The 57,165-nt window shown below is 68.2% G+C and carries 54 protein-coding genes and 1 other RNA gene (1 of these 55 only partly in view); 37 read left to right on the top strand and 18 right to left on the bottom strand.

What is annotated here, in order from left to right; all coding sequences use genetic code 11:
• Together K2R93_04765 and K2R93_04760 are read left to right on the top strand one after the other, a co-directional pair.
• Window positions 1–1,414 carry the 3' portion of an amidohydrolase family protein gene (locus tag K2R93_04765; GenBank protein MBY0489130.1) on the top strand. The gene continues 122 nt to the left of window position 1, outside the view, so 1,414 of the gene's 1,536 nt are visible here — the last part of the coding sequence; the start codon falls outside the window, past its left edge; it ends in the stop codon at window positions 1,412–1,414.
• 1 nt (window position 1,415) lies between these two features.
• Complete coding sequence (locus K2R93_04760; protein MBY0489129.1) at window positions 1,416–2,768, top strand: MATE family efflux transporter; 1,353 nt, start codon at window positions 1,416–1,418, stop codon at window positions 2,766–2,768.
• Here K2R93_04760 and K2R93_04755 read toward each other — a convergent pair whose 3' ends face one another.
• Window positions 2,769–3,278 (bottom strand): PTS sugar transporter subunit IIA, encoded by a 510-nt coding sequence (locus K2R93_04755; GenBank protein MBY0489128.1) that lies wholly within the window; start codon window positions 3,276–3,278, stop codon window positions 2,769–2,771.
• Between the two features lie 24 nt (window positions 3,279–3,302).
• On the opposite strand from K2R93_04755, the gene dusB reads away from it, so the two are divergent.
• Window positions 3,303–4,352 (top strand): tRNA dihydrouridine synthase DusB, encoded by a 1,050-nt coding sequence (gene dusB, locus K2R93_04750; GenBank protein ID MBY0489127.1) that lies wholly within the window; start codon window positions 3,303–3,305, stop codon window positions 4,350–4,352.
• An 86-nt stretch (window positions 4,353–4,438) separates the two neighbouring features.
• Window positions 4,439–4,796, top strand: a transfer-messenger RNA (tmRNA) gene (gene ssrA / locus K2R93_04745).
• A 63-nt stretch (window positions 4,797–4,859) separates the two neighbouring features.
• On the opposite strand, the gene ppdK is transcribed toward ssrA, so the two are convergent.
• The 11 genes from ppdK to truA all read right to left on the bottom strand — a co-directional run bounded on the left by ppdK (window position 4,860) and on the right by truA (window position 18,506).
• Entirely contained in the window at window positions 4,860–7,538 is a 2,679-nt protein-coding gene (gene ppdK, locus K2R93_04740; protein MBY0489126.1) for a pyruvate, phosphate dikinase, read from the bottom strand.
• Between the two features lie 39 nt (window positions 7,539–7,577).
• A complete protein-coding gene (gene purF / locus K2R93_04735) occupies window positions 7,578–8,981 on the bottom strand; it encodes an amidophosphoribosyltransferase (protein MBY0489125.1) in 1,404 nt (467 codons plus the stop codon).
• 15 nt (window positions 8,982–8,996) lie between these two features.
• Window positions 8,997–11,327 (bottom strand): phosphoribosylformylglycinamidine synthase subunit PurL, encoded by a 2,331-nt coding sequence (gene purL, locus K2R93_04730; GenBank protein ID MBY0489124.1) that lies wholly within the window; start codon window positions 11,325–11,327, stop codon window positions 8,997–8,999.
• Window positions 11,324–12,028 carry a phosphoribosylformylglycinamidine synthase subunit PurQ gene (purQ, locus tag K2R93_04725; GenBank protein MBY0489123.1) on the bottom strand — a complete coding sequence of 235 codons (705 nt, stop codon included), beginning with the start codon at window positions 12,026–12,028 and terminating at the stop codon, window positions 11,324–11,326. The genes purL and purQ overlap by 4 nt, the downstream gene beginning before the upstream one ends.
• Window positions 12,025–12,282 (bottom strand): phosphoribosylformylglycinamidine synthase subunit PurS, encoded by a 258-nt coding sequence (gene purS / locus K2R93_04720; protein MBY0489122.1) that lies wholly within the window; start codon window positions 12,280–12,282, stop codon window positions 12,025–12,027. The genes purQ and purS overlap by 4 nt, the downstream gene beginning before the upstream one ends.
• Window positions 12,279–13,169: a CDP-diacylglycerol--serine O-phosphatidyltransferase gene (gene pssA, locus K2R93_04715; protein MBY0489121.1), complete on the bottom strand. Its 891-nt coding sequence runs from the start codon at window positions 13,167–13,169 to the stop codon at window positions 12,279–12,281. The genes purS and pssA overlap by 4 nt, the downstream gene beginning before the upstream one ends.
• A gap of 24 nt (window positions 13,170–13,193) precedes the next feature.
• Window positions 13,194–13,844 (bottom strand): phosphatidylserine decarboxylase family protein, encoded by a 651-nt coding sequence (locus tag K2R93_04710; GenBank protein ID MBY0489120.1) that lies wholly within the window; start codon window positions 13,842–13,844, stop codon window positions 13,194–13,196.
• Between the two features lie 9 nt (window positions 13,845–13,853).
• Window positions 13,854–14,801: a phosphoribosylaminoimidazolesuccinocarboxamide synthase gene (locus K2R93_04705; GenBank protein ID MBY0489119.1), complete on the bottom strand. Its 948-nt coding sequence runs from the start codon at window positions 14,799–14,801 to the stop codon at window positions 13,854–13,856.
• Entirely contained in the window at window positions 14,798–16,174 is a 1,377-nt protein-coding gene (gene purB / locus K2R93_04700; GenBank protein MBY0489118.1) for an adenylosuccinate lyase, read from the bottom strand. The genes K2R93_04705 and purB overlap by 4 nt, the downstream gene beginning before the upstream one ends.
• An 89-nt stretch (window positions 16,175–16,263) precedes the next feature.
• Window positions 16,264–17,691: a trypsin-like peptidase domain-containing protein gene (locus K2R93_04695; protein ID MBY0489117.1), complete on the bottom strand. Its 1,428-nt coding sequence runs from the start codon at window positions 17,689–17,691 to the stop codon at window positions 16,264–16,266.
• Between the two features lie 38 nt (window positions 17,692–17,729).
• Complete coding sequence (truA, locus tag K2R93_04690) at window positions 17,730–18,506, bottom strand: tRNA pseudouridine(38-40) synthase TruA (protein ID MBY0489116.1); 777 nt, start codon at window positions 18,504–18,506, stop codon at window positions 17,730–17,732.
• A gap of 104 nt (window positions 18,507–18,610) precedes the next feature.
• On the opposite strand from truA, the gene K2R93_04685 reads away from it, so the two are divergent.
• Together K2R93_04685 and trpD are read left to right on the top strand one after the other, a co-directional pair.
• Window positions 18,611–19,921 carry a GAF domain-containing protein gene (locus K2R93_04685; GenBank protein MBY0489115.1) on the top strand — a complete coding sequence of 437 codons (1,311 nt, stop codon included), beginning with the start codon at window positions 18,611–18,613 and terminating at the stop codon, window positions 19,919–19,921.
• Window positions 19,911–20,966, top strand: a complete 1,056-nt coding sequence (gene trpD, locus K2R93_04680) for an anthranilate phosphoribosyltransferase (GenBank protein ID MBY0489114.1) — start codon at window positions 19,911–19,913, stop codon at window positions 20,964–20,966. Before K2R93_04685 ends, trpD begins: the two co-directional genes overlap by 11 nt.
• Here the strand turns inward: trpD and lexA are convergent.
• On the bottom strand, window positions 20,960–21,568 hold the full coding sequence (lexA, locus tag K2R93_04675; protein MBY0489113.1) for a transcriptional repressor LexA: 609 nt from the start codon (window positions 21,566–21,568) through the stop codon (window positions 20,960–20,962). The two genes, trpD and lexA, sit on opposite strands and share 7 nt — an antisense overlap.
• A gap of 84 nt (window positions 21,569–21,652) precedes the next feature.
• Between lexA and K2R93_04670 the strand changes: the two genes are divergently transcribed.
• The 8 genes from K2R93_04670 to K2R93_04635 are packed head-to-tail and all read left to right on the top strand — an operon-like array spanning window position 21,653 to window position 29,358.
• Window positions 21,653–22,492, top strand: a complete 840-nt coding sequence (locus K2R93_04670) for an indole-3-glycerol phosphate synthase TrpC (GenBank protein ID MBY0489112.1) — start codon at window positions 21,653–21,655, stop codon at window positions 22,490–22,492.
• Window positions 22,492–23,154: a phosphoribosylanthranilate isomerase gene (locus K2R93_04665; GenBank protein ID MBY0489111.1), complete on the top strand. Its 663-nt coding sequence runs from the start codon at window positions 22,492–22,494 to the stop codon at window positions 23,152–23,154. Before K2R93_04670 ends, K2R93_04665 begins: the two co-directional genes overlap by 1 nt.
• Complete coding sequence (gene trpB / locus K2R93_04660) at window positions 23,154–24,356, top strand: tryptophan synthase subunit beta (GenBank protein ID MBY0489110.1); 1,203 nt, start codon at window positions 23,154–23,156, stop codon at window positions 24,354–24,356. The genes K2R93_04665 and trpB overlap by 1 nt, the downstream gene beginning before the upstream one ends.
• Window positions 24,357–24,363: 7 nt before the next feature.
• Window positions 24,364–26,028 (top strand): HEAT repeat domain-containing protein, encoded by a 1,665-nt coding sequence (locus K2R93_04655; protein ID MBY0489109.1) that lies wholly within the window; start codon window positions 24,364–24,366, stop codon window positions 26,026–26,028.
• Window positions 26,025–27,485: an HD domain-containing protein gene (locus K2R93_04650; protein ID MBY0489108.1), complete on the top strand. Its 1,461-nt coding sequence runs from the start codon at window positions 26,025–26,027 to the stop codon at window positions 27,483–27,485. The genes K2R93_04655 and K2R93_04650 overlap by 4 nt, the downstream gene beginning before the upstream one ends.
• Window positions 27,486–27,492: 7 nt before the next feature.
• Window positions 27,493–28,272: a tryptophan synthase subunit alpha gene (trpA, locus tag K2R93_04645; protein MBY0489107.1), complete on the top strand. Its 780-nt coding sequence runs from the start codon at window positions 27,493–27,495 to the stop codon at window positions 28,270–28,272.
• A 14-nt stretch (window positions 28,273–28,286) separates the two neighbouring features.
• Window positions 28,287–28,832: a hypothetical protein gene (locus K2R93_04640; protein ID MBY0489106.1), complete on the top strand. Its 546-nt coding sequence runs from the start codon at window positions 28,287–28,289 to the stop codon at window positions 28,830–28,832.
• Window positions 28,833–28,836: 4 nt separating this feature from the next.
• Complete coding sequence (locus tag K2R93_04635) at window positions 28,837–29,358, top strand: LytR C-terminal domain-containing protein (protein ID MBY0489105.1); 522 nt, start codon at window positions 28,837–28,839, stop codon at window positions 29,356–29,358.
• Here K2R93_04635 and rlmN read toward each other — a convergent pair.
• Window positions 29,287–30,384: a 23S rRNA (adenine(2503)-C(2))-methyltransferase RlmN gene (rlmN, locus tag K2R93_04630; GenBank protein ID MBY0489104.1), complete on the bottom strand. Its 1,098-nt coding sequence runs from the start codon at window positions 30,382–30,384 to the stop codon at window positions 29,287–29,289. The genes K2R93_04635 and rlmN overlap by 72 nt on opposite strands.
• A gap of 18 nt (window positions 30,385–30,402) precedes the next feature.
• Window positions 30,403–31,299 carry a hypothetical protein gene (locus K2R93_04625; GenBank protein ID MBY0489103.1) on the bottom strand — a complete coding sequence of 299 codons (897 nt, stop codon included), beginning with the start codon at window positions 31,297–31,299 and terminating at the stop codon, window positions 30,403–30,405.
• A 133-nt stretch (window positions 31,300–31,432) separates the two neighbouring features.
• Between K2R93_04625 and aspS the strand changes: the two genes are divergently transcribed.
• The 7 genes from aspS to K2R93_04590 are packed head-to-tail and all read left to right on the top strand — an operon-like array spanning window position 31,433 to window position 39,765.
• Window positions 31,433–33,247 carry an aspartate--tRNA ligase gene (gene aspS / locus K2R93_04620; GenBank protein MBY0489102.1) on the top strand — a complete coding sequence of 605 codons (1,815 nt, stop codon included), beginning with the start codon at window positions 31,433–31,435 and terminating at the stop codon, window positions 33,245–33,247.
• A complete protein-coding gene (locus K2R93_04615) occupies window positions 33,244–34,218 on the top strand; it encodes a PhoH family protein (protein ID MBY0489101.1) in 975 nt (324 codons plus the stop codon). The genes aspS and K2R93_04615 overlap by 4 nt, the downstream gene beginning before the upstream one ends.
• Window positions 34,219–34,274: 56 nt before the next feature.
• Window positions 34,275–34,709, top strand: coding sequence for an rRNA maturation RNase YbeY (ybeY, locus tag K2R93_04610; protein ID MBY0489100.1), 435 nt, complete (start codon window positions 34,275–34,277; stop codon window positions 34,707–34,709).
• The gene (locus K2R93_04605) at window positions 34,706–35,989 is read left to right on the top strand and encodes a hemolysin family protein (protein MBY0489099.1); all 1,284 of its coding nucleotides are present in this window, start codon (window positions 34,706–34,708) and stop codon (window positions 35,987–35,989) included. The genes ybeY and K2R93_04605 overlap by 4 nt, the downstream gene beginning before the upstream one ends.
• On the top strand, window positions 35,986–36,939 hold the full coding sequence (locus K2R93_04600; protein ID MBY0489098.1) for a CBS domain-containing protein: 954 nt from the start codon (window positions 35,986–35,988) through the stop codon (window positions 36,937–36,939). The genes K2R93_04605 and K2R93_04600 overlap by 4 nt, the downstream gene beginning before the upstream one ends.
• On the top strand, window positions 36,914–38,074 hold the full coding sequence (meaB, locus tag K2R93_04595) for a methylmalonyl Co-A mutase-associated GTPase MeaB (protein MBY0489097.1): 1,161 nt from the start codon (window positions 36,914–36,916) through the stop codon (window positions 38,072–38,074). Before K2R93_04600 ends, meaB begins: the two co-directional genes overlap by 26 nt.
• Entirely contained in the window at window positions 38,071–39,765 is a 1,695-nt protein-coding gene (locus K2R93_04590; GenBank protein ID MBY0489096.1) for a methylmalonyl-CoA mutase, read from the top strand. Before meaB ends, K2R93_04590 begins: the two co-directional genes overlap by 4 nt.
• 80 nt (window positions 39,766–39,845) lie before the next feature.
• Here K2R93_04590 and K2R93_04585 read toward each other — a convergent pair whose 3' ends face one another.
• Together K2R93_04585 and K2R93_04580 are read right to left on the bottom strand one after the other, a co-directional pair.
• Window positions 39,846–40,292 carry a BLUF domain-containing protein gene (locus K2R93_04585; protein ID MBY0489095.1) on the bottom strand — a complete coding sequence of 149 codons (447 nt, stop codon included), beginning with the start codon at window positions 40,290–40,292 and terminating at the stop codon, window positions 39,846–39,848.
• A gap of 152 nt (window positions 40,293–40,444) precedes the next feature.
• The gene (locus K2R93_04580; GenBank protein MBY0489094.1) at window positions 40,445–40,885 is read right to left on the bottom strand and encodes a BLUF domain-containing protein; all 441 of its coding nucleotides are present in this window, start codon (window positions 40,883–40,885) and stop codon (window positions 40,445–40,447) included.
• A gap of 110 nt (window positions 40,886–40,995) precedes the next feature.
• Between K2R93_04580 and K2R93_04575 the strand changes: the two genes are divergently transcribed.
• The 14 genes from K2R93_04575 to K2R93_04510 all read left to right on the top strand — a co-directional run bounded on the left by K2R93_04575 (window position 40,996) and on the right by K2R93_04510 (window position 54,974).
• Window positions 40,996–41,751 (top strand): class I SAM-dependent methyltransferase, encoded by a 756-nt coding sequence (locus tag K2R93_04575; protein ID MBY0489093.1) that lies wholly within the window; start codon window positions 40,996–40,998, stop codon window positions 41,749–41,751.
• A gap of 46 nt (window positions 41,752–41,797) precedes the next feature.
• Window positions 41,798–42,220: a cobalamin B12-binding domain-containing protein gene (locus tag K2R93_04570; protein MBY0489092.1), complete on the top strand. Its 423-nt coding sequence runs from the start codon at window positions 41,798–41,800 to the stop codon at window positions 42,218–42,220.
• Window positions 42,217–43,836, top strand: coding sequence for an acyl-CoA carboxylase subunit beta (locus tag K2R93_04565; protein ID MBY0489091.1), 1,620 nt, complete (start codon window positions 42,217–42,219; stop codon window positions 43,834–43,836). The genes K2R93_04570 and K2R93_04565 overlap by 4 nt, the downstream gene beginning before the upstream one ends.
• The gene (locus K2R93_04560) at window positions 43,836–45,203 is read left to right on the top strand and encodes a DUF1446 domain-containing protein (GenBank protein ID MBY0489090.1); all 1,368 of its coding nucleotides are present in this window, start codon (window positions 43,836–43,838) and stop codon (window positions 45,201–45,203) included. Before K2R93_04565 ends, K2R93_04560 begins: the two co-directional genes overlap by 1 nt.
• Window positions 45,204–45,206: 3 nt before the next feature.
• Complete coding sequence (locus K2R93_04555; protein ID MBY0489089.1) at window positions 45,207–45,563, top strand: hypothetical protein; 357 nt, start codon at window positions 45,207–45,209, stop codon at window positions 45,561–45,563.
• A 4-nt stretch (window positions 45,564–45,567) separates the two neighbouring features.
• Window positions 45,568–45,711 (top strand): hypothetical protein, encoded by a 144-nt coding sequence (locus K2R93_04550; protein ID MBY0489088.1) that lies wholly within the window; start codon window positions 45,568–45,570, stop codon window positions 45,709–45,711.
• Window positions 45,712–45,791: 80 nt separating this feature from the next.
• A complete protein-coding gene (locus K2R93_04545; GenBank protein ID MBY0489087.1) occupies window positions 45,792–48,302 on the top strand; it encodes a U32 family peptidase in 2,511 nt (836 codons plus the stop codon).
• 21 nt (window positions 48,303–48,323) lie between these two features.
• On the top strand, window positions 48,324–48,515 hold the full coding sequence (locus K2R93_04540) for a hypothetical protein (protein MBY0489086.1): 192 nt from the start codon (window positions 48,324–48,326) through the stop codon (window positions 48,513–48,515).
• Between the two features lie 86 nt (window positions 48,516–48,601).
• Window positions 48,602–50,335 carry a RecQ family ATP-dependent DNA helicase gene (locus tag K2R93_04535; protein MBY0489085.1) on the top strand — a complete coding sequence of 578 codons (1,734 nt, stop codon included), beginning with the start codon at window positions 48,602–48,604 and terminating at the stop codon, window positions 50,333–50,335.
• 48 nt (window positions 50,336–50,383) lie between these two features.
• The gene (locus tag K2R93_04530; protein MBY0489084.1) at window positions 50,384–51,598 is read left to right on the top strand and encodes an acyl-CoA dehydrogenase; all 1,215 of its coding nucleotides are present in this window, start codon (window positions 50,384–50,386) and stop codon (window positions 51,596–51,598) included.
• 514 nt (window positions 51,599–52,112) lie between these two features.
• Window positions 52,113–53,675, top strand: a complete 1,563-nt coding sequence (locus tag K2R93_04525) for an Rne/Rng family ribonuclease (GenBank protein ID MBY0489083.1) — start codon at window positions 52,113–52,115, stop codon at window positions 53,673–53,675.
• Window positions 53,676–53,829: 154 nt separating this feature from the next.
• Window positions 53,830–54,147 carry a 50S ribosomal protein L21 gene (gene rplU / locus K2R93_04520; protein MBY0489082.1) on the top strand — a complete coding sequence of 106 codons (318 nt, stop codon included), beginning with the start codon at window positions 53,830–53,832 and terminating at the stop codon, window positions 54,145–54,147.
• Between the two features lie 46 nt (window positions 54,148–54,193).
• Window positions 54,194–54,475, top strand: a complete 282-nt coding sequence (gene rpmA, locus K2R93_04515; protein MBY0489081.1) for a 50S ribosomal protein L27 — start codon at window positions 54,194–54,196, stop codon at window positions 54,473–54,475.
• Between the two features lie 142 nt (window positions 54,476–54,617).
• A complete protein-coding gene (locus K2R93_04510) occupies window positions 54,618–54,974 on the top strand; it encodes a hypothetical protein (protein ID MBY0489080.1) in 357 nt (118 codons plus the stop codon).
• Here K2R93_04510 and K2R93_04505 read toward each other — a convergent pair.
• Window positions 54,965–55,681, bottom strand: coding sequence for a glycerophosphodiester phosphodiesterase (locus K2R93_04505; GenBank protein MBY0489079.1), 717 nt, complete (start codon window positions 55,679–55,681; stop codon window positions 54,965–54,967). The genes K2R93_04510 and K2R93_04505 overlap by 10 nt on opposite strands.
• 84 nt (window positions 55,682–55,765) lie before the next feature.
• Between K2R93_04505 and K2R93_04500 the strand changes: the two genes are divergently transcribed.
• Window positions 55,766–56,320 (top strand): RNA polymerase sigma factor, encoded by a 555-nt coding sequence (locus K2R93_04500; GenBank protein ID MBY0489078.1) that lies wholly within the window; start codon window positions 55,766–55,768, stop codon window positions 56,318–56,320.
• On the top strand, window positions 56,313–57,041 hold the full coding sequence (locus K2R93_04495) for a zf-HC2 domain-containing protein (GenBank protein MBY0489077.1): 729 nt from the start codon (window positions 56,313–56,315) through the stop codon (window positions 57,039–57,041). Before K2R93_04500 ends, K2R93_04495 begins: the two co-directional genes overlap by 8 nt.
• Window positions 57,042–57,165: the final 124 nt, after the last annotated feature.

Here is a 57,165-nt window from a genome sequence, read left to right as displayed (position 1 = left end):
GCAGCACGGCGTACGACCGCGACGGCTCGTCATTCGGGGCGCGACGGTGATCGAGGGCAATGGCACCCCGGCCGAGGGCCCGAAGGACATCGTCCTGGAAGGCAACCGGATTGTCGATATCGTCGCGCTCGATCCGGTCGCGATGCGCGAAGGGACGGCGCGCCGTCCGCAGGGGGACGTAGAGATCGACGCCACGGGCAAGTACGTCGTGCCGGGGCTCATCAACATCCATGGGCACGTGCAGGATGAGCGCGCGGGTATCCCGCAGCCGCTCGACTACCAGATGAAGCTCTGGCTTGGCATGGGCATCACCACGGTGCGTGATGTGTCCAGCGAGACCGCGAAGACGCTGCAGCTGCGGGCCAAGAGTGCGGCGAACGAGATCGTCGCGCCACGGCTGTACGTGTACGCGCGCTACGCGTACATGCCCATCCCGCGCAATGAACAGGAAGCGCGGCAGCGCGTCCGTGACCTGAAGGCGATGGGCGTGGACGGGCTCAAGCTCTTCGGCATGGACAAGGATGTGTACTATCCGGTCGTTGACGAGGCCCGCAAGCTCGGACTGGGAACCGCGCACCACATGGCCGTGGATGAGACGAACGCCCTCGATGCGGCGGCGGCTGGCCTGACGAGCATCGAGCATTGGTACGGGGTCCCCGACGCGGCGATTCCGGATGGTGCGCAACACTTCCCGTCGAACTTCAACTATGCCGACGAGGGGATGCGCTTCCGCTGGGCGGGCCGCCTGTGGCGCGAAGCGGATCCGCGCCGCCTGCAGGACGTGCTGCAGGCGATGGTGAAGGCCAAGGTCGCGTGGAACCCGACGCTCGAGATCTATGAAGCGAGCCGCGATCTGCAGCGCGCGGAAACGCAGCCCTGGTTTGCCGAGTATCTGCATCCCACGCTCGACACGTACTTCAAGCCGAACGCGGCCAATCATGGGTCGTACTTCGCGAACTGGAGCAGCACCGACGAAGCGTACTGGAAGGAGAATTACCGCATCTGGTTCCAGGCCGTGCGCGACTTCGAGCGCATGGGCGGCGTGGTCGGCGCTGGCGAGGATGCCGGGTTCATCTACCAGATCTACGGCTTCGGGCTGATTCGCGAACTCGAACTGCATCAGGAAGCAGGGTTCCAGCCCATCAAGGCGCTGCAGCATGTCACGGCCAACAACGCCCAGATCCTCGGCGAGGCCTCGCGGCTGGGGCGTGTGCGCCCCGGTTACCTGGCGGACCTCGCGATCCTGAACGGCAATCCGCTCGAGGATCTCAAGGTGTTCTATCCGCCGCGCGCCGATGCCGCGGCGGGCGCCGGCGGCGGCGTGGCGTGGACGATCAAGGACGGCGTGCCCTACGACGCGCAGCGACTGCTGAGCGAAGTCCGCGACATGGTCCGCGCCGCCAAGAAGCGCTGACGTGACGGGACGCGACTGGCAGCGTGACCTGCGCGAGATGATGCAGGTCGCGCTGCCCATCGTGCTGATCAATCTCGGCATTCAGGCGATGGGCGTGGTGGATACGCTCATGGTCGGGCGCCTGGGCGGTGCCGCCATCGCGGCCGTCGCGCTGGGCAACTTCTACTTCTTCAACGTGAGCGTATTCGGGATCGGGGTGCTCTTCGCCATCGATCCCGTGGTGGCGCAGGCCGTCGGTGCCGGCGACGAGGCCGCCGTCGCGCGCGGCGTGCAGCGCGGCTTGGTGCTGGCCCTCGCCATCGCCGTGGTGGTCATGCTGGTCCTCACCCCTGGCGAGGCCATCCTGGGGGCGCTGGAGCAACCCGCGGAGGTCGTCTCGCAGACCGCCGTCTACGCGCGGCGGCGCGCACTCGGCGCGATCCCGTTCTTTGCCTTTGCGGTGATGCGTCAGACGCTGCAGGCGCTGGGGCCCGTGCGCCCCATTCTCTTCGCCGCGCTGGTGGCCAATCTCGTCAACGCCGTGGCGAACTGGCTGCTGGTCTTTGGGAATGGCGGCGCTCCCGCCCTGGGCGTCGCCGGCTCCGGCATTGCCACGGCGATCTCGACGTGGGTGATGGCCGGCGTGCTGCTGATGATCGCCTGGCCGGTCCTGCGCCCCACTCTGCGTCCGTGGCGTGCCGACTCGCTGACGTGGGGGCCGATGTCGCGCATGCTTCGCATCGGGGTGCCCATCGGGGTGCAGTGGTTCTTCGAAAGCTTTGCCTTCGGCCTGACTGCGCTCTTCATGGGGTGGATGGGCACGGCGTCACTGGCGGGCCACGAGATCGCGCTCAACATGGCGGCCTTCACCTTCATGGTGCCGCTCGGCATCTCGGGCGCGGCGGCGGCGGTCGTTGGCCGGGCCATTGGCCGTGGGGACATGCCCGCTGCGCGCCGTGATGCCGCCGCGGCGATTGCCTGTGGCGCGGGGGTGATGTGCGTGAGCGCCGTCGTGTTCATCAGCGCACCGGGGGCGCTGGCGGCGCTCTATACCACCGAAGCGGCGACGTTCGCCGTGGCCACGAGCCTGATTCCGCTGGCGGGGTGGTTTCAGGTCTTCGACGGGCTGCAGGCGGTGACGAGCGGCGTGCTGCGCGGCACCGGCGACACCCGCATCCCGGCGATCCTGCACATGGTCGCCTTCTGGGGCGTGGGCATTCCCCTGGGCTGGTGGCTCGGCTTTCACACGAGCCTACGTGAGCGAGGGCTCTGGGTTGGCCTGGTGGCCGGCCTCGCGGCGGCCGCGCTGCTGCAGAGCGGGCGCGTGATCCGACGACTGCGCGCCGATATCGCGCGCGTCGTCGTCGATCACTGACTAGACGCGCTTCTCCTCGAGGAGCGCCATGAACTCGGCGGGCGACGTCAGCTCGAGCAGGCGGCCGGGCACGTCACTCTCCTTGCTGAACTGCGCGATCTTGCCGAGCACCGGGAGGTACTGGTTCGACACCTCAAGCGGCGGCGCGACGATCAGGAAGAAGAAGTTGACCGGCTTGTCGTCGATCGCCTTGAAGTCGACGCCATCCTTCTTGCGGCCGAACGCGACACGCAAGCGGTTGACGACGAGCGAGCGGCAATGCGGGATCGCGATGCCACGGCCAATCCCGGTCGAACCGAGATTTTCGCGCCGCTTGAGCATCTTGAACAGCATGCCCTCGGACTTCTCATCGAGCTTCAGCAGCCCGATGAGTTCCTTGAGAATTTCGTCCTTGGTCGTGCCCTGGAGCTCGAGCTGGACGGCGTCTTCGGAGAAGAATTCGCGCAGTTCCATAGCCCGGTAACATATCCACGAACCGCCGGGAGTCAAACCGGCGCGTTGCCGGGCCAATCCGGGGTGGCTAGCTTTAACTGCATGTCCCGCAAGGTTTTTTCCTTCGCCGTGCCCAATCCGGTGCCATTGTATCTGGCGCCGATGGCGGGCGTGTCCGAGTCGCCGTTCCGCCGCCTGTGCCACGCCCATGGGGCGGACGTCGTCGTGACCGAGTTTTTGTCGGCCGAGGGAATCCGCCGTGAGAACGTCGCGACCATCAGCAAACTGCGCTTCGCCCCCGAGGAACGCCCCATTGGCGTCCAGATCTTCGGGGCGGATCCGGCGGCGATGGCCGATGCCGCCGCGATGGTCACCGATCTGTTCATGCCCGACTTCGTGGACATCAACTTCGGATGTCCGGTCAAGAAGGTCGTGCGGCGTAATGGCGGCTCGGGGTGCCTCAAGGATCTGGATCTGGTTCAGGAGATCATCCGCGCGGTCGTCAAGGCCACGCATCTGCCGGTGACGGTGAAGACGCGGAGCGGCTGGAACGAACAGATGCGCGACCCGGTCGGCATCGCTCTGCGCATGCAGGACGCGGGCGCAAAGGTGTTCACGCTGCACGCGCGCACGCGCACGCAGATGTATACCGGCATGGCCAACTGGGATGAGATCGCGCAGGTCGCGGAGGCGCTGGATATCCCGGTGCTCGGCAACGGAGACATCAAGACGGCGCACGATGCGAAGCGGATGCTCGACCACACCAAGGCCGATGGCATCATGATCGGCCGCGGCAGCTACGGGCAGCCGTGGGTGTTCCGACAGGCACGCGCGCTCATCAACGGCGAGCCGATGCCCGAGACGCCGGGCGTGCAAGAGCGCTTCGCGGTGGCCCTTTCGCACGCGCGGATGGTGCAGGAGTACGAAGTCGATCCGATCGGCGCGGCGATCGAGTTCCGCAAGCATCTCGGATGGTACGTGAAGGGGCTGCCCAATTCGGCAGAACTCCGCGCCAAGCTGCATCAGGTGCGGGACTTTGCCGAGGTGGAGCAGATCTTCTCGACCTATCTCGCGTTCTACGACGACTACGTGGCGCGCGGCGTGAAGGCGGATGATCCCGACGTCTCCTCGCTCTCCTGCGAGGCCGCCTGACCGGCTCGGAGTTGCCGGAACCGGCATCCGTCGTGTAGTGTAGGAAGCAGGACCGGCGTTGTTGGCCGGGCAGGACCGTTCGAACCGGGGGTGACTGGCTTCGACGGGGTTGGTGAATCTCTGGTAGCGTGCCCAGGTCCTCGAGCACCTGGTAAAACACTCGGGAAAATCACAATCGCGAACAACAACCTCGCGCTCGCTGCCTAACCTTCGGGTTACGTAGCAGTGCTCACGCGGCAGCCCGCCCGGGGCGGCACGTGAGTATCGCAAATCTGGGCTAGTCTCGGTGTGCGCCTTCCGCGCTGAGATGAAACTCTAGAAGGCTTGTCCTGACGTGGGCTTTCCATTGGCCAGCGGATGGAGACCTCAATCAATGGAATACGCACGTAGAAGCTGGGGTGGATCTAGTCTCGGACAGGGGTTCGATTCCCCTCACCTCCACTCAACACGAAGGGCCCGCTTTTGGCGGGCCCTTCGTGTTTGGCGGTCCAGCGCGGACCGACCGCGTCAGTTCGCCTTGGCCGCATCGGCCAGCGCGGCGTGCGCCGCCGCCAGACGGGCCACCGGCACGCGGAAGGGCGAGCACGAGACATAGTCCAGCCCCGCGCGGTGGCAGAACGCCACCGACTTGGGATCGCCACCGTGTTCGCCGCAGATACCGACCTTGAGGCCGGGGCGGGTCTCGCGGCCGTCGCGCACGGCCCACGTGATCAGCTTGCCCACACCCTTGGCGTCGAGCACCTGGAAGGGATCATCCGGGTAGATGCCACTGTCGACGTACTGTGGCAGGAAGCGCCCGGCGTCGTCGCGGCTGAGGCCGTACGTCGTCTGGGTGAGATCGTTGGTGCCGAAGGAGAAGAAGTCGGCTTCCGTGGCGATCTCGTCGGCCGTGAGCGCCGCGCGCGGCAGCTCGATCATGGTGCCGATCAGATACTCGATCCGCTCGCCCATCACGCCCATGACCTGCTCGGCGGCGCGCTCGATGATCGCCCGCTGATGCCGGAGTTCGGTCACGTCCGAGACGAGCGGCACCATGATTTCGGGACGCACGTCGATGCCGCGACGGTTGGCCCGCACCGCCGCCTCGAAGATCGCACGCGCCTGCATCTCGGTGATCTCGGGGTAGATGATGCCGAGGCGGCACCCGCGATGGCCGAGCATCGGATTCGTCTCGCGCAGCGAGGAGACGATGCGATTGAGATCCTGCCGGCTCAATCCCAGTGAGGCCGCCAGCAACGACGACTCCTCACCGCCGTGCGGCAGGAACTCATGCAGCGGCGGATCGAGGAGTCGGATCGTGACCGGCAGCCCGTCCATCGCGGCGAAGATGCCCTCGAAGTCGGTGCGCTGCATCGGCAGCAACTTGTCGAGTGCCCGCCGGCGGCCGGCTTCATCGCGCGCCACGATCATCTCGCGCATCGCGGTAATACGATCGCCCTCGAAGAACATGTGCTCCGTGCGGCAGAGCCCAATGCCTTCGGCGCCAAAGTTGCGCGCGACGCGTGCATCACGCGGCGTGTCGGCGTTCGCCCGCACCTTGAGGCGGCGATGGCCGTCGGCCCAGCCCATCAGCTTGGCGAAGCCCTGATACGTCGGCGCTTCGTTCGGCGTCATGGCCCCGTTGATGACGCGCATCACTTCACTGGGCTGCGTCGGCAGGTCGCCGGCGAACACGCGCCCGGTGCCACCGTCGAGCGTGAGCCAGTCGCCTTCGTTGATCACCAGATCCCCGATGCGCGCGCCACGCCCTTCGTGCCCAATGTCCAACGCGGTGCATCCGACGATCGCACACTTGCCCATGCCGCGCGCCACGACCGCCGCGTGGCTGGTCATGCCGCCGCGTGCCGTGAGCACGGCGCGAGCCGCGACGATGCCGTGGAAATCTTCCGGCGTCGTTTCCTCGCGAACGAGGATGACCTGCTCACCGGCCTGATTGCGACGCTCGGCGACGTCGGGATCAAACACGACCACGCCGCTCGCCGCGCCCGGGCTCGCCGGGAGGCCGACGGCAATGGGAGTGGCCTGCGACGTCGTGGCGATGACGCGATGCAGCAGCTGATCGAGCTGGCTGGGCTGCAGGCGCAGCACGGCGTCGGTCTCGGAGATCAGCCCTTCCTGCACCATTTCCAGCGCAATACGCAGCGCCGCGGTGGTCGTGCGCTTGCCGGTACGCGTCTGCAGCAGATAGAGCGTACCACGCTCCACCGTGAACTCGATGTCCTGCATGTCGCGGAAGTGGCGCTCGAGCCGCGCCTGCGTATCGAGCAACTGCTCGTACGCGCCCGGCAGCCGCTGCGCCATCTCGTCGATGTGGAGCGGCGTCCGGATGCCAGCCACCACATCCTCGCCCTGCGCATTGACGAGGAACTCGCCGTAGAAGCGCCGTTCGCCCGTGCTCGGATCGCGCGTGAACGCCACGCCGGTGCCAGAATCATCACCCATGTTGCCGAACACCATGGACACGATGTTCACACCGGTGCCCAGGTTGTGCGGAATGCCGTTCACCTTGCGGTAATCAACGGCCTTCTTGAGCGTCCAGCTCTTCCAGACGGCTTCGATCGCGCCCCACAGCTGCACCTGGGGATCCATCGGGAACGGGGCGCCCGTCGTGGCCTTCACGAGCGCCAGATACTCCTTCACCAACTGCTGCAGCGCCTCTGCCGGCAGCTCGCTGTCGTTGGTGACATCGTTCGTCATGCGCTTGGTGGCCAGCAGATGCTCGAACTTGCTGATCGGCACGCCGAGCACGACGTCCGCATACATCTGTACGAACCGACGATACGAGTCGTAGGCAAAGCGCGGGTTGCCGCTGTTGGCCGCGAGTCCCTCGACCGTGGCGTCGTTGAGCCCGAGGTTGAGGATCGTCTCCATCATGCCGGGCATGCTGACCGCGGCCCCCGAGCGGACCGAGACGAGGAGGGGGTTGGCCGGGTCGCCGAAACGCTTGCCGGACACCTCCTGCAGCGTCACGAGGGCCGTCTCCACCTCCGCGCGGAGCGCGTCGGCAATGCCCCCGTGATCCAGGTACTCGATGCACGCCTGCGCCGCGATGGTGAACCCCGGCGGCACCGGCACGCCGAGGTTCGTCATCTCCGCGAGATTGGCGCCCTTGCCGCCAAGCACCGCCTTCATGTCCCGCGTTCCGTCGGCCTTACCGTTGCCGAAGAAGTATACCGAGCGCGTCACAGGCGGGGTCTCCAAGGGGGCGGGGCGAGCCGGTGGCAATCAGCCAACGGCCAGAGGAAGGGGAATGCCTCCACCGGCGCGAAGCAGCTCCGCGTCGACCGGAGTCGCCGTCGGATACCGACCGGAGAAGCAGGCATGGCAATATCCCCCCGGTCCGTCCGGCATCGCGGTCAGCATGCCGTCAATCGAGAGGTACCCGAGGGAGTCAACGCCCAAATGACGCACGAGTTCCTCGTGCGTCATCTGCGCCGCGATCAGCTCGGTCTTCCGGGGCGTGTCGATGCCGTAGTAGCACGGGCTGATAATCGGGGCACTCGAGACGCGCATATGCACTTCCCGAGCCCCCGCCGCCCGCACCAGCGACACAAGGCCCTTGGTGGTCGTCCCGCGCACGATGGAGTCGTCGACCATGACGACGCTCTTCCCTTCGATGAGCTCGCGCACCGGGTTGTACTTGACCTTCACCTTGGCCGTGCGCCCCGACTGCGTGGGCTGAATGAAGGTGCGCCCGACGTAGTGGTTACGGATGAGCGCCAGCTCGTAGGGCACGCCGCTCTCCTCGGCAAAGCCCAGCGCCGCCGAGTTGGACGAATCGGGTACGGCGAACACGACCTCGGCCCCTGGCGCCGGGCACTCCCGCGCCAGCTGACGGCCGAGCGCGCGCCGCGAACGATCCACCGAGCCACCGAAAACGTTGCTGTCGGGGCGCGCGAAGTACACGTGCTCGAAGACGCAGCGATTGAGCGGCGCCGACGGCAGCACATGCATCGTGCGCAGGCCGAGTTCGTCCACGGCCACAATCTCACCGGGCGCGATCTCCCGCTCGATCGTGGCCCCGACGATATCGAGCGCGCACGTCTCCGACGCAAACACGATGCTGTCGCCGAGGCGCCCCATGACCAGCGGTCGCCAGCCGTGCGGATCGCGCGCGACGATCACCGTCTCGCCGAGCAGCACGAGCAGGCAGTATGCGCCCTCGACACCGGCGAGGGCGCGCGCCACACGCTCCTCCGGCGAATTGCCGTAGGCGCGGGCAATGCGATGCACGATGACCTCGGAGTCCATCGTGCTGGCGAAGATCGCCCCGGCGTCCTCGAGTTCACGGCGCAGCTCCACCGCGTTCGTCAGATTGCCGTTGTGCGCGAGCGCGATGTGCCCCTGCCGCACGCGCGCCAGGATCGGCTGCGCGTTCTCGATCGCCGACGACCCGGCCGTGCTATAGCGCGTGTGCCCGATCGCGATGGGGCCCGTCAGCGTTTCCATATCGGATTCGCTGAACCCCTCCGAGACGAGCCCCATCGCGCGACTGGCACGCGCGATGCCGCTCTCGCTCACCGCCACGATCCCTGCTGACTCCTGGCCGCGGTGCTGCAGCGAATACAAACCGAGCTGCGTGAGCGCGGCCGCATCCGTGTGCCCGTAGACGCCAAAGATCCCACACATGGAGAAAACTCCCGATCAGTCGTTGGAAGGGGCGTGCGACGCCGACACCGCATGCTCGGCCGGCGTATCGCCGTCCATCGCCTGCGGAATGGCCTCATGAAACGCCTTCGCGAGCCACGTCACGGGAGCCGTGAACGTGTCGTCCGAAATCGTCACCCGGGCGCCTTCCTCGGCGCTCGTGACGCGCCCGATGACCCGGGCGGGTACGCCATACTGCGCCGCAGCGGCCAGCACCGCGGCGCTATCGGCGGTGGAGACCACGACGCGTCCATGTGCTTCGCCAAAGAGCAGCGCGCGATGGGGCAGGGTGGCCCAGACCGACAGATCCACCGTGAAGCCAAAGAGCTGCTCCCGATTGAGGATCGCGCACTCCGCGAGCGCAACTGCCAGGCCACCGTCGCTGCAATCGTGCGCCGAGCGCACCGCGCCGGCCTTGATCGCCGCCAAGAGCGCATCGATCAGCGCCCGTTCCCGGGTCGGATCACACACCGGCGGTTCGCCGATCGTGAGCCCGTGGAGCGCCAGCAGATACTCACTCGCGCCAAGCTCCGCCGTGTTCTCGCCGAGCAGCACGATCTCATCGCCCACCTGCTGGAAGCCACTCGGCGTCACGTGGGCCATCGACTCGATGAGTCCCACCATGCCGATGGTCGGCGTCGGATGAATGGCGCCCTGCGGATTCTCGTTGTACAGCGAGACGTTGCCGCCGGTCACCGGCGACTCGAGGACTGTGCACGCCTCGCCCATGCCCTTGATGGCTTCGCTGAGCTGGAAGTACACCTCGGGCTTCTTCGGGTTGCCGAAGTTGAGGTTGTTCGTGATCGCCATCGGGCGGGCCCCGGTGCACGCCACGTTGCGCGCCGCCTCACACACCGCGGCGCGGCCGCCATTCCGCGGCGAGAGCGCGACGTGCCGGCCGTTACCGTCGATGCACAGCGCGATGGCCTTGTCGGTCCCGCGCAGGCGCACCACCGCGGCATCGCTGCCCGGGCCTCGCACGGTGCTCGTCCGCACGGTCGAATCGTACTGCTGCCACACCCACCGCTTGCTCGCGATCGTGGGCGAGGAAAGAAGCCGCTCGAGCGTCCAGCTATGATCGCGCTCTTCCGGCAGCGGCGTCACCGCATGCGGATCGCGGTGCCGCGCGGCCTTGAGTGCCTCGCTCTCGCGCGGCTCGAGCACGTACTGCGGGCACTCCGTCACCAGGCGCGAGCCCGGGAACTCGGCGACGATCTTGTCACCTTCGGTCACGCGATAGACCGGCTCGGCGATCACTTCGCCGATGACGGCGGCTTCGAGGTCCCACTTGGCGAGAATCGCCCGCACGTCGTCCTCGTGCCCCTGCTTGGCCACGACGAGCATCCGCTCCTGCGACTCCGAGAGCAGGATCTCGTACGGTGTCATCCCCTGCTCGCGCACCGGGACCTTCGTGACATCGATCGTCACGCCGACATCGCCGCGCTCGGCCATTTCCGCCGAGGACGACGTGAGACCGGCGGCGCCCATGTCCTGAATGGCCACAATGTGCCCGCTGCGAATCAGCTCCAGCGACGCCTCCAGCAGCAGCTTCTCGGTGAACGGATCACCGACCTGCACCATGGGGCGCTTGGCATCGCTCGCTTCCGACAGATCTTCCGACGCGAACGAGGCTCCATGAATGCCATCGCGGCCGGTGCGTGCGCCCACCGCCATGATGGGATTGCCGACCCCGCTCGCCACCGCGCGGATGAGTTCATCCTCGCGCATGAGCCCCACGCACATCGCGTTCACGAGCGGGTTGCCTTCGTACGACGGATCGAAGACGACCTCGCCACCTACGGTGGGCACGCCCACGCAGTTGCCGTAGTCGCCGATCCCCTTCACCACGCCGGAGAAGAGCCAGCGCACACGCGGCGACGAGAGCGGCCCGAAGCGCAGCGAGTTCAGCAGCGCGATCGGACGGGCCCCCATCGTGAAGACGTCACGCAGAATGCCGCCCACGCCGGTTGCGGCGCCCTGATACGGCTCCACCGCCGAAGGGTGATTGTGCGACTCGATCTTGAAGGCCACCGCCCATCCGTCGCCGACCGAGATGACGCCCGCGTTCTCACCGGGCCCCTGCAGCACCCACGGCGCCTTGGTCGGGAGCGTCTTGAGCATCGGACGTGAATGCTTGTAGGAGCAGTGCTCGCTCCACAGGGCACTGACGACGCCGATCTCGGTGAACGTGGGCGTCCGACCGAGCATGTTCACCAACCGCTCGTACTCGAACTCCGTGATCCCGTGCTCCGCGACGAGCGCGGGCGTGATGGCCGGATCGCCCGCCCGGGGTTCCACGCGGGACGAAGTGGGAACCGTCGAACTCATGCCTCAGCTCCGGCCAGCAGGGTGTCAAGAATGGATGCGAAGAGGGGCGCGCCATCCACCGAACCGAGCGCGGGCTCGAGGGCGCGCTCCGGGTGGGGCATCATGCCCAGCACGTTGCCGGTAGCATTGATGATGCCGGCGATATTGCGCAGCGAGCCATTCGGATTGGCCGCTTCGGTGGCCTCGCCGTGCGCATCCACGTAACGGAAGACGACATGGCCGTCGCCCTCGAGACGCGCCAGCGTGTCGGCGTCGGCGGTGTAGCGGCCGTCGCCGTGCGCGACGGGGATGGAGATCCGCTGTCCGACGTGATACTGGCTCGTGAACTTGGTGGCGATGCTCTCCACGCGCAGCGTGACCGGGGCACTCACAAAGCGGAGGCTCGCGTTGCGGAGCAGGGCGCCGGGGAGCAGTCCCGCCTCACAGGCAATCTGAAAGCCGTTGCAGATGCCGAGGACGAGGCCGCCCTTCTTGGCATGCGCCACGACTTCCTGCATGATGGGCGAGAAGCGCGCGATGGCGCCGGCGCGCAGGTAGTCGCCATAGCTGAAGCCACCCGGGAGAATGACGAGATCCACGCCCTGGAGATCGTGATCCTTGTGCCAGAGGTAGACGGCCTCCTGACCCAGGTGATCGGCGATCGCGTGCAGCGCGTCCTCGTCGCAGTTGGACCCGGGGAAGCGAACGATCCCGGCCTTCACGCGCGCTCCACGCTGGCGATGTCGAAGTCTTCCGTCACCGGATTGGCGAGGAGCTTCTCGCACATGGCCTTGATGTTCGAGCGGGCCGCGTCCGGCGAATCCGCCTGCGTCTCCACGATCACGTAGCGGCCGACGCGCACATCACCCACATCGGCAAAGCCGAGCGAGTGCAGCGCATCCGCCACGGCCTTCCCCTGCGGATCGAGGATGCCGCGGCGGGGCACGATGTGGACGGCGCAACGATAACGGGTCATGCGGGCGATTCCTCGCGACCGGTCGCGGGACCGGATTGTGAACGGTTCGAGCGGCGCCGCTTGCGGCGCCGACGGGTGGCTTGGAGCTCCTCGTAGTGGTCATCGTCGTCGTCATCGCCGTGATCATCGCGGCCAGGCAGACGGTCGAGGAGCCCGAGGAACACCGTGCGCAGGATGCCGTACAGGACGTACGCCATCAGCGCCGGGAAGAAGAACTTCTTGGGGAGGAAGATCACCCCGACAAACGTCCCAACGACCAGCAGGAAGCCCAGGATCCCCTTGATCGTGCGGAAGTTCACGGTCGGGACCTTGGCATACTGCACGTTGCTGATCATCAGCATGCCGAGGCCCATGATGACCCAGCGGAGCATCTGGTGCCACGGCAGGTCACCGATGATGGTCTCGGTATAGAGCGGCGTCTGGCTGAACCAGTAATAGGTCGCCAGCGTCATGCCCGCGGCGGGGCTGGGGAGGCCGGTGAAGTGCGACACCTTCCGTCCGGCCTGCTCGACATTGAAGCGCGCCAGGCGCATCACGGCGCAGGCGGTGAAGAAGAAACAGAACACCCACTCCCAGCGGGTGCTCTGGAACACCGCGAAGTACATGATCAGCGCCGGCGCCGTCCCGAAGGAGATCGCATCGACGAGCGAGTCGAGCTCCTCACCAAACCGCGATCCCGACTTGGTGGCGCGCGCGATGCGCCCGTCGAGGGTGTCGGCAATCGCGCCGAAGACGATGAACCGGGCCGCCGCATCGAAATCGCCGCGCGACGCAGAGACGATCGCGAAGATGCCGAAGAAGAGGTTCGCGAGCGTGAAGCCGTTCGGCAGCGCAACCGCCGCGCGCTGCCGATACCGCCGCGGTCGATCCGGGGCGTCCTGGCTCATGCGCGAATCGGGGCGGTTCATCACTCAGCCGGTCGGCAGGTCAGCGATGACCGTCTGGCCCGCGGTCGTCCGCTGCCCCACCGCCACCCGCAGGCGGGCGTCCGGAGGCAGGAAGACATCCACACGCGAGCCGAAGCGGATCAACCCCATGCGTTCCCCCTGAACCGCCGCGTCACCGGACTTGGAGTCGGTGATGATGCGGCGCGCGATCAGCCCGGCGATCTGGCGCACCAGGATGCGATGCCGCGGCGTCACGATCCCCACCGACGCCTGTTCGTTCTCCACGCTCGACGCTTCGGTCACCGCGTTCAGGAACTTGCCCGCCTTGTGCACCACATGCTCCACGCGCCCGGTGACGGGATAGCGATTCACGTGCACGTCGAAGACGTTCATGAAGATCGACACGCGCTGCGTCGGCCCGCCCACGAAGGTGGGTTCGTCGATGTTCGTGATCAGCACCACGCGGCCGTCGGCCGGGGCGATGGCCACGCCATCGCCGCGTTCGCCCGGGCGCTGGGGATTGCGGAAGAACCACGCGACCCAGAGCGCGAGCACCAGCACGACGAACGCCGCGAGCCAGAGGCCCCACGAGCGCTGCTTGAGCGCCAGCGAGAAGAGCACCGCCGCCACCGCGGCAGCACCCAGAATGAACGGATAGCCTTCACGAGCGAACATCGAGGATCCTCAAACGGGGAGACCGAGGCGCGCCAGATCGAGCGGCGCGCCCGTGATCCGGGCGAACGCATCGCGATAGCGGAGGCTGGTTGCCTCAATCACCTCAGGCGGAAGCGTGGGCGGCGGGGCTTCTCCATTCCAGCGCCCGGCTCGGCGCTCCCCGTCCAACCAATCACGCAGGGGCTGCTTGTCGAAGCTCGGCTGGCCGTGGCCCGGTTCATACCGGTCGGCGGGCCAGAACCGTGAACTGTCGGGCGTGAGCACCTCGTCGATCAGCAACAGGCGGCCATCGCGCCATCCAAACTCGAACTTGGTATCAGCCACGATGATGCCACGCGGTTCGGCAGTGGCCCGCCCGAACTCGTACACGGTGCGCGCCAGTCGCTCCAACTCGGCGGCGACCGCCGGACCCTGACGCTCGATCACGGTGGCGATGGTGATGTTCTCATCGTGCCCCGACTCCGCCTTGGTCGCCGGGCTGAAGAGCGCGGGCTCGAGTCGATCGCTTTCGCGCAGCCCGGCCGCCAGCGGTTCACCGGCGAGCGTCCCGTGTTCGCGATACTCCTTCCACGCCGACCCCGAGATGTAGCCGCGAATCACACACTCGATGGGCACCACGTCGGCCCGCACACACAGCATGCTGCGGCCCGCGATCTCCCCGCGGTGCGCGGCAAGCGCCGGCACCTCGCGAATGATCTCGTCGGTGTCAGCGGTGAGCAGATGGTGCTCCACCCGGTTCGCCAGCTGGGCCAGCCACCACGCCGTGAGCTGCGTCAGGACCGCACCCTTGTACGGAATGGCCTGATCCATCACGACATCGAACGCACTGATGCGATCGGTCGTCACCAGCAGCAGGCGCTCGTCATCGACCCCGTACACATCGCGCACCTTGCCGCGTCGCACGAGGGGCAGGGGCAGCGCGGTGCTCGACACCGCGATCGGAGCAGACGCGCTCATACGCGCACCTCTTCACGTTCCGCCTGTACCCGTTCGGTCGAGAGCCAATGCGCCACGTGCTCGGCCAGAAACTCCTCGACCTGCTGCGGCGCGCGCCCCACAAAGCGCGCGGGCTCGGCGACCGCCTGCAAATCCTCGAGGGGAATGCCGAACGCCGGGTCGGCGGCCAGACGCTCGAGCATGTCATTCTTCGGCGCCCCGTCCTTCACGGCACGCGCGGCGGCAATGCTGTGCCCCCGAATGATCTCGTGCGCTTCCTGCCGATCGCCGCCCGCGCGCACGAAGCGCACGATCAGCTCCTCGGTCGCCATGAACGGCAGTTCGTCTTCCACCCGCCGACGAATCCGCGCCGGATGCACCTCGAGCCCGCGCACGACGTTCTGCATCAGCACGAGAATGGCATCGGTCGCCAGGAACGATTCCGGGATCGCGAGGCGACGGTTCGCCGAGTCGTCGAGCGTGCGCTCGAAGTACTGCACGGCGTGCGTCTGATTCGCATTCGGCTCGAGGCTCAGGACGAAGCGCGCCAATGCCGCAATGCGCTCGGAGCGCATCGGGTTGCGCTTGTACGCCATGGCCGACGAGCCGATCTGGTTCTTCTCGAACGGCTCCTCGATCTCGCCGAACGCCTGCAGCATGCGAATGTCGCCGGAGAACTTGGAGGCCGTGGCGGCGATGCCGGCCACCACGCCAAGCACCTGCGCGTCAACCTTTCGCGAATACGTCTGACCACTCACCGGAATCGACGACGCAAAGCCCATCTTCTGGCACACCATCGCGTCGAGCGCGCGCACCTTGGCGTGGTCCCCATCGAACAGCGTCAGGAAGCTCGCCTGCGTGCCGGTCGTCCCTTTGACGCCGCGGAACGGCAGTGTCCGCACCCGGTAGTCGAGATCCTCGAGATCGAGGAGAATGTCCTGCATCCAGAGCGTCGCGCGCTTGCCCACCGTGGTGAGCTGCGCCGGCTGCAGATGCGTGTAGCCCAGCGCCGGCACGTCCTTCCACTGGCGGGCGAAGCCGCTCAGCGCATCGAGCGCGTCGAGCAGCTTGCTGCGCAGCAGGTCCAGCCCCTGACGCATCAGGATCAGCTCGGCGTTGTCCGTGACGTAGCAGCTGGTCGCGCCGAGATGAATGAACTTGCGCGCCGCCGGGGCCACATCACCGAAGGCGTGCACATGCGCCATGACATCGTGCCGGAACTTCCGCTCGTACTCGGCCACCGCGGCGAAGTCGATGTCGTCGAGGTGTGCCCGCATCGCCGTGAGCGCCTCCTCGGGAATCTCGATCCCGAGCGCCTGCTGCGATTCGGCCAGGGCCAGCCAGAGGCGGCGCCACAGACCGTAGCGCGCCTGCGGGCCCCACAGGGTGAGCATGGCTTTCGAGGCATAACGCTCGGAAAGCGGCGAGGAGTAACCGGAACTATCGGAAGCAGTCACGAAGGGCGTGGCCGAGTGGACAGAGATCAGCGGAGATAGAACTGCGTCTGCAGGAACTGCCGGTTGCGTTCGAACACGAGGAACACGGCCCCACGTGCGCCGTAGCGATCGATGGCGGCCGACGCCGCCTCCGCCGTCGCCACGCGGGACTGCCCCACCTGCACGATCACATCCCCTTCCTGGAGCCCGATCTCGTCACGAATCCGATCGGACACCTTGTACACGAGCGCCCCCTGATTCGACCCGATCCCGCGCTCCTGGCGAATGGCATCGGTCAGGGAGATGAGCTGCAGTTCACGCAGGACGGTCACCTTCTGGGCCGTGACCTCCGGCGCATCCGCCACCTGCAGCGCGAGCTTCAGCTCACGCCCACCACGACGGACGGTCACCGGCAACGTCTCGCCAACCCGCAGGTCGAGGAGCCGTGCCTCCCAATCGAACGGATTCCGGACCGGCCGAGTGCCCGCCTGCACGACCACGTCGCCCGGCTGCACGCCAGCCTTCTCGGCGGGGGAGCCCGGAACGACACGCGCCACGATCGCGCTCACCCGGGCCGCGTCGCGCGCGCTCTGGGCCTGCGGCGTCTGGAGCCGGACGCCAACCCACGGCTGACGCACGCTGCCGTGCTCCAGCAGGTCCTCCACGATGCGCTTGGTGCGATCGATAGGAATGGCGAACCCCAACCCCACCGACCCGCCGCTCGGCGAATAGATCGAGCTGTTCACGCCAATCACTTCGCCGGACGCGTTGACCAGTGGGCCGCCCGAGTTGCCCGGATTGATGGCGGCGTCGGTCTGAATCATGTCGACGTAGACCCCGCCGCCTTCGGCGCGTCCGGCCAGATTGCGCCCGACGGCGCTCACCACGCCGACCGACACGCTGGGCTCGTTGTTCGCGAGGACGAAGCCGAACGGATTGCCGATCGCGATCGTCCACTCACCGACGATCAGGTTGGACGAGGTCCCGAGGGGCGCGATGGGGAGATCCTTCGCCTTGATGCGGACCACGGCGAGATCGTTCGTCTCGTCCGCCCCCACGACCGTTGCGTCGTACGTGGTGCCGTCGCGCATGGCGACCTGCACCTTGGTGGCACCGGCGATCACGTGCGCATTCGTGACAATGACACCGTCGCCACGCACCACAAAGCCCGAGCCGATGCCGGCGTTGCGCCGCTCACCGGTGCGCCCGCCCATGAAGTACTCGAAGAAGTCGACCGGGACGCGCTCGACGGTCTCGGTCTGTACCGTGACCACGGCGGGCGCCACGCGCTCGACGGCGGTCGTGATGGCGGTGCGACGCGACGCATCGACCTTGGCGGCGGGCACGGGCCCGCTCGGCAGCGGCGACGCGGGCGGCAACGTGCGCGACTGTGCGCCGGACGCGGACGGGTTGGCCCCTTCGCACCCGACCAGGACGAGTGCGACCAGAGCGATCAGCGAGGAACGGGACAGCATATGCGAATCTCGACGGACGCGGGCGATTCGGCCGGTCATCACGCATCCCCCGCGAAACACGTCGCGGGGTAGGTGACGGCGCGCAGCGACAGGCCATGCGCCGGAGCCGGCGGTGACGTGTCGGCGTTGTCGGGTGCCACGAGGAGCCGCGCGATCGTGCCGCGCGGTCGGCGCCCAAGCGCCACGTCGATCATCGTCCCGACCAGAAATCGCACCATGTGATGGAGAAAGCGGTTTGCCGCAACTTCGAACACCCAGCCGCCGTCGCGAGGCACCCAGGCCGCGTGCTGAATCACGCAGCGGTGGTGATCATCGATCGGCGCCGTGTGAGCAACGGCAAAGGCGCGGAACGTGTGCTCGCCCAGCAGGCTCGCGGCCTCGGCGTGCAACGCGTCCGCCTCCAACGGGCGACGCACGAACCATTCGTACCGCCGCCGGAAAGGCGAACAGGCCTCCTCGTTCGTGCCCACAAGATAACCATATCGGCGGGCGGTTGCGCTGTAGCGCGGATGAAAATCCGCCGCCATCCGATGGGCCGACGCGACCCAGATCCCATCGGGGAGCAGGGCATTCATGGCGCGCCGAAGCGCCTCGGGCGTCCACTTTTCCGGGACCCGGACCCCGACCCCCTGCCCGTGGGCGTGTACCCCCGCATCGGTCCGGCCGGCCCCGATGGCCGGAATGTGCGTGCCACAGAGTCGGGCGAGCACCGCCTCCATCTCCCCCTGCACGGTGGGGACGTCGGGCTGTCGTTGCCAGCCGGCGAACGCCCCCCCGTCGTACTGGGTTACCAGAAGGATCGGTCGCGGGTCCATGGCGCGGGGAAGGTAGGCACCACCGCCCTTCGCTTCAACTCGGCCGTGCTCGGCCATTGCGCCGACGGCGCCAATCGCGTTTTCTCCCTGTCTCACGAACTCGCATGGCTCCCCGCTCCCTTTCCTCGCTCGCGCACTCGCTCGCCACCGTCGCCGATATCGACGGGGCGTTGGTCGCGCTCGGTGAAGCGGTGGCCGACCTCGACCGGGGCGCCCAGCTCGCCCTGATCGGCTATGACGCCCGGCGCGACATGCTGCACGAGCGGCTCGCGCCCGCGGGTGCGACGGTCGCCAAGAGCACGCTCGAAACGACCTTCGACCACCTCCCGGAGGGGGTGCGGACGAAGATTCTGAGCGGTGGGCCCTTCCACGACGTGCTCGACCGGTCGGCCGATTATCCCCGGCTCTTCGGATTCACGACGTCGATGGACGGCGGGGTGCTCGCGGTGCGTGGGCTCAAGGTCGAAGGCGTGTTGGGGGCCGTTCTGGCGCTCTACGAGCCGCGCAAGATCTTCGGCACCCGCACCACTGAGCGGCTCGCCCCGTCCGTGGCACTCTTTGACCTCGCGTATGCACGCCTCGCCGAACGCGACGCCCGCGAGGAAGCGGTGCGCACGCTGGAAGACGTGACCCAGCGGGTGCACGGGGAGTACGTCCGCCGGCTGGCGGCCCTCGAAGGCGAGCTGCGCGCCGCGCGCAATACCCCGCTGCAGAGTGGCTCGATCGAACCGGCCGAAGCGCTGACCCTCCGGGCCGAGGCCGCGCGCGCCACCGAGGAAGCGCGACGGTCCGGTCGCAAGGCTGAGCTCGCCGAGCGGCAGCTGGCGAGCGCGGTGGCCCAGCTCGAGCAGTCGCACATCGAACTGCATCGGCGGAGCGAAGCGCTGCGCCAGCGCTCGCGCACGCTCTATCTACTCGATCGTGCGCTGACCCTGAACGCCGAAACCAGCGATGCCCGTATGCTGGTCGACGGGCTGCTGGCGCTTGTCGGCGACGACATGCAGGCGCAGCGCTGTTCACTGATGCTGCGCGCGCCCGAGCCGGATCATCTCTATCTCGCCGCCGCGCGCGGGATCGCGCCGAACATCGTGGAAGGCATGCGCATTCGCGTGGGTGAAGGCGTCGCCGGCCGTGTGGCGGCCGCACGGCAGCCGTTGCTCGTGCAGGATGTGCGCGAAGCGTCGCAACATCCGCTCTTGCGCGATCAGTACTTCACCACCGGCAGCTTCATCAGCTTCCCGCTGGTGTACCACGACGAGTTGGTGGGCGTCGTGAACCTGACCAATCGCGCGCAGCGCGGGACGTACACCGATGAGGACGTGGAGCGCGTGCGGTTGCTCGGTCTCATCATCGCGCTGATTGCGACCCGCGCCCAGCTCCCCGAACGGTTGTTGGAGAGCCTGAATGTCCGGTGAGCCGGGCGCCGAGGCGCTCGCACGCGTCATTCGCGCGCTCGCCCTGCGGGAACCCGTGACCGGTGCGGCGCTACAGCAGGCCTTTGGCGTGATCATGCGGGGCGAAGGGACGTCCGCGCAGGTCGCGGCGCTGCTGATGGCGCTGCGCGTCAAAGGCGAAACCGCTGAGGAGGTCGCGGCCGTCGTGCGGGCGCTGCGGGAGGCGATGATCGTCCTTCCGGCCGACGCCCCAGGCGACCTGGTGGATACCTGCGGCACCGGCGGTGGCGCGCTCACCACCTTCAACATCTCCACCGCCGCGGCACTGCTGGCGGCCGGCATGGGGGTGCGGGTGGCGAAGCACGGCAACCGCTCTTTCACGAGCAAGTCCGGCAGCGCCGACGTGCTCGAGGCGCTGGGGGTCGCCATCGATCAGCCGCCGGCGAGCATGGCCCGCACGCTGCGCGAAGCCGGGATCGTGTTCATGTTCGCGCCGCTCATGCATCCGGCGCTCCGGCATGTTGGCCCGGTCCGTCGCGAACTGGCCATTCCCACCGTGATGAACATCGTCGGCCCGCTCGCGAACCCCGCCCGCGTCGGCCGTCAGGTCGTCGGCGTGGCGGAACGGGGGCGCCTCACGCTGATCGCCGATGCCCTGGCGGAGCTGGGCGCCGCGCGGGCGATGGTGGTGCACGGGGAGCCGGGCATGGACGAAGTGTCGCCCCTCGGGCTCACCGCGGTGCGCGAAGCGGTGCACGGCGCGATGCGCGAGTGGACGATCGACCCGGCGGACTTCGGGTACGAGGACATCGCCCTGACGGAGCTCGCGGGCGGCGATCCGGCACAGAACGCGGCGCTGGTGACACAGGTGCTGCAGGGTGACGGACCGCGCGGCGCGCAGGCGGCGGTGGTGCTCAACGCCGCGGCGGCGCTCTATGTGAGTCGCGATGACATTGCCTACGGTGACGCGGTGAGCACCGCCCGCGATGCGTTACGCGCGGGGGCAGGGTATACCGCGCTTGAACGGCTCCGGGCCGCCTCGCACGGCCCGGATACCGCTCAGTAACGTCGCAGCACGCCCACGACGATCCCCTGGATGCGGACGTCGTCTTCGTGGACGAACAGGGGCTGCATCGTCTCGTTGGCCGGCTGCAGCCGAATGCGGCCATCCCGCTCCCGGTAGTAGCGCTTGACCGTGGCCCCGGCGCCGTCGAGCAGGGCGATGACCATTTCACCGTTGTCCGCCGCCTGCTTGTCGTTGATCACGACGTAGTCGCCGTCGCGGATGTGCTCCTCGATCATGGAGTCGCCGCGAACGCGCAGCACATAGTGGCTGCCGCTCTTTCGCAGGAACCCATCGGGCACCGCCATGGTTTCGCCGGCGTGCATCGCTTCGATCGGCGCACCGGCCGCGACGCTGCCCAACAACGGCAGTTCCACCGCGCGCTGGTACATCTCCGAGGGCAGAATTTCGATGGCACGACTCTCGTTGTACGAGCGCTTGATGTACCCCTTGCGTTCGAGATTCGTGAGATGTTCGTGCACCGTCGCCAGCGAGTTATAGTTGAACTGCGAGGCGATCTCTTCGAAGCTCGGGGCATAGCCGTTCGCCTCGTTGTACTCCGACAGGAAACTCAGAATCTCCCGCTGTCGCTTCGTAAGCGGCATTGCAGCTCCACGTAGGGGGACGGGTGGCAGCCCGTAAAAAGGCCGAATCCAACCACCCGCCACGCTAACCGAAGACAGGCCGAAGTGCAAGGATTTTTTTCGTCGGGGCCCTGGACCTTCCCTGAAGGCACCCTCGGCGCCCTGACTCGCGAGGCCCACGAGCGGGCCGCGGCGGTGGTCGCCCGTCTCCCGGAGCTCCAGGCGCGCGCCCGCGATGCCGCCCGCGCCGCGCCGTTTGCCCCCACGCTCCGCGGCAGCCGGATCCGCGTGATCGCCGAGGTCAAGCGAGCCTCGCCGTCCAAGGGGGCCATCGCCCCCGGACTCGACGCGGTCGAGCAGGCCCGAGCCTACGTGGCCGGCGGCGCCGCGGCGATCTCCGTGCTCACCGAGCCCACGCGGTTTGGCGGCGCCCTCGAGGATCTGGCACGCGTCGCGGCCGCCGTGGCCGTCCCCGCCATCCGCAAGGATTTCCTCGTCCATCCGGTCCAGCTCTGGGAGGCCCGTGCCCATGGGGCCTCGGCGGCGCTGCTCATCGTGCGCGCCCTGAGTCCGGACGAACTGCCGCGCCTGATGGAGGCGGCCGCCGAGGCAGGGCTCGCCACGCTCGTGGAGGTGCGCGACGAGGCCGAGCTCGCTCGCGCGCTCGCCGTGGATGCCGCCGTCATCGGCGTCAACAATCGCAATCTCGAAACGCTGCTCATCGATCCGGCCACCGCGCCCCGCGTGATCGCGCAGATCCCCACCCGCTGCGTGGCGGTCGCCGAGAGTGGCATGCGCACGGTGGACGACGTCGCGCCGGCCGCGGCGGCGGGTGCCGATGCGATTCTCGTCGGGAGCGCGATTTCGGCGTCGAGTGATCCGGCGGGAGATGTGCGCGCGCTCGCGGGCGTGCCGCGCTCGACGAGCGCCCGCGCCTCCTCGTGATGACCGTCGCCGTCAAGATCTGCGGTCTCACGCGCCCGGACGACGCCGCGCAGGCCGTCGCCAGTGGTGCGGCGTATCTCGGCGCGATCCTCGCCGGCGGCCCGCGGCTGCTGACGTTCGATCAGGCACGCCACGTCCTGGGACCGCGGCGGCCGGGGGTGCAACGCGCCGCGGTGTTCGGTGACCAGTCCGACGCAGAGGTGCTGACGATCGCAGACGCCCTCGACCTCGATGTCATTCAGCTCCACGGGGCGCGGACACCAGCCGCCGTTCGTCAGCTGGCCGAGCAGTCCGGACGCACGGTGTGGCCAGTCCTGCGGGTCGCCGGTCCGGCCCTGCCACCCGAGGCCGAAGCGCTGGCCGCCGCGGCTGGCCATCTGGTGCTCGATGCCCTCGTGGTCGGGCAGCTCGGCGGCACCGGCGTGGCGCTGGACTGGGCCGGGCTTGCCGCCGATGTCACCGCCCTGCGCCGGGCGCTTCCTGATGGGCGAATCATCTTGGCGGGGGGATTACGCCCGTCCAACGTCGCGATGGCGATCCGGTTGCTTTCGCCGGACGTCGTGGACGTATCTTCCGGTGTCGAAACCGCACCCGGTCTCAAGGACGGGGCGCTGGTCCAACAGTTCGTAGCAGCGGCGCATGGCGCCGCGGAGACGGTGTGATGACGATGGTGGCGCACGAAGCAGCGGTGATCTCCGACCGGTTTGGGCCGTTCGGTGGTCGCTACGTCCCGGAAACGCTCATTCCGGCGCTCGACGAACTGGAGGCCGCGTTCGAGACCGCGCGCCATGATGCCGCGTTTCAGGCCGAACTGGCCGCGCTGCTGCATGAGTACGTGGGCCGGCCGACGGCCCTGACCTTTGCGCCGCGCCTCACGGAGCGCGTCGGCACGCCGGTGTGGATGAAGCGGGAGGACCTGAATCACACCGGTGCCCACAAGATCAACAACACGGTGGGTCAGGCGCTGCTCGCCATGCGCATGGGCAAGCGGCGCATCATCGCGGAGACGGGGGCCGGGCAGCATGGCGTGGCGACCGCGACGATCTGCGCCCGCTTCGGGCTCGAGTGCGTCGTCTACATGGGCGAGGAAGACATGCGGCGCCAGGCGCTGAATGTGTTCCGCATGCGCCTCATGGGCGCCACCGTGGTGCCGGTGACCTCGGGTACGCGGACGCTGAAGGATGCCACGACGGAAGCGATTCGCGACTGGGTGACCACCGTGAACACGAGCCACTACATCATCGGCTCGGTGGTGGGCCCGGCGCCGTATCCGCGCATGGTGCGCGAGTTCCAGTCGGTCATCGGCCGCGAAGCGCGGGCCCAGATGCTCGAGAAGACGGGCGCGCTCCCGCGCACGGTGGTGGCGTGCGTTGGCGGCGGGTCGAACGCGATGGGGATCTTTGCGGGCTTCGTCGCCGATGCCGACGTGGAGCTGGTGGGGGTGGAAGCCGCGGGTGATGGCCTCGACACCGATCGCCACAGCGCGTCGATCACCAAGGGCACGCCGGGCGTGCTGCACGGGTCGCTCAGCTACCTGCTGCAGGACGCCGCCGGTCAGGTGCATCCGGCGCACTCCATTTCCGCCGGCCTCGATTACCCCGGCGTGGGCCCCGAGCACGCCTGGCTGCACGACAGCGGACGGGCGCGCTATGAGGCGGTGACCGACACGGAGGCGTTGCGCGGCGTCGCGCTCCTCAGTCGTTTGGAGGGGATCATTCCGGCGCTCGAAACGGCGCATGCCGTGGCGTGGATCGAGAAGGCCGCGGGGCGGTGGAGCCAGGGCGAATCGGTCCTCCTCTGCGTCAGTGGGCGCGGTGACAAGGATGTCGGCACCATCAGTCAGCACGAACTCCCGGACGTCTGATCCCTTCATGACCGTTCTCCGGCACGACACCAGCGTACCGCCTTCCGTGGTCGAGGACGCCCTGCGCGCCCTCGCCAAGGCGTTCAGTGCCGTGCAGCTGTATCTGCCGAACAATCCGCAGCGCGCCCAACGGCTGCTCGAGGCGCGACAGGCCTTCTCGCTCTTGTGGCGGCAGGGCGAATCGGTGGAGATCGAAGTCCGCGAGAATGCGTTTCGCTACGGCAACGCCGTCGTGTACCAGGATGCCGAGCGCGGCTCCGATGCGCTGCCCTGGCTCCTGTACCGGGACGGCATTCGCGGCCTGACCTTCGCACCGGGGTTTGAAGAACGGGAGCTCGAGTCCTTCCTCGGGCTCGTGCAAGCGGCGCGCTCCGCCAACACGGACGACGACGACCTCGTCACGCTCCTGTGGGTCGCCGACTACCAGTGCCTGACGTACCGCTTTCTCGACAGCTTCGGTGGCGACATCGGGACGACGCCCGGCGAATCGGAGACCGAGGGACGACCGACGCTGCACGTGTACGACGAGTCGGCGGAGGCGGAGCAGACGAGTTCGTCGTTCATCCGCATGGAGGATTTCGACGGCGCGCTCTACTTCCTCGATCAGCGGGAGATCGCCACGCTGCAGGCTGAACTCGAGCGCGCGTATGCCGATGATCCACGGCGCGTCGTGCTCGACAGCCTACTCGACCTGATTGACGTGGGGCTTCCGGAGGAGGCCCGGCGCGAGGCATTCGAGGCGCTCGATACGCTCGTCGTGGAATTGCTGACGGCCGCCCAGTACGAGATGGTGGCCTACGCCCTGCGCGAGACCGCCAAAGCCGCCAAGCATCCGGGGCTCGACCCCGAACTCGTGGAGGCGCTGGGGGCCATCGCGCATCGCCTGAGTGAGCCGCGAGCCATGTCCCAGCTGCTGCTCGCCATCGACGACAGCGCGCGCACGCCCGCGATGTCGCTGCTCGAGGAGCTGTTCCGCGAGCTGCGGCCGTCGGCACTCGAGCCGCTCGTATTGTGGCTGGGTACGGCGGGTGCGTCCCCGGCGCGCGCGGCCGTGGAACGCGCCTCGCTGCGCCTCGCGGGCGCGCATCTCGCGGAATTGGCGCGCCTGCTCGAGCATCCGGAGACCGGCGTCGTGAAGGGCGCCCTCAAGATTGCGACGCAACTCGCCACGCCGGCCACCGTGCCCGGACTCGCCAAACTGCTGCGCAACGATGACGTCCGCATGCGTCTCGATGCGGTGAACGCACTCGCGAACGTCGGATCACCGGGAGCGCTGCAGGCGCTCGAGCGCGCGATCGATGATGCGGACCGCGAAGTGCGCGTGGCGATCTATCGCACCATCGCGGCGCGGAAGCATGCGGCCGTGCTCCCGCGCCTCCTCGCGGTGCTGCGCGCCAAGGAAACGCGGGCGACCGATCTCGGCGAGAAGATGGCGCTGTTCGAGGCGTTTGGATCGTTGTGCGGTGACGCCGGCGTCGCCGAACTCGATGCCATTCTGAACAGCAAGGGATTGCTCGGCGCCAAGGAGCCCCCGGAGTTCCGCGCCTGCGCCGCCCGGGCCCTCGGCCTGATCGGGACCCCCGCCGCGTTCGCCTCGCTGCAGAAGGCGAGCGACACCAAGGAAGTCGTCGTCCGCAGCGCCGTGCTGCGGGCCATGCGGGACGGCGCATGACCGGGCCGGGAACGCCGCTGTCATCCGCCGCGGTGCAGGGGGCTGGTCCCCAGCGCCATGGCCGCGCGCTCGTGATTGCCATGAACGCCGCGATTCGCGCGGTGCGGCTGTATCCGATCGAGAACGCCGCCGTACAGAAGGCCATCATCGAGCTGGGCAACGCCACCGAACGTGTCATCGACGCCGATGGGCAGTGCGAGCTCCGGTCGGTGGGGGACCAGTTCTTCGTCAACGACACGCGACTGCGGCTGGCCTTTGACAACTACGCAGCGGTCGCGTCGCTACTCGCCCTCTTCCGGAACGCGGGACTGGGCGGACTCAGCATCCCGGTGCCGCCGCCATCGCGCGCCTGGGTGGTACTGCTGTCGTTCCTGCACGCCCCGCCGGCGGACACGCCGGTCGAGGATCGCGCGGAGCGCCTGCGCGAGCGACTGGCACAGGCGGACATCGCCGCGTTCGAGCTGTTCGATCTCAGCGAGGTCGCAGACCGCGAGGAAGTCGAACCGAGTGCACGGGAACGGGCGCGTCGCACCTACGCGCGCTCCATCGAGGTGACCCGCGAGGTGCTCACGTCGGCGCGCCTGGGGCGCAGTCAGGGGCTGCGGCAGGCCAAACGGGCCGTACAGGGCATCGTGGACATGATCATGACCGACAGCGCATCGCTGCTCGGCATGACCACGCTGCGCGACTTCGATGAATACACCTTCGTGCACAGCGTGAACGTGTGCATCCTGTCGGTCGCACTCGGACGCCGCCTGGGTCTCACGAAAACGCAGCTGCTCGATCTCGGTCTCGCCTCGCTGCTGCACGACATCGGCAAGGCGCGCATTCCGCTCGAGGTGCTGAACAAGCAGGAGCCGCTCACCGAAGACGAAGTGGCGCTGATGCGCACCCACACCTGGCACGGGGTGCTCGCCCTCTTCTCCCTGCCCACCGGCGCGTTGCGCCCGTGGCGCGCGATGATCACGGCGTACGAGCATCACATGCGCATCGACCACAGTGGCTATCCCACCGTGGTCCGTCCGCGGACGCTCAACTTCTACAGCAAGATCATCGCGGTGGCCGATGCCTTCGATGCGGCCACCACCGAGCGCGTGTATCGCGACGCCGTCTGGACGCCACACGATGCCCTGCGCGGGATGCGCGACAATCCGCGGCTCGGCCTCGATCCCTCGCTGGTCAAGGCGTTCATCAATCTCGTGGGCATCTATCCCATGGGCAGCCTCGTCGTGCTCGACAGCTACGAACTGGCCGTGGTCATCGCCCCCAATCCCGACCCCACGGCGCTCTCGCGTCCGCTGGTGCAAATCATCATGGACGATCGCGGCAACTTCGTGGACCAGCCCGATCTCCTCGACCTCACCGAGCAGGACGAGAGCGGCCAGTACGTGCGCAGCGTGCTGCGTACCGAAGATCCTGAGCGCTATGCCATCCAACTCGGCGACTATTTCGCCTGATGCTGCTGTGACAACCTCGCGCCTTACGCAGCGCTTCGCTGACCTCAAGGCCGAGGGCCGCCGAGCACTCGTCGCCTACCTGACCGCCGGGCATCCGGACTTCGCCACCAGCGTGGCGTTGATGCGCGGCGTCGCCAAAGCGGGCGCCGATGTGATCGAGATCGGTGTGCCGTTCTCCGATCCGATGGCCGACGGTCCGGTCATCCAGCAGAGCTCGCAGATCGCGCTGGATCAGGGGATCACCCTCGAGCGCACGCTCGAGATCGTGGCCGAGGCGCAGGTGTCCGTGCCGGTCGTGCTGTTCAGCTATCTGAACCCGATCATCGCCGGTGGGCCGGACGTGCTCGCGCGCGCGCGCGCCGCTGGGGTAGACGGTGTCCTCGCGACCGACCTGCCCGTCGGTGCCGATCCGGTCCGCGAGGCGTGGTTCGGCGAAAGCGGCCTCGATTTTGTACGGCTGGTCGCCCCGACCACGCCGGCACCGCGCATGGCCGAGATTGGCCGACACGGCGGCGGGTTCGTGTACCTCATCAGCCGGCTGGGCGTCACCGGTGAGCGCGCATCGCTCCCCGAGGATTTGCCGGACACGGTGGCCCGGCTTCGTGGCGCCACCACGCTCCCCATCTGCATTGGTTTCGGCATCTCGACGCCCGAGCAGGCACAGGCCGCCGCCAAGCTTGGCGATGGCGTGGTGGTGGGCAGTGCGCTCGTGCGCGCGGCGGGCCGGTCGGTCGATGAGGCCATGGCGCTCACGGCCGCGCTGCGCCGCGGGATCGACGCCGCGTAACCGAGGCTTCCATCGTGACGGCAGGACAGGCGCCGGAGCTCCCGGCGTGGGCGATCGTCTCCGACAAGCGGCGGGCGCACATCGGCCGTGTCACCGCGTTGCTCGACACCTGGTCGGCGCAGTTGTCGCTCACCGGCGACGAGCGCGCGGCATGGCACGACGCCGGACGCTGGCATGATGCGCTGCGCGACGCCGACGAACCGACGCTGCGGCAGCTCACCGGCGATGCCGAGCGTCCGTATGGCCTCTTGCATGGACCGGCGGCAGCGGACCGACTGCTGGCCGAGGGCGAGCAGCGACAGGACGTGCTCGACGCGATTCGGTGGCATACCGTGGGCTTTGCCGGTTGGAGACGAACCGGACGGGCGCTCTACATGGCGGATTTTCTCGAGCCCGGACGCCAGTTCATGCAGGCCGATCGCGCCTTCCTCGCGGCGCGCGTCCCCGACGCCTTCGATGCGGTGTTTCGTCAGGTGGTGCGCTTGCGTCTCGAGTGGACCATCCGCGAAGGGAAGGGCCTCGCGCACGAAACCGTGACCCTCTGGAACGCGGTCCGGTAGCACGATGACCAGCGGAATGCCCAGCTGGCCGGGCGAGGGCCCGGCGGTTCCGTCGCGTGCACGACGCGGCGGCCTGCTGGTCGCGATTGTGGTGCTGCTCGTGGCGATTGCCGGCGGGTGGTGGTGGCTGCGTGACGACGCCGCGACGGCCGCGCCCAGCGGCGACGGCCCGGCGACGACGTCACCGGTCGCGGCGCTCGGCGATACGAGCGCGCAGGCCCCCGCGGGGACGCGCATCGTGGTGCGGGTGATCAACGCGACCAGTGTTCGGGGGCTCGCGCGTCGCGCCACGCTGTGGCTGCGCGACTTCGGCTACGACGTGGTGGACTTCGACAGTGCGCCCAAACTGGCGCGGACCGAGACGCTCATCGAAGTGCACACCGGCCACGAGGCCTGGGGCGAGCGCGTGCGGAAGGCCCTTGGCGTGGGACGCGTCTCCGCGCGTCCCGATACCTCACGCTACGTGGACCTCACGGTCTTCATCGGCAGCGACTGGCAACCGCCGACCGAGCCGCTCCGTCCGTAGCTGACCGCACGCGGCGGCGATGTCGAGGCCGCGGCTCCGCCGCACCGCCGTCTCCACGCCGCGGGCGCGCATGGCCTTGGCGAAGGCGGTGATCTGCGTGGTCGGCGTCGGCGTGAAGCCCATCGAGCCACCCGGGTGCAAGGGGATCAGATTGACGAACGCGCGACACTCGCGCGCGAGCTGCGCGAGCTGGGCCGCATGCTCGGGCTGATCGTTCACGCCACCCAGCATCACGTATTCGAACGTGACACGGCGGTCGAACACCTTCGCGGCATCGATCACCTCCGCCAACGGATACTTGGTGTTCACCGGCATGAGCGTCTGGCGCAACGCATCGCTGGGCGCATGAATCGAGATCGCGAGCCGGAACTGCTCCGGACGCGCGGCGAGCGCCTGAATGCCCGGCAGGACGCCAACGGTGGAGATCGTGATGTGGCGCGCGCCGATGCCCAGCGCACGCGGATCATTGAGCAGCGTGAGCGTCGGGCTCACCGCCTTCCAGTTCATGAGCGGCTCGCCCATGCCCATGAACACGATGTTCGTCGGCAGGATCGGTGGCGTCAGCATGCGCAGCTCGCGCACCTGCCCGGCGATCTCGGCGGGCGTGAGATTGCGCTGGAATCCCATCGCGCCAGTCGCGCAGAACGCGCACTGCAGCGCGCATCCGGCCTGCGACGAAATGCAGAAGGTCATGCGATCCCCGTCGGGGATCGCCACCGTCTCAATCAGCTGGCCATCATGCAGCTGAAACAGGAACTTCTCGGTCCCGTCACGCGACGCCTGGCGGGTCGCCAGCGGCAGTGAGGAGAGACGGAAATCCCCGGCGAGGGCCTCACGCAGGGCTTTCGGCAGCTCGGTGATGTCGTCGAACGTGCGCACCGGCTTCTGCCAGAGGCGCCCGAAGACCTGCGTGGCCCGATACGCGGGTTCACCGCGCGCGGCGAACCAGTCGCGCAGCACCGTGAGGGCGGCATCGGGTTCGAGGTCGAGCAGATCAGGGAGCGACGGAGCGGGCGCAGCAGGCATGAGTGGGCGAACGACGGATTACTGAAAAATCGAGCTCAGACTGAATTGATACACCGGACCGAGTCCGGCGGCGCCCTCTTCCCGCGCCAGGCCCACCACGTAGCGGCCATAGTGAAACGACAGCCCCGAGCGGATTCGGCTCACGGACCGCGCGCCGGCCGCCGTCTGAAACCAGCCTGCGCGCGCCTCGAGCCGATCGAAGCGCCCGGAGACATACGGCCCCTGCTCACGGGCTCCGCGGTTGACGCCGTTGTAGCTGTAGCCCAAGCGGGTCTCGCGCTGGGCGCTGGGCCCCAGCACGCGCGCATCCGCGGCGACGAGGAGGGCCGGCCGATCCTGGATCTCGCGCCCCGGGCGCCAGAGAAAACTCGAGACGGCCACCCGGGCGTGATTCCACGGCAGGTCGTCGGCGACGACGCCAAGATCGGCGGCCACGGCGCGCCCCTTGTCCACGTCTGCATGCCCGCTGCGATAGCGCACGGCCACCCCGGCGGTGAGGTGCGGCACCACTTCGCGCGCCGCGCCGACGCTGACCAGCGTGCTGTTGTACGGGATGTCGCCGATGGTCTGCGGGTCGGAGTCGGTACGCAGCAGCCCCGCCACGTTGGCCCGGGCCACGGAGAGCCCCAGCGTGACCCCACTCGGCCGGCGATACGACGCGCCGAAGAGCTGCCCGTCCACGCCTTGGTCCGACCCGGCGGAGAGCGACACCACGCCCAGCCGGAAGCGTTCGCCGCCCTTGAGCGCCATCGTGGCCGGGTTCCACAGGCCGACTCCAGGCTCCACCGCCAATGCGGCCGGTTCGTACACGGCCCCCAGCGGAAACTCCCAGAGATCGCGGGCCGGCACGGCTTGCGCCCTGAGCCCGCCAGCCCAGGCGCACGCCACCAGACCGCAGATGAGCATGCGGCGCATGGCGTCAACTAAGCGGAGCCGTGGAAAAATCGCTACCCCCGGGGGCGTAACGCGTTTACTTTTCAGCGTTTGCGCCCGCTCGGCCACGTCCGGCCGAGCCGCGTGGTGTGTCACCCCCGGGAGTTGCCTGTCGATGTCGTCAGTTACCGAGCCGTCTGTCCTCTCCACCTCGCTGCGTTCCGATCCGTGCGGCCTGCTGCGTCGCGCCGATGTGGGGCGCACGGTCCAGTTGGGGGGATGGGTGCATCGCAGCCGCGATCTGGGCGGGCTGGTGTTCATCGACCTGCGGGATAGAACCGGGCTCGTGCAGCTCGCATTCGGTCCGGCCTGGTCGCCCGCGGACGTGCAGACGCTGGCGGCGGCGGTCGGCGTCGAGTCGGTCGTGCTCTGCGAGGGTGAGGTGGTCGCGCGCGAAGCGGATCGCATCAACCCGGAGATGGGCACGGGTGAGATCGAGGTGCGCGTGAAGGCCATGCGCGTCGTGGGGCCGGCGGTGACGCCGGCGCTCCCCGTGGCCCGCGGGCGTGGGGACAAGATGCCGGCCGAGGAATTGCGCTTGCGGCATCGCTACCTGGACCTGCGCCGCCCGGAACTGCAGGAGAACCTGGTGCTGCGGCACCGCCTGCTGCAGGTCTCGCGCCGCTACCTGAGCGATCACGGCTATCTCGAGTTGGAAACGCCCATTCTCACCAAGCCCACCCCCGAAGGTGCGCGCGACTATCTCGTGCCCAGCCGCGTGCATCCGGGCGAGTTCTACGCGCTGCCGCAGTCGCCGCAGATCTACAAGCAGCTGTTCATGTGCTGCGGCTTCGATCGCTATTTCCAGATCGCCCGCTGCTTCCGCGATGAAGACCTGCGCGCAGACCGGCAGCCCGAATTCACGCAGATCGACATCGAAGCCTCGTTCGTGCAGGAGGAGGACATCCTGCATCTCGCCGAAGGGCTCGTCGCTGCGCTCTGGAAGGAAGCGGGCTACGAGGTGGCGACGCCGTTTGAGCGGATGACGTACGCCGACGCCATGGAGCGCTACGGCTGCGATCGTCCCGATCTCCGCTACGGCCTCGAGCTGCGCGACTACAGCGCGGTCTTCGCGGGCCTCGATTTCGCCGTGACCAAGACCGCCATGGAGAGGGGCGGGCGCGTACGCGGCTTGGTCGTGCCCGGTGGCGCGGCATGGAGCCGCAAGCAGGTGGACGAGTTGGAAGCGCTCGCGAAGGGCGCCGGGGCTGGCGGACTGTTGCGACTGCGCTTCGCCGACGGCGCCTACGATGGCCCGTTGGCCAAGTTCCTCACCGACGAAGCCAAGGCCGCGTTCGCGCTTGGCGAAGGCGATCTCGCGCTCTTTGTTGCGGCGGCCGATCGCATCAGTAGCCCGGCGCTCGATCGGGTGCGTCAGGAGTGTGCCCGCCGGTTGGAGCTCGTGGACGAGAAGGCCCGCCGCTTTCTGTGGGTCCTCGACTTCCCGATGTTCGAGGAAGATCCGGACACCGGCGCGCTCGCGGCGGTGCATCATCCGTTCACCTCGCCGAACGCCGCCGACATGGCCGCCTATCCCGACCAGCCGGCGAAGTGGCGTGCCGTGGCCTACGACTGTGTGCTGAACGGCACGGAACTGGGTGGCGGTTCGATCCGCACGAGTGACCCGGCCGTGCAGTCGCGCATGTTCGCGCTGCTCGGCATTGGCAACACCGACGAGCAGGAGCGGCGGTTCGGCTTCCTGCTCGAAGGGCTGCGCGCCGGAGCCCCGCCGCATGGCGGCCTCGCGTTCGGCTTTGATCGCATCGCGATGCTGCTCTCCGGTGCGCCCTCGCTGCGCGACGTGATCGCCTTCCCGAAGACGACGGCCGCCCGGTCGCTGTACGAAGGCGCTCCGGTGGCCGTCCCGGCCGTGGACCTCGACGAGCTGCACATCGCGGTCAAGCCCGCCTCGGCAGGTCAGGCGTCGTGAGTGATCCGCGTGGAGAGGCGCCAGTCACGGCGCGGGTGTCCGTCGAGGGCGCCGATCTGCAGACGCTGGCCGGTGTCAACGACAGCAATCTCGTGGAACTCGGACGCGTCACGGGGGCCCGCGTGGCCCTCCGCGGCGATCATCTCTCGCTGACGGGCGATATCGAAGCGGTGACCAAGGCCGAAGGCGTCGCCGTGGCGATGGTGGCCATGGTCCGCGACGGGAAGGCCGTCACCGCCGACGATGTGCTGCGGCTCGCGTTGAGTGAGCGCCCCAGCGAGGCCCCGGGCGCGACCAATGGACAGCTCGTCCTGCCTGGCGCGCGCCGTGGCGTGCAGGCCAAGACCGCCGGCCAGGCCGAGTATCTCAAGAAGATCGCCGAGCACGACATCGTCATCGGCATCGGCCCCGCCGGCACGGGCAAGACCTATCTGGCCGTGGCCGCGGCGGTGGACGCGCTGATGCGCAAGCGCGTCCGGCGCATCGTGCTCGCGCGCCCCGCGGTAGAAGCGGGCGAAAGTCTCGGCTTCCTGCCCGGTGACATGCAGGCCAAGGTAGACCCGTATCTCCGTCCGCTCTACGATGCGCTCGACGATCTCATCCCGTTCGAGCGCATCCAGAAGCTCATCGAATCGCGTACCATCGAAGTGGCGCCCCTCGCGTTCATGCGCGGCCGGACGCTGGGCGATTCGTTCGTGATTCTCGACGAAGCGCAGAATGCCACCGGCATGCAGATGAAGATGTTCCTGACGCGCCTGGGCGTGAACTCGAAGATCGTCATCACCGGCGACAAGACCCAGGTGGACCTGCCGCGTCGGGAAGATTCGGGGCTCATGCAGGTCGAGCGTATCCTGCACGGCATCGACGGCATCAGCTTCCACTATTTCACGGAAGCCGACGTGGTGCGCCATCGCCTGGTGCGCGACATCATCCGCGCCTACAACGAAGACGCCGCCGGAGGTGGCGGGTGAGCCCGGCCCGAAGTCCTCGCCTGGCACCGCCGCGTCCGGAGCCACGGGCCGTCTCCGTGAGCGCCGACGCCGTGCGCGTGCCGGTGTCGCGCGCGGCCCTGAGCGAGCTCTCGCGCCGCGTGCTGCAGGCCTGCAAGGTGCCCCGCGCAATGCTCTCGATCACGTTCGTTGCGCCGCGCGCGATGGCCGCGATCAACCGCAAGCATCTCGGCCATCAGGGCCCGACCGATGTCATCACGTTCGCGCTCGGACAGGATCCGGGCGGCGTCGTGATCGGCGACATCTACATTTGCCCGGACGTGGCGCGCGCGCAGGCGCGCGAGCATGGCGTCGGGGTGCGCGAGGAGATCGCGCGCCTTGTCGTGCATGGCACGTTGCACGCGTGCGGGTTCGAGCATCCCGAAGATGAGGGACGCACGACGTCGCCAATGTGGCGACGCCAGGAGCAGCTGCTGAAGCGCTTCTGGTTGACTCCGACCCGCTCGGCATGAGTGCAGTCGCCTGGGGGCTGGCCGCAGCGGGTGCTGCGGTGGCGGCGGTATCGGCGGTGGCCGATGGCGCCTTGCTCTCGGATCCACCTGCCAATCCTGCGGCCACGCCGGAGCGCACCCCCTTTGCGCCGGCGCCGGCCGTGGCGCGTTCCGTCCCCGCCCGCGAGCAGGCGCATCGTGCGCTCGCCTTCGCGCGGGTGCTGGGGCATCTCGCGGCGGGCGCCGGGCTGGCGCTGGCCCTCAACCTCGCCGCTGAAGGACGCCTCGATCGCATCGCGGCGCTGATCGGCCTGGGGCTGGCCACGGTGCTGGTCGCAGAAACGCTCGCCCGCATGGTCGGCGACGCGCTCGGCGAAGATGCCGCGGAGCGCCTGCAGGGGTTCACGGGGGTCGTGGAGCGGCTGCTCTCGCCGATCGTGCGGCTCGGGAACTGGGTCGACGGATTGTTCGCCGAAGTGGTCACGCCCGAAGAAGCCACACAGGAGCGGCGCGAAGAAGCCGCCGCGCAGTTCCGCGAGGTCATCGCCGCCGAGACGGACGTGTCGGGGGATGAGCGTGACCTGCTGTTGGGCGTGTTCGAATTCGGCGAGACGACGGCCGAAGAAGTCATGGTGCCGCGCGTCGACATTCTCGGCGTCGAGCGCGAGACGCCCTGGTCGGAGGTGCTCGATCGCGTGCGCAGCGCGCAGCATTCCCGCGTCCCCGTCTATGATGGGACGATCGACGAGATCGTCGGCATTTTGTATGTGAAGGATCTGCTGCCCGCCGTGCTCGCCGACGAGGAACCCGACGGTGGGTGGACGGCACTGGTTCGCGCCCCGCACTTCATCCCGACCTCCAAGCGCATCGCCGATCTGTTGCGGGAGTTCCGTCAGCAGCGCCGCCATATCGCGGTGGTGGCCGACGAGTATGGCGGCACCGCGGGGCTCGTCACGATCGAAGACGTGCTCGAAGAGCTGGTCGGCGAGATTCGCGACGAGTACGACGACGAGGAGCGCCAGGTCGAGCACGAGGAGGAGACGCGCTTCTGGGTGTCGGGACGCCTGACGCTCGACGACCTGTCGGCGGCGTTGCAGTACGACTTCACGCGCGACGACGTGACGACCGTGGGCGGTCTGGTGCTCGAGCTGCTCGGTCGCGTCCCGCGCGCCGGCGAAACACTCGTGATCGGCCCGTTCAAGGTGATCGTGGAGCGGGTGGTGCGCCGCAAGATCGAGCGCGTGTATCTCGAGCGACAGGACGTCGAGGATGACGCGGCCAGCGCGGAGGAGGGCGCATGACCGGGCTGGCGATGACCCTGGCCGTCCTCCTGATGGCGCTCCTGACGATGAGTGCCACCGCCGTCCGCGCCGTGAGCCGCCTGTGGCTCCGGCATTGGATCGAGCATCGCGCCGGCGGTGCCGATGTCATGACGCGCTATCTCGAGCGCCCGATGCGCCTGGTCCACGCGGCGGGGACGGCGGGCATGCTCGTGGTGTTCGCGACCGGTTCGTTCATCGCGATGGCCGATGGCGTACGGACCTGGGTCTTTGCACGCGACGTGGTGGCGTTCCTCGTCGGCCTGCTCATTGTCGGTCAGCTGCTGCCGCGCGCGATCGGGCGACGGTGGGCCCCGAAGCTGGTCCCGGTGGTCGTGCCGCTGCTCCGCCTGGTCGATATCGCGCTGGCGCCGTTCCATGCCCTCGCCGCCGCCGTGGGGCGCGCCGTGCGCCGCCGCCATGTGGCGCGCGAAGCCGACGACATGAAGGAGGGGCTCGAGGAGCTGCTGCGCGACGGCACCTTCAGCGATATCGGGACGACCGAGGAGATGGCGATCATCTCGGGGGTCGTGCAGTTCGGCGACAAGAGCGTGCGGGACGTGATGACGCCGCGGGCCGAGGTGTTCATGCTCGACGAATCGCTCTCCGCCGCGGAGCTGGCCCGACAGGTGGCGGCGAGTGGCTACAGTCGCGTGCCGGTGTACAAGGGGCAGCCCGATACGATCAGCGGCATGGTGCACGTGTTCGACGTGTTCAAGGGCCGTGGTGAATCGCGTCCCCCGGTCCGTCCTGTTTCAGTAACGAGTCCCGCCACGCCGGCCAAGGAGCTTCTGTTCAGCCTCCTGCGCACGCGGCGCCAGTTGGCGATTGTTCAGGATGGGCAGACCATGGTCGGTCTGGTCACCCTCGAGGACCTGCTCGAGGAACTCGTGGGAGATATCCGGGATGAGCATGACGACAGCACCGACTGACGCCCCCGCCACTTCGACGTCGCCGCTCGCGCGGCTGCTCGAGCAGTTCCGCGCGGGCAAACCCGCCGCGCTGGCCCGTGCCGTCAGTATCGTCGAGAACCATCGCGCCGGCTTCGAGCACGTGCTCGCCGCCCAGCATGCGGTGCTCGGGCGCGCCAAGCGCATCGGCATTACCGGCCCGCCGGGCGCGGGGAAGAGCACCCTCACCACGCGCCTCGCCAAACACTATCGCGAGCTCGGACGCACGGTCGGCATTGTCGCCGTCGATCCCACGTCGCCGTTCACCGGCGGGGCCCTGCTGGGCGACCGCATTCGCATGGAAGAGATCGCGCTCGATCCGGGCGTGTTCATTCGGTCCATGGCCACGCGCGGCTCCCTCGGCGGCCTGGCCACGGCGACCCGCGAGGTGTGCGATGTGCTCGACGGCTTCGGCAAGGACATCATCCTGATCGAGACCGTGGGGGTCGGGCAGAGTGAGCTGGATGTCGCCCGCGCGGCGGACTCCACCCTTGTCGTCCTGGTCCCCGAGTCGGGTGACTCCATCCAGACGCTCAAGGCGGGCGTGATGGAGATCGCCGATGTCTACACGGTGAACAAGGCCGATCGCCCCGGCGCCGACCGGCTGCGCAACGACATCGAGTTGATGCTGGGCCTCCGGGCCGGCGCGACGATGCAGAACGTCCCCGCCCATCACGGCGTAGATCTCCGGAGCCTGCCCGATCGGGACGCCGCCCGCGATGCCATGAATCCGGCGCGCGCGGCCCGCCGTGCGGCGCAGGAAGAGATGCCCGAGCAGTGGACCCCGCCCGTGCTGCGTTCAGTCGCGGCGCAGAACGAGGGGGTGGCCGAGATCGCGGACGCCCTGGATCGGCATTTCCGCTATCTTGAAGGCAGTGGGGAGTTGCGGGCCCGGCGCCGGGCCCGTCTCCGTGAACGAGTGATGGAAGTGGTGGAGCAGCAGGTCCGGCAGCGCCTCTGGCAGGACCCGGAGACGCTCGCCTGGCTGGATGCGCAGCTCGACGCGTTGGAAGCTGGTACGCTGGTCCCCTTTGCCGTGGCCGACGCCCTCCGGGCCCGGAGTGCAGCCCTTCTTACCGGCGCGAACTTCGCGCCGCATCAGGATCTGAGCGCATGACGACGATTCGCGAGCTCGAGGACGTAGTCCGGCAGCAGCAGGACGAACTCGACGCGCTGCGGCGCGAAGTGGCCGCGTGGCGTGGGCAGTACGACGCCGGCCGCAAGCGCGACATTGCCTTCACGAACTCGGCCACCGAAGTGGCGCCGCTCTTCACCGCGCTCGACCTGGAAGACTCGGCGGGCACGGCCTTCGAACTGCCCGGCCAGTGGCCGTTCACGCGCGGCATTCACCCCACCGGCTATCGCGGCAAGCTCTGGACGATGCGCCAGTTCGCCGGCTTCGGCACGGCCCGAGAAACCAACCAGCGGTACAAGTTCCTGCTCTCGCAGGGACAAACCGGTCTCTCGGTCGCGTTCGACTTCCCGACGCTGATGGGCTACGACAGCGACCACGCGCGCTCGGAAGGCGAAGTGGGGAAGTGTGGCGTCGCGATCTCGTCGCTCGCCGACATGGAAGAGCTCTTCGAGGGGATTCCGCTCGACAAGGTCTCGACGTCCATGACGATCAACGGCCCGGCGATCATTCTCCTCTGCTTCTACATCGCCGCCGCCGAAAAGCAGGGCGTCAGTGCCGACAAGCTGCAGGGCACGGTGCAGAATGACATCCTGAAGGAGTACATGGCGCAGCATGCCTGGTGCTTCCCCATCGAGCCCGCGCTGCGACTGATCGTGGACGGCTTCGAGTGGTGCGCCACGCACGCGCCGAACTGGAACACCATCTCCATCTCGGGCTACCACATCCGCGAAGCCGGTGCCACCGCGGCGCAGGAGCTCGCGTTCACGCTCGCCGACGGCTTCACCTACGTGGAGCGTGGCATCGCACGTGGCCTCGACGTGGATGAGTTCGCGCCGCGCCTCTCGTTCTTCTGGGACATCCACAACGACTTCTTCGAGGAAATCGCCAAGCTGCGCGCGGCGCGCCGCATCTGGGCGCGCCACCTCAAGGAGCGCTACGGTGCCAAGAATCCGCGCTCATGGATGATGCGCTTCCACTCGCAGACCGCCGGCGTGACGCTCACCGCGCAGCAGCCGATGAACAACGTCGTGCGCGTGGCCTATCAGGCGCTCGCGGCGGTGCTCGGCGGCACGCAGTCGCTGCACACCAACTCCATGGACGAGACGCTCTCGCTCCCCACGGAGCCGGCGGTGCAGGTCGCGCTGCGCACGCAGCAGATCCTCGCCTACGAAACGGGCATCCCCAACGTGATGGACCCGCTGGGCGGTTCGTACTATGTCGAAGCGCTGACCGATCAGCTCGAGCGCGAGGCGGAATCGCTGTTCGCCCAGATCGATGAGGTGGGCGGCGTGGTGAAGGGGCTCGAGGAAGGCTGGTTCCAGAAGCGCATCAACGAAAGCGCGGCGCGCCAGCAGTGGGAGATCGAGCAGCACCGCAAGCTGGTCGTCGGCGTGAATGAGTTCGTGACCGAAGAGCCCGAGCTCTCCATCCCGACGCTCAAGATCGGCGCCGAGGCCGAGCAGGAGCAGCGCCAGAAGATGGCCAAGCTGCGCGCTTCGCGTGACAACGCGCTGTGCACCGCGCGCCTCGATCGCCTGCGCGAGGCCGCGCGCGGCAGCGAGAATGTCGTCCCGCACATCCTCGCCTGCGCACGTGCCTACTGCACGCTCTACGAAATCCGCGCCGCGCTGGAGGATGTCTTCGGCGCGTATCGGGAGCCCGTCTTCTTCTGATGACGCGCACCGCCGTCAGCTGATCGGGCGCTGGCGACCACCGGGCGCCGCACAGGCGCCCGGTGGTCGCTTGTGTGCGTCTACGCGGCCTTGGGCGGCGTCAGGCGCTCGCTGGCGGACAGCTCGCGGAGGAACTCCAGCGCTTGCCGCCCCGTCATGGTGCGCGGGTCGAAGTCGATGGAGCCGGAGTGCCGGAGCAGGAGCTCACGCCGTTGCGCAGTCGCATCGACGTCCCACCCGACGTATTTCATCGACCACTCGGCGAAATCGCGCGTATGAATGTCCTCGACATTCAACAGCGCGCAGTTCGCATGACGCGTGTCGCGCTGGATCCCGGCGTACAGCTGATTGACGACGTCGCGATCCCCTTCGAGCGCCTGAAGAAACAACCCCGACCCGTAACAGAGGATGCCGGTGATTCCGCGGCGCGCGTTGTGGGTGGTCGCTTCAGTGAGGATCTGGCGGAGGTCATCCCAGGGCATGCCGGGGAGGCCTTCACTAACGTAGACGAGCCGAATGAGGTGCATGGGCACTCCGAGCGATCGCCGGGCAGACACGGTCGGCCCGGCGGCGGGTCGGCTGGCACGAGGTGCATGGCGCGGGTGCGCCTGGCGTCTTGAGAACGGGACGATCGAGTGGGACGAACGGCACACACGCCGCTCGCGATGCCGGCCGGGCGTTACTCGCTGGCCAGTTCCCGTTCCAGCTCGGCGAGATGCCGCAGGAAGCTGATGGCCTGATCGGCCGACAGCGCGCGCGGATTGAACACCGCGCTCCCCGTCTCCCCCTCAAGCAGCGCCCGGCGACGGGCCGCATCGCCGTCCTCCCAGTTCACCACCTTCATCGACCACTCCGGGAAGTCCCGCCGGTCGACCTCGCTCACGCTCAACAGTTCACAGCGCTCATGCCGCGTGTCGCGGGCAATGGCGTGGTAGAGTCGATTCACCGGCTCCCGGTCTCCCTCAAGCACCTGCAGGAACTGGCCGGAGCCATAGCAGAGCATGCCGGTAATGCCACGCGTCGGATTGCGCTGCTGCGCGTGGGTCATGATCCCGACGAGCGTGCTGTAGGGCAGGATGCCGACGGCATCGCTGGCATAAAGCAATCGAACGAGAGGCACGAGAGTACCGTCCAGCAAGAGGGGTCCAGGCCCGGCCGACCACGCCGGGATATGCCAAGCACCGGGGCGCACTGCTTGTGCGTCCGGTCCCGAGTATCTAGCGTCTCCGGATGAAGACGAACAAGCCCTGGTGGGCCACCCAGTTCGACACCCAGTACCTCCACGAGTACGAGCCCCTCTTCGATCTCACCCAGGATCGACGCGAGGTGGCCCGGTTGCTCGAGGTCCTCGAGCTGCCCAGCGGCGCCCGGATTCTCGACTGTCCGTGCGGTCAGGGGCGCCATGCCCACCTGCTCGCCGAAGCCGGCTTCGATGTGGACGCGCTCGACTACTCGAACGAGCTACTGGCCGTGGCCCGCAAGCGCGGCACGGGCAAGACGTTGCGCTACACGCAGGGGGACATGCGCAAGCTGCCCGCCCGTTGGACCGGCCGCTTTGACGCCGTCGTCAACCTGTTCACCAGCTTCGGCTTCTTTGATGATCCCCGCGATGACCTTCGGGTGCTCGAACAGTTCGCCCGGGTCCTCAAGCCGGGGGGCGTGCTGATCTGGCACGGCGGCGCCCGGGACGGGGTGATGGCCAAGTTTCTGACCCGGGATTGGTGGAGCGCCGCCGACGGGACCCTGTTCGGGCAGGAGCGCAGCTTCGACCCCCTCTCGGGGTTCCTCGAGATCACGAGCACCTGGCGGGGCCCCAAGGGGCACGGCGAACGGTCGCACCGGATTCGGCTCTACACGGCCTCCGAGCTCGCCGGCCGCCTCCGGGACGTCGGCCTCGTGGTCGAACAGGCCTTCGACAGCTGGGCGGACCGCCCGCTGAGCCGGAAATCCAGCGAGATGCTGCTAGTCGCGCGTAAGGAAAGCTGAGTAGTTTAGAACTGAGCAGAAGTTCCCACCGAATCTCCCCCTCCCGATGACCCGACCCATTCGTGTGCTGGTGGCCAAGCCTGGCCTCGACGGGCACGACCGCGGCGCCAAGGTCGTAGCGGCTGCCCTGCGCGACGCCGGCATGGAAGTGATCTATACCGGCCTGCATCAGACCCCCGAGATGATCGCCACCGCCGCCGTGCAGGAAGACGTCGACGTGGTCGGCCTGTCGATCCTGTCCGGCGCGCACATGACGCTCTTTCCGCGCGTGCGCGATCTGCTGATCGAAGCCGGCCGCGATGATGTGCTGCTGACCGGCGGCGGCATCATCCCCAAGGAAGACATGGACGCGCTGCAGGCGCAGGGCGTGGCCCGTCTCTTCGGCCCGGGCACGAGCACGCAGGAGCTCGTCGACTACATCCGCGAGTGGTTCGCGGCGCGCCAGCAGAGCGCTGGCGCTGGAGCGTGAGCGGCCGACTTCGCCAGCTCGCTGACGAGGTCCGCGCGCTGGAAGCCCGCCTCCGGGAAGGAGGCGGGGCCGACAAGGCTGCACGGCAGCACAAGCAGGGCAAGCTCACGGCGCGGGAGCGCGTCGAGCAGCTGGCCGATCCGGACACCCCGTTTCTCGAGATCGGGCTCCTGGTCGCGTATGATCGCTACGACGGACAGGCGCCCGCCGCCGGGGTGATCACCGGCATCGCCATGGTCGAGGGCCGCGAATGCGTGGTCGTGGCCAACGACGCGACCGTGAAGGCCGGCTCGTGGTGGCCGGAGACGATCACCAAGATTCTCCGCGCGCAGGAAGTCGCGATGCGCTGCCGCATCCCGATCATCTACCTCGTGGACTCGGCCGGCGTGAACCTCCCCTATCAGGGTGGCGTGTTCCCCGGGCAGTACGGCGCGGCACGCATTTTCTACTACAACTCCATCATGCGCCGGTATCTGCGCATTCCGCAGATCGCCGCCGTGATGGGGCAGTGCGTCGCCGGCGGGGCGTATCTCCCCGCACTCAGCGATGTGATCCTGATGGTGAAGGGCACGTCGTTCATGGGGCTCGGCGGCCCCAATCTCGTGAAGGGCGCCACCGGCCAGACGGTCGATGGCGAAACGCTCGGCGGCGCGATCACGCATACCGAGATTTCTGGCGTGGCGCACTACGCGCTCGATGATGACCCGAGCTGCCTGCGCAAAATTCGCGAACTCGTCGCGCGACTGCCGCGTCCGCAGCAACAGGGTACGACGACGGGCTGGCGTCCACCGGCCGAGCCGCCGTCAACGCTGTACGATCTGCTGCCGGCCGACCATCGCATGCAGTACGACATGCACGCGTTGCTCAAGGCGGTGCTCGACGATGGCGCGCTTGACGAATTCCAGCCGAATCTCGCCAAGGAGATGATTTGCGGCGACGCGCGCATCGAAGGCATCCAGGTGGGCGTCATCGCCAACCAGCGCGGCCTCATCAAGGGCCGTCCCGGTGAGCGGCCGCGATTTGGCGGCATCATCTACGCCGAGAGTGCCGAGAAGGTCGCGTACTTCATCGAGCGATGCGACAAGCAGGGCATTCCCATTCTCTTCGTGCAGGACGTTTCGGGCTTCATGGTGGGCCCCGACGCCGAGCATGATGGGATCATTCGCGCCGGCGCGCACTTCGTGGAAGCGATGGCCTGCGCGCGCGTCCCCAAGATCGTGCTCACGGTGAACCACGCGAGTGGGGCCGGCTACTACGCCATGGCCGGGCAGGGGTTCGACCCTGATTTCATCCTGTCCTGGCCGACCGGTCGCATGGCCGTGATGGAGGGCGAGGCGGCGGTGCAGGCGGTGCACGGGCCGGCGCTCGATGCGGCGAAGAAAGCGGGGACGGCCCCCGCGCCCGAGGTGCTCGAGGCCGTCGAGGCGATGCGCGCCGATTACGAAGAACAGCTCGACGCGCGTTATGCGGCCGCGCGCGGGTTCGTCGATACGATTGTCTATCCCGAGGACACGCGCACCATGCTCGCCATGGCGCTCCGTGCCGCCAACCAGAACCACGGACCGCACCTCGGCGCCTTTGTGCTGCCGCCGATGCCGTCCGTTGGAGGGGCGTGATGAGCAAGAAGGACGTGGTCCGCGTAGCCAGCGGACAAGGATTCTGGGGTGATTGGCTCGAGGCCCCGCGCCGCCAGGTCGACGGCGGGCCGGTGGACTACCTCATGCTCGATTACCTCGCCGAGGTCACGATGTCCATTCTGCAGAAGCAGAAGGAGCGTGATCCGAAAATGGGCTACGCGCGCGATTTCATCGGCGCGATGGAGAGCGTGTTCCCGGCGGTGGCCGAGCGCGGGGTGAAGGTGATTGCCAACGCCGGCGGCGTGAACCCGGTCGCCTGCGCCGATGCGGTGCTGGCCGCCGCCGACAAGGCGGGCGTGCGGGGCAAGATCCGCATCGGCGTCGTGACGGGCGACGATATTCTCGGCCGTCTCGACGAACTGCTCGCCGCCGGCCACGAACTCAAGAACATGGATACCGGCGAGCCGCTCGCGAACATTCGTGATCGCGTGCTCTCGGCCAACGCGTACATCGGGTCCACGCCCATCGTGGAAGCGCTCGAGCGCGGGGCCAATGTGGTGGTCATCGGCCGCAGCACCGACACGGCGCTCACGATGGCGCCGCTACGTCACGAGTTCGGCTGGGCGGCCGATGACTGGAACAAGATGGCCGCCGGGATCGTGGCTGGGCACATCCTCGAGTGTGGTGCGCAGTGCAGCGGCGGCAATTGCCTGCACGAGTGGCGCACCATTCCCGATCTCGCGAATGTCGGCTATCCGATCGCCGAGGCGCGCGCGGACGGCTCGTTCGTCATCACGAAGCACCCGGGCACCGGCGGCCGCGTGAGCGTGCCCAGCGTGAGCGAGCAGCTCGTGTACGAGATGGGCGATCCGCATGCCTACATCACGCCCGACGTGGTCGCCGACTTCACCAGCATTCACCTCGCGGCCGACGGCGACAATCGCGTGAAGGTCCATGGCATCACCGGCGGCCCGCCGACGCCGTTCCTCAAGGTGTCCATTGCGTACCGGGCCGGCTACAAGGCGGTGGGCTCGCTCGTGTACTCGTGGCCCGACGCCATGGAGAAGGCGCAGCTCGCTGATCGCGTGCTGCGGGAACGCCTCGACAACCTCGGTCTCAAGTTCGATCAGGTGCTGAGCGAGTTCGTCGGGGCCACGGCCACGCATGGCTCGCTGGCGGGCGACGGGCTCGACGCGCCCGAAGTGCAGTACCGCATCGGGGTGCGTGGCAGCGACAAGGCCGCCGTGGAGCGCTTTACGCGCGAGATCGCGCCGCTGGTGCTCAACGGGCCGCCGAGCGTGACGGGCTTCGCCGGTGGGCGCCCGAAAGTGGAAGAAATCGTGGCCTACTGGCCCGCGCTGCTCGACAAGCGCGCCGTCTCGACCTCTGTCGCCATCGTGGAGTAACCCATGCGCGTCCGACTCCTCGACATCGCCCATACCCGTTCCGGCGACAAGGGCGACACCGCGAACGTGGGCATCATCGCGCTCAAGCCCGAGTGGTACGCGGTGCTGGACCGCTACGTCACCCGCGACGCCGTAGCCGCCCACTTCCGTGGCCAGATCACCGGCGACGTGGTGCGCTTCGAACTGCCCAACCTCAACGCGCTCAACTTCCTGCTGCACGGCGCACTCGATGGGGGCGGCACCCTGTCGCTCAAGACCGACGCGCAGGGCAAGGTGTATTCGACCGCCCTGCTGCGCCTGGTGATCGAGGTGCCCGACGCCGAGGCGGCGGCGGCCGGCCTGCCGGCCTTTACCGGCTGACCCGGTGATCATCCGCCTGCGCATCGCCCTGCTGGCGCTGGGTGTGATCGCGTTCACGATCGCCCTCCGCACCGGCATTGAATGGATCCGCTGGATCGGCATTGCCCTGGTCGCGGCGGCGCTGCTGCTGCGCTTTCTGAAACGCTGACCGTCAGAGAGAACAGCCGCAAAGGGGCACGAAGGGCCGGCCACCAGTACGGCCATTCCGGCCCCATTTAGCTTTCAGGGATGTCCCGAATGCCCATCCCCGAGCTCCTGGCCCCCGCTGGCACCCTGGATGCCGTTCGCGCCGCCGTCGCGAATGGCGCCAATGCCATTTATCTCGGCGCGTCGATGTACAACGCGCGCGACGAAGGGGCCCAGCTGTCGCTCGACGAGCTCGGGCAGGCCTGCGCCATCGCGCACGCCCGGGGGGTGCGGGTCTACCTCACCTTCAACGTGCTCATCAAGCCGCACGAGCTGCCCGAGGCGATGGCCTATCTCGGGGAGTGCATCGATCGCGGCATCGATGCGGCCATCGTGCAGGATCTGGGCGTCGTCCGCCTGATCCAGCAGGTCTATCCGCAGCTCGAGGTGCATGGCTCCACCCAGATGACCGTGCACGACGCCGCCGGCGCGCGCGTCATGCAACGGCTGGGGGTGGAGCGCGTGGTCCTCGCCCGCGAAAACACGCTCGAGGACATTCGCGAGATTCGCTCGGCGGTCCCCGAGTTGAGCCTCGAGACCTTCGTACACGGGGCACTCTGTATCTCGTACTCCGGGCAGTGCTTCATGTCCGGCATGATCAGCGAGCGCTCGGCCAATCGCGGCTCCTGTGCCCAATCGTGCCGGAAGGACTACACGCTCAATGATGAGAGCACGGGTGCCACGCTCGACCGCGGGTATCTCATCAGCACGAAGGACCTCGCCGCCCACGATCATCTGGAGCAGATCGCCGAGTTGGGGATCGGCTGCCTCAAGGTCGAGGGGCGCAAGAAGAAGCCGGAGTACGTCGCCACGGTGACCAAGGCGTACCGCGGTTGGCTGGATGCGCTCTCGCGCGGTGAGCGGGGCCACGCCCCGTCCACCGACGACGTCGAACCGCTCGTCCAGATCTTCAGTCGCGGGAACACGGGCGGCATGTACGGGGGTCGGCAGGGGCGCGAGTACATCACGCGCACCCAGCCCGATAACCGCGGGCTCCCCATCGGTACCGTGCTGTCCACGGACGGCGACGAGCTCGTCGTGGCCGTGTCGCGGGCACTCGCGGTGGGTGATGGCCTGGGCTTCGAAGCGCCCGAGGCGGACAGCGCCGCCACGCTGGGCGGCACCGTGCAGCAGGTACGCGCGCTGCAGGTGAGCGGCGGCGTGCACCGCCAGGCCATCGTGGTCCGCAGCGGCATGCGCGTCACGCGCGTCCCCGACGGCTGGCGCGTGGTGCGGACGAGCGACGCGACGCTGCTCGCCTCTGCGAAGGCCTCGTTCCAGCAGGTCCCGGTGCCCGATCGCGTGGGACTCACGCGCGTGGATGTGCGCTGCTTCGGCCATGCCGGCGGGCCGCTCAAGACGATCTGGACGGCCGGCGATCTCGAGGTCACCGTGCGCGGTGAAGTCCCGCTGGCCCCGGCCAGCAAGCGCGCGCTCGACATGACGCAGCTGCGCGAACAGTTCGGCCGTCTGGGCGGCACGGAGTTCAAGCTCGGGGCGGTGGATATCAGCGGCCTGGCCGAAGGGCTGTTTGTCCCCGTCAGCGAGCTCAATCGCCTCCGCCAGGACGCGACCGAGCAGCTCACCGAGCAACTCAGCTGGGGGCGTATGAGTGACGCCGCCGTGCGCGAGGCACGCATTGCGGAGGGGATCGCGCATGTTCCCACGGTCTCCCCCGCACCGGTCGAAACGGGGGCCTTTGCGCTCCGTGTGATCGTGGCGGATCTCGACAGCGCGCGCGACGCGGCTGCGGCCGGGGCGACCGAGATCGTGCTGGACCCGTTCCTCCGGCATCCGATGCCACCGGTCAGCCGCGTCACCACGCTGCGCGATGAACTCGCGGCCCAGGGCGTGGGGCTCCGGTTGCGCACACCCACGATCGTGCGCCCCGAAGATCGCAAGCGCCTCACGAAGTGGCTGGCGCTCGGGCTGCCGCTGCTCTCGGGCCACCTCGGTCTCGTGGCGGAGCAGGGAGAAGCCGGCCAGGACGTCATCGCCGACTACGCGACAAACGCGTTCAATCAACACACCACGGCGTTCCTGTTCGAACTCGGCGCGCGGCGCGTCGTGGCGAGCATTGAACTCACGGCGGACGAACTGGCCCACCTCGCCGCCCCGTGGGGCGGGGCCGGCATCGACGTCCTCGTGTACGGCCGCACCGAAGGGATGACGATCGAGCACTGCGTCCTCAGCGCCGCCTTCGATCGTGAGCCGACGACGTGTCGGGATCTGTGTGTGCAGAAGCACACCAACGTCTCGCTCACCGATCCGGCGGGGTATACGTTCGCCGTCGCCACCGACAGCGATTGCCGGAACCGGCTGCTGCATTCGCGTCCGATCGACGGGAGCGAATTCCTGCCGCAGCTCTGGACGTCCGGCATCCGCGGTTTCCAGATGGTTTTCAACGTGCCGGGTGACCCGATCCGCGATCTGGTGGCCGGCTATCGGGCCGCGCTCGATGCACTGGCGGCGGGCGCGACGCCCGATCTCACCGCCACCCGTCGTCTCCTCGATGGGGCCTTTACCCGCGGGCACTTTGCCCGCGCTGTCTGACGCGTTCGCTCGGAGCTCGTGATGGAGAAGGCCAAGAAGATCCTTGCCCCGTTGCTCGCCCTCGCTGCGGCGGGATGGAACGCCTACGGGGCCGTCGAAGCCTTTCAGGGCCGGCACTGGCTCCGCGGGGCCTTTGACGTGGTGCTCGCGCTCGTCCTGCTGGTGGTGGCGTACACCATGTACGACACCGGCAAGCGGTTCGCCGACTCCTGACGCCGGCACCTCGGCGCCGCCCATCGCCGCGCCGAGGTGCGTAGAAATGATGTCACGCGAATCGCACGCCGAGCATAGCGTGCGACATGTCTTGCACATCGCCGGCGGCCCCGTCTGCTGATCCCCTGATGCGCGCGCGTGCGGCGCTCGCGCGCTACTTCGGGTACCCCGACTTCCGAGCGCCACAGTTGCCGGCGGTCACCGCGGTCCTCCGCGGCGGTGATGTGCTCATCGTGCTCCCCACCGGTGGCGGCAAGTCCCTCTGCTATCAGGTGCCCGCCCTCGTACGCACCGGCCTCACGGTGGTCGTGAGTCCGCTGATCTCGCTCATGGCCGATCAGGTCGAGGCGCTCCGGCGGCGTGGCATCGGCGCGGCGTATCTCAACAGCACCCTCACGGGACGAGAGACCGCCGATCGGCTCGCGCAGGCGCGTGACGGTGCGCTGACGCTGCTCTATCTCGCGCCGGAAAAACTCGTCGCCACGCGGATGCTGGAGGCGCTCGGTCGCATCGGCGTCAGCCTGCTCGCGGTAGACGAAGCCCATTGCATCAGCGAATGGGGCCACGACTTCCGACCGGCCTACCGCCGTATCGGTGCCATGCGCGCGCGGCTCGGCGATCCCCAAACCGTAGCCCTCACGGCGACCGCCACACCGCGCGTGCGCCGCGATATCGCCACGCAGCTCGCCTTGCGCGATCCGACGGTGATCATCGGCGGGTTCGACCGCACGAACCTGACCTACCATGTGGCCGAGACGCCATCGCTCCGAGACAAGCACGCGCAAGCCGTCACCTGGTTGCGCGACGCGCCAGGCGCGGCGGTCGTGTACGCGTCCACGCGCACCGCGGTGGAGCAGGTGACGGCCGTGCTCGTGCGGGCCCGCGTGCGCGCGGTCGCCTATCACGGCGGTCTGCCGGCGAGTGTCCGGCAACGCGCGCAGGACGCGTTCATGGACAGTCGGGCGCGCGTCATCGTGGCCACCAGCGCCTTCGGCATGGGCATCGACAAACCCGACGTGCGCCTGGTCGTGCATCACGCCATGCCCGGCTCGCTCGAGGCCTACTACCAGGAAGCCGGTCGAGCCGGCCGCGACGGCCAGCCGAGTCGGTGTGTCTTGCTGCACACGGCCACCGACCGTGCCACGCACGATCATTTCCTGCAGCGCGCGCATCCGGACCGGCGCGTGGTGGAACGCACCTGGGCGCAGCTGCGGGCGTGCGCCGATCGGAGTGGATGGGTGCCGCGCGCTCCCGACGCGTTTATCGCCGCCCTCCCCGCCGCCGATCAGCGTGCGCCGGTGGGGGCGGCGCTTCGGGTGCTGGTCGCGGCCGGCGCGTGTCGTATCGCGCCGCCCGGTGCAGACACGCACTGGATCCGCCTGCTCGCGACACCGGCGCGCATCCGGCGCGAGCTCACGGGGGCCCGGCGTGCCGACCGCACGGCGCTCCGCGCGCTCTGGCAACTGGCGGGTGACCGTCTGCAGGACGGTGTGACAATCCGCGCGACGGCGCTCCCAACGGGAATAGGCGGGGATGGAGGACTGATCTCCCTGCTGGAACGGTTGGCCGCACAACAGTTCCTCCTCTGGATGCGTACTGGGGGCGGTATTCGTCTCACCGAGGAGTACCGCTCGATGGTCAGTCCGCCGGTCGATTGGCGCGCGCTGGACCGGCGACGGCACGCCGAGCAGCAGCGTCTGCGTGCGATGGTGCAGTATGCGCAGATCCGGGATTGCCGTCGGGCGTACGTCCTGCGCTATTTCGGTGATGCGAGCGTACGTGGCCCCTGCGGCGCGTGCGATCGATGCCTCCCTCCGTAGCTCCCGCCCCAACGCGCCATCGCGCGCGTTGCCCCTGCTCCCCACCCGATGGACGACAGCCTTTACTTCTCCGAGCAGCATCTCGCCGTGCGCGATATGGTGCGGTCTTTCGCCCGCGACGAAGTCGCGCCCGTGGCCGGCCAGTTCGACGAAACCTCCACGTTCCCCTGGGAGAATGTGAAGAAGATGGGCGAGCTCGGGCTGCTCGGTGTACCCTGGTCCGAAGAGATCGGTGGTGCCGGGTTCGACACGATCAGCTTCATGATTGCGATCGAAGAGCTCGCGAAAGTGTGCGCCTCGCACTCGATCACCATCAGCGCGCATACGACGTTGGGCACGTCACCCATCGTCAACTTCGGCACCAAGGCGCAGATCGAGCGTTACGTGCCGTTGCTCGCCAGCGGCAAGGTCCTCGGTGGCTTCGGCCTAACCGAAGAGGCGGCCGGCAGTGATGCCGGCGGCACGCGTACGACCGCTGTGAAGCAGGGGGACAAGTACATCCTGAACGGCAGCAAGCGCTTCATTACGCACGCCGGCGTTGGAGAGATCTTCGTCGTCACGGCCGTCACCGATCCGAGCAAGGGCACGAAGGGCATCTCGAGCTTCATCCTGACCAAGGAGAGCGTTGACCTCGAGGCCTGCCGCGTGCACGGGGTCGGGCACGACGACGCGCTCCCGAACATGGCCGGCTTCACCGCCGGCAAGAAGGAAGACAAGCTGGGCTGGCGTGCCTCGGACACGCGCGAACTCCTCTTCGACAACGTCGAGGTGCCCGCCGAGAACCTGCTGGGAACCGAGGGGCTGGGCTTCGTGAACTTCATGAAGACGCTCGACGCCGGTCGCATCGGGATCGCGGCGCTGTCGGTCGGCATCGCGCAGGGCGCCCTCGAGCAGTCGCTCCAGTACGCCAGCGTCCGCAAGCAGTTCGGGCAGGCGATCGCCAACTTCCAGGGCATCCAGTTCCAGCTGTCCGACATGGCCACCGAGATCGAGGCCGGCCGCCATCTGGTCTACCACGCGGCCTGGCTGGCCCAGAATGGCAAGCCGTACGGCAAGGAAGCCGCCATGGCCAAGCTCTTCTGCTCGGAGCTCGCCATGCGGGCCACCATCAAGGCGATCCAGGTGCACGGCGGCTACGGCTACACCCGCGACTACCCGGTCGAGCGCTACATGCGCGACGCCAAGATCTGCGAGATCGGCGAGGGGACGAGCGAGATTCAGCGGATGGTGATCGCGCGGCACCTCTTGAAGAGCCTGGCCTAACCCAGAACCCAAGACCAAAAGCCCGGAACCCTGAACTGATCAGTTCAGGGTTCCGGGCTTTTGGTCTTGGGTTGTGGGTTCAAGCCTCCCCGGGTACCATTAATGTGATGTTCCCATAGCCGTCGCTTCAGGCGCCGGCGGCCCGTGCGACTCACGGGCCGTTTGCGTTTGTGGCCGGGGCCGTCCGGTGCCAGCGTGCAGCCGACCGACCCCGCCACACGTCCCACCGCATGACACACCTCGTGTGCGTCGATCGCGGGTGTCCGCGTGGTTTCCGGGTCTGCGCCTCCTGCCGCTTCGAGCGCGGGATGGCAGCGTCCCGGCGCGAGCCGCCCGATTCGATCGGTCCTGCCGGTTGGGGGAGCCCTGTGACGTTCGTCCGTGTCGCCGCCGCTGGCCGTTCGGTCGCTGGCGCGCGCGGGCCACTCCGTAGGTTCACCGTACCTGCCGCTGTCCCGGCCCGTAGAGTCGCTACCGGTCGGGAGGGAGCGGTCCGCCGTTGGGCGGGAACACAATGAAGCGTGAGCTCCTGGTGAACGCGACGCCGCGCGAAACGCGCGTCGCCATCATCGAGGACGGCCAGCTGGTGGAGTTGCTGGTGGATCGGCCGGACGCCCGCCGCATGGTCGGCGACGTCTATCTCGGCAAAGTCGAGGCGGTCCTCCCCGGCATTCAGGCGGCCTTCGTCAACATCGGTACCGAAAAGTCGGCCTTCCTGCATGCGGCCGACGTCGTCGTCGAAAATGAGCAGGTCTCCGACGACGATGATGACGACGACAGCAGCGACGACGAGTCGAGCGGCGGCGGCGGGGGCCGTCGCGGCCGCCGTGAAGTCCGTCCCATTCAGGATCTGCTGAAGCGCGGGCAGGACATCCTCGTCCAGATCACCAAGGAACCCATCTCCACCAAGGGCCCGCGCGTCACCGCGCAGGTGTCGCTGGCCGGACGGTTCCTGGTCTACATGCCGTTCGCGTCCAAGGTGGGCGTGAGCCGCAAGATCGACGAGCGCGCCGAGCGGCAGCGCCTTCGGGCCATGGTCGGCGAGATGCTCCCCGATGACGCCGGCGGCGTGATCGTCCGCACCGTGTCGGAAGACGCGACCAAGGAGACGTTCGAGCGCGAGCTCAACACGCTCATCAACAACTGGAAGCGCATCAAGCGGAAGACGCAGTTCCTGCGCGCCCCCGCCATGGTGCACCGCGAGACGAACGTCACGCGCGGTCTCGTGCGCGACCTCTTCAGCGCCAAGGTCGAGCGCGTCCTCGTGGACTCGAAGCAGGTCTTCAACGAGATCACCGAATACCTGCAGGGGATCGCCCCCGACCTCGTCGAGCGGGTGAAGCTCTACGAAGACACCGTTCCGCTCTTCGACAAGGAAGGGATCGAAACGGAGATCCGCGATCTCTTCAAGCGGCGCTGCGATCTGCCGAGCGGGGGCTACATCATCATCGAGCAGACCGAAGCGCTGGTCTCGATCGACGTGAACTCCGGCCGCTACACCGGCAAGCGCGACCCCGAAAAGACGATCTTCAAGACGAACACCGAGGCGGCACGCGAAATCGCGCGGCAGCTGCGTCTGCGCGATGTGGGCGGCATCATCGTCTGCGACTTCATCGACATGGAGACGCAGGGCAATCGCGACAAGGTGCTGCACGAACTGCGCACGCATCTGGGGCGCGATCGCGCCCGCACGAAGGCGTTTGCGGTGTCGGAGCTCGGGCTCGTGGAAATGACGCGCCAGCGCGTGCGGCAGAGCCACTACCAGAGCATGACCGAGGCGTGTCCCACCTGCAGCGGCACGGGACGCGTGTTCACCCCCGAAACGATCGTCCGCCGCACCGAGCGGGCCGTGCGACGCATGGCCGCCGAGGGGCGGCGTGAGCCGGTGCTCCTGCGCCTGCATCCGGAGGTCGCGCTCCACGTTCTGGAACAGGAGCACGATTTCGTGAAGCGGCTGGAGAAGCTGGCCGGGTTCCCGCTCGAACTCCGGGACGACCCGCTCCTCAAGCCCGACGAGATCAAGCTCGTCATGCGGGGGGCCCAGCGGGACGTCACCCAGCAGTACGCGATCGCCTGATCGCCCGCCGGACCGGCGCCGGACCGCGCAGTTGGGCGGGCCAGCCCGTTGACACGTAAACCCAGCCCGGATAAGCTTCTAGGCTACGTTTTGGACGCACACAAATCTGGACGTCCATTTTGGATCACTCCAGGTACTTCTGTAGGAACTTTCCATGAGCTACGCCATCATCCGCACCGGCGGCAAGCAGTTCCGTGCCGAGCCGGGCAAGACCCTTCGGATTCCGTCACTGCTGGGTGAAGCCGGCACGGCCGTTGAATTCAACGACGTCCTCCTCGGCTCCGACGGCAAGCAGATCCGCACGGGCGTGCCCACGCTCTCCGGCGCGAAGGTGACGGCGGAGATCGTCAAGCACGGTCTCGACGACAAGATCATCGTCTTCAAGTTCAAGCGCCGGAAGAACTACGCCCGCAAGCAGGGGCATCGGCAGAAGTTCACTGAAGTGCGCATCAAGGACATCACCCTCGGCTGAGAGCCGGCGGCGCGCGCTGGCGCGCTGCCTTTCCGGAGTATTCGTCATGGCACATAAGAAGGGCGTCGGCTCCTCCCGCAACGGCCGCGATTCCAATCCGAAGTACCGCGGCATCAAGAAGTACGGCGGCGAGTTCGTTACGGCCGGCAACATCATCCTCCGTCAGTGCGGCACCAAGTGGCATCCGGGTGCCAACGTCGGCATGGGCACCGACTACACGATCTACTCGCTCGTCGACGGCGTCGTGCAGTTCGCCCACAAGAGCAAAAAGGCCTACAAGGTCAACGTCCTCCCCGTGGAGTACGTCGAGGAGACGGTCGAGGCCTAACCCGCCCGGCACGTCCCGAGGGGCAGGCGCACCACGTGCGCCTGCCCCTTTTGCGTTCCCGACCGCAACTTCCGGACACGCGGCACCGTAGGGCCCTCTGTTGGTCCACCGCTGCATCAATCGCATCGCGAGGATTCGAGCCATGGCGCTCTGGGACAAGGTCAAGCAGGGAATCGACAAGGCCGGCAAGGCGGCGCAGGACGTCTTCGACGAGGGGAAGCTCCGCATCGAGGCGTACCGGGCGCGCGAACAGGCGGACAAGGCCGCGGAGGCGCTCGGCTACGCGATCTTCCGGGCGCAGGAGGCCGGCGGGGCCCTGGATGCCGACGCACAGGCGCGTCTCGTGGCGGCGCTCAAGGAGCGCGACGATGCCGCCCGGAAGCTCGAAAAGGAGCTGGCCGACGCCAAGGCCAGCGCCGCGGCGGCGGGCGCGCCGGCGACCGCGTCGGATGTGCCGGCGACCTCCGGGCCCGTCAGCCCGCCGCCGGGTCAGCCGTAAGGCGCGTCCGTCACGGCACGTCGGATCAGGTCCGGCACGTCGCTGCACAGGCCGTCGACGCCCCACGCCGCCAATTGGCGCGCGTGGGGCGCGTCGTTCACGGTCCAGGCGATGCACCGGGCGCCAAAGCCCTGCACGGCACGCACAAAGGCCTCGTCGATGAGCGCGGCGTGTTGCCAGACGGCCTCCGGCTGCACGCCGCCCAGCCAGGCGGCCACGTCCAGCGGGTACGACGCGCTCAACAGCCCGATGGCCGTCGCTGGGCGACGTTGACGCACGGCCAGCGGCAGGCGGTGATCGAAGGCGTGCACGGCCAGACGCATCTGCGGATAGCGATCGAACGCCGCCACGACCAGCTCGGCGACGCTCGAGGCCTTCACTTCCACGTAGAGCCGCGCGCGGGTCCCGACCAGATCGCACACGGCATCGAGGCGCGGGACACGCGCGCCGTCACGGAGCGAGACCGCAGCCACCTCGCTCGCCAGGAGGCTGGCGATCGGTACCAGCGGCCCCTCCGGTTCGAGGCGCAGGACGGGGTCGTGATGCACCACCAGGACCCCGTCGGCGGTCCCGTGGACATCCAGCTCGATCGCATCCGCCCCGAGCTCGAGGGCCCGCGCGAAAGCGGGCAGGGTGTTCTCCAGGCACTCCCGCGACGCGCCCCGATGAGCGATGATCTCCGGGATGCGATTCGCGTGCGCGCTCATCCGCGGCAACCTGCCGGCCCGCCGGCCCCCGGTCAATCCGGCCTTAACGACCGGCGGCCCGGGGCGTCCAAGAGGGTGGAGCGTATGATCCATGCCGAACAGCGCGACGATGCATCCGAGGATGCCGTCCTCATCGATCGATGGCTGGCAGGGGACGAGCGGGCCGCCACGGCGATCGTGGAGCGGCACGCCGAGGCCCTCGCGCGCTTTGCCGCGCGGCTTGGCATCACGCAGGACGTGGATGAGCTGGTGCAGGACACCTTCGTGCGGGCCTTCGGCGCCCTCGACAGCTTTCGCGCCGACAGCTCGCTACGCACGTGGCTGTTCACCATCGAGCGCCGGCTCGTCATCGACCGTCGGCGGGCGCAGGGGCGCCGCGGCACCGAAGTCGATATCGACGACGAGCCGGTGGCGACCGGATACAACGCACTGGACACGCTGGTGGCGGACGAAGCCTCGCAGCGCGTCCACGGGGCGCTGGCGCGCCTCACGCGCCTGCAGCGGGACGTCTTCCTGCTGCGCGTGCAGGAAGGACGCAGTTACAAGGAGATCGCCGAGATCCTCGACACCACCGAGGGGTCGGCGCGAGTGCATTATCACAACGCGATGCGGGCCGTGAAGGAGTTTCTCGATGACTAAGTGCCGAACCCCGGAGCTGCAGGATCTGCTCCCCGATTTCGTGGCGGAGTCGCTCGGCGACGCTGATCGCGTGCGGGTGACGGCACACCTCGCCGAGTGTGACGCGTGCACCGCGGATCTCGCGATCCTGCGCGATGTGCGAGCGGCGCGCGTGGCGGTGGCGCCAATCGATGTGGCGCGGATCGTCGCGGCGCTGCCGCGCCCGGCGGCCGCCACGCCGGTGTTGCAGGTGCATCGTGGAACCGCCGTGCCGCCGTCGGTTCGTGGGGCGTCCACGGCCCCGTCGCGGTCGGGGTCGCGTTCGCGGTGGCAGGGCCCGCAGGTGTGGCGCATGGCCGCGACGCTGGGTGTCATCCTCGCCGGTGGCTTCTCGGTACTCGTCGCGCGTCGCGGTGGCGCCGCGTTCGACGCCGCCCCGGATGCGCTGCAGGTGGTGGAGTCCACCACCGTCGCGCCCCTCAGCCCCACCGCCGCCGCCCCGTCGGAGAGCGCGAGTCTGGCGCGCCCGGCGGCGACCGGTACGACCACCAGCGCCGCCTCACCCGCGGCATCGAGCCCCGCGCACGCGAACGTGGCGGTCTCGTATGGGGCGCTCGACAACGCGACCGAGGCGGAGATTCAGGCCCTGATCGATCGTTTGGAGAAGTGGGATGGCGCGACCAGCGCCGAACCGGCACCCACCGTGCCGGTCGTGTCGTCGCGTGGAGGAGCCCAACCGTGAATCGCTCCCGGATTCTGATGTTCGCCGGTGTGCTGCTTGTCCTGGTGACGCGCGTAGCGTCCGCGCAGGGCGGCCCCCCGCCAGGCCCGCCCGCGGCCCGACACGCTCGACCCAGCGTCCGAAG

The organism is Gemmatimonadaceae bacterium (genome assembly GCA_019752115.1).
GTDB lineage: Bacteria > Gemmatimonadota > Gemmatimonadetes > Gemmatimonadales > Gemmatimonadaceae > Gemmatimonas.
The sequence above is the reverse complement of the archived record's forward strand: the minus strand, read 5'-3'. Positions and strand labels throughout refer to the sequence as shown.

Coding starts and splice junctions, on each gene's coding strand:
- K2R93_04695 (MBY0489117.1), bottom strand. CDS start 17,691: ATGCTGTCCCGTTCCTCGCTGATCGCTCTGGTCGCACTCGTCCTGGTC.
- dusB (MBY0489127.1), top strand. CDS start 3,303: ATGTCCCGCAAGGTTTTTTCCTTCGCCGTGCCCAATCCGGTGCCATTG.
- K2R93_04585 (MBY0489095.1), bottom strand. CDS start 40,292: ATGCACCTCATTCGGCTCGTCTACGTTAGTGAAGGCCTCCCCGGCATG.
- K2R93_04540 (MBY0489086.1), top strand. CDS start 48,324: ATGGAGAAGGCCAAGAAGATCCTTGCCCCGTTGCTCGCCCTCGCTGCG.
- K2R93_04530 (MBY0489084.1), top strand. CDS start 50,384: ATGGACGACAGCCTTTACTTCTCCGAGCAGCATCTCGCCGTGCGCGAT.
- K2R93_04525 (MBY0489083.1), top strand. CDS start 52,113: ATGAAGCGTGAGCTCCTGGTGAACGCGACGCCGCGCGAAACGCGCGTC.
- K2R93_04665 (MBY0489111.1), top strand. CDS start 22,492: ATGACCGTCGCCGTCAAGATCTGCGGTCTCACGCGCCCGGACGACGCC.
- rpmA (MBY0489081.1), top strand. CDS start 54,194: ATGGCACATAAGAAGGGCGTCGGCTCCTCCCGCAACGGCCGCGATTCC.
- K2R93_04575 (MBY0489093.1), top strand. CDS start 40,996: ATGAAGACGAACAAGCCCTGGTGGGCCACCCAGTTCGACACCCAGTAC.
- truA (MBY0489116.1), bottom strand. CDS start 18,506: ATGGACCCGCGACCGATCCTTCTGGTAACCCAGTACGACGGGGGGGCG.
- purF (MBY0489125.1), bottom strand. CDS start 8,981: ATGTGTGGGATCTTTGGCGTCTACGGGCACACGGATGCGGCCGCGCTC.
- K2R93_04625 (MBY0489103.1), bottom strand. CDS start 31,299: ATGCGCCGCATGCTCATCTGCGGTCTGGTGGCGTGCGCCTGGGCTGGC.
- purL (MBY0489124.1), bottom strand. CDS start 11,327: ATGAGTTCGACGGTTCCCACTTCGTCCCGCGTGGAACCCCGGGCGGGC.
- K2R93_04495 (MBY0489077.1), top strand. CDS start 56,313: ATGACTAAGTGCCGAACCCCGGAGCTGCAGGATCTGCTCCCCGATTTC.
- K2R93_04535 (MBY0489085.1), top strand. CDS start 48,602: ATGTCTTGCACATCGCCGGCGGCCCCGTCTGCTGATCCCCTGATGCGC.
- K2R93_04600 (MBY0489098.1), top strand. CDS start 35,986: ATGACCGGGCTGGCGATGACCCTGGCCGTCCTCCTGATGGCGCTCCTG.
- trpD (MBY0489114.1), top strand. CDS start 19,911: ATGTCCGGTGAGCCGGGCGCCGAGGCGCTCGCACGCGTCATTCGCGCG.
- K2R93_04560 (MBY0489090.1), top strand. CDS start 43,836: ATGAGCAAGAAGGACGTGGTCCGCGTAGCCAGCGGACAAGGATTCTGG.
- K2R93_04510 (MBY0489080.1), top strand. CDS start 54,618: ATGGCGCTCTGGGACAAGGTCAAGCAGGGAATCGACAAGGCCGGCAAG.
- K2R93_04555 (MBY0489089.1), top strand. CDS start 45,207: ATGCGCGTCCGACTCCTCGACATCGCCCATACCCGTTCCGGCGACAAG.
- K2R93_04605 (MBY0489099.1), top strand. CDS start 34,706: ATGAGTGCAGTCGCCTGGGGGCTGGCCGCAGCGGGTGCTGCGGTGGCG.
- K2R93_04655 (MBY0489109.1), top strand. CDS start 24,364: ATGACCGTTCTCCGGCACGACACCAGCGTACCGCCTTCCGTGGTCGAG.
- K2R93_04635 (MBY0489105.1), top strand. CDS start 28,837: ATGACCAGCGGAATGCCCAGCTGGCCGGGCGAGGGCCCGGCGGTTCCG.
- K2R93_04500 (MBY0489078.1), top strand. CDS start 55,766: ATGATCCATGCCGAACAGCGCGACGATGCATCCGAGGATGCCGTCCTC.
- K2R93_04650 (MBY0489108.1), top strand. CDS start 26,025: ATGACCGGGCCGGGAACGCCGCTGTCATCCGCCGCGGTGCAGGGGGCT.
- K2R93_04505 (MBY0489079.1), bottom strand. CDS start 55,681: ATGAGCGCGCACGCGAATCGCATCCCGGAGATCATCGCTCATCGGGGC.
- K2R93_04705 (MBY0489119.1), bottom strand. CDS start 14,801: ATGAGCGCGTCTGCTCCGATCGCGGTGTCGAGCACCGCGCTGCCCCTG.
- meaB (MBY0489097.1), top strand. CDS start 36,914: ATGAGCATGACGACAGCACCGACTGACGCCCCCGCCACTTCGACGTCG.
- trpB (MBY0489110.1), top strand. CDS start 23,154: ATGACGATGGTGGCGCACGAAGCAGCGGTGATCTCCGACCGGTTTGGG.
- aspS (MBY0489102.1), top strand. CDS start 31,433: ATGTCGTCAGTTACCGAGCCGTCTGTCCTCTCCACCTCGCTGCGTTCC.
- purB (MBY0489118.1), bottom strand. CDS start 16,174: ATGCTCACCCTGTGGGGCCCGCAGGCGCGCTACGGTCTGTGGCGCCGC.
- K2R93_04570 (MBY0489092.1), top strand. CDS start 41,798: ATGACCCGACCCATTCGTGTGCTGGTGGCCAAGCCTGGCCTCGACGGG.
- purS (MBY0489122.1), bottom strand. CDS start 12,282: ATGACCCGTTATCGTTGCGCCGTCCACATCGTGCCCCGCCGCGGCATC.
- K2R93_04545 (MBY0489087.1), top strand. CDS start 45,792: ATGTCCCGAATGCCCATCCCCGAGCTCCTGGCCCCCGCTGGCACCCTG.
- lexA (MBY0489113.1), bottom strand. CDS start 21,568: ATGCCGCTTACGAAGCGACAGCGGGAGATTCTGAGTTTCCTGTCGGAG.
- K2R93_04710 (MBY0489120.1), bottom strand. CDS start 13,844: ATGTTCGCTCGTGAAGGCTATCCGTTCATTCTGGGTGCTGCCGCGGTG.
- rlmN (MBY0489104.1), bottom strand. CDS start 30,384: ATGCCTGCTGCGCCCGCTCCGTCGCTCCCTGATCTGCTCGACCTCGAA.
- K2R93_04590 (MBY0489096.1), top strand. CDS start 38,071: ATGACGACGATTCGCGAGCTCGAGGACGTAGTCCGGCAGCAGCAGGAC.
- rplU (MBY0489082.1), top strand. CDS start 53,830: ATGAGCTACGCCATCATCCGCACCGGCGGCAAGCAGTTCCGTGCCGAG.
- K2R93_04685 (MBY0489115.1), top strand. CDS start 18,611: ATGGCTCCCCGCTCCCTTTCCTCGCTCGCGCACTCGCTCGCCACCGTC.
- pssA (MBY0489121.1), bottom strand. CDS start 13,169: ATGAGCCAGGACGCCCCGGATCGACCGCGGCGGTATCGGCAGCGCGCG.